This is a genomic window from Streptomyces sp. NPDC007095 (assembly GCF_040634475.1).
GTDB lineage: Bacteria > Actinomycetota > Actinomycetes > Streptomycetales > Streptomycetaceae > Streptomyces.
Map to the genome: position 1 here is coordinate 1 of NZ_JBEYFS010000006.1, position 57,059 is coordinate 57,059.

Annotated in this window: 47 protein-coding genes and 4 pseudogenes (1 of these 51 running past the window's edge); 29 read left to right on the top strand and 22 right to left on the bottom strand. The window is 71.3% G+C overall.

Translation table 11 applies throughout. The features are described 5' to 3' along the window. From ABZ656_RS03425 to ABZ656_RS03450, 6 genes are all read right to left on the bottom strand, one after another. A partial coding sequence (locus ABZ656_RS03425; RefSeq protein WP_360264053.1) for a glycosyltransferase occupies window positions 1–531 on the bottom strand: 531 nt, incomplete at its 3' end. Between the two features lie 140 nt (window positions 532–671). Then, the gene (locus tag ABZ656_RS03430; RefSeq protein ID WP_101401541.1) at window positions 672–1,274 is read right to left on the bottom strand and encodes an ATP/GTP-binding protein; all 603 of its coding nucleotides are present in this window, start codon (window positions 1,272–1,274) and stop codon (window positions 672–674) included. Continuing rightward, window positions 1,261–1,617 carry a DUF742 domain-containing protein gene (locus tag ABZ656_RS03435; RefSeq protein WP_101401542.1) on the bottom strand — a complete coding sequence of 119 codons (357 nt, stop codon included), beginning with the start codon at window positions 1,615–1,617 and terminating at the stop codon, window positions 1,261–1,263. Before ABZ656_RS03435 ends, ABZ656_RS03430 begins: the two co-directional genes overlap by 14 nt. A gap of 1 nt (window position 1,618) precedes the next feature. Beyond that, window positions 1,619–2,050, bottom strand: coding sequence for a roadblock/LC7 domain-containing protein (locus tag ABZ656_RS03440; RefSeq protein WP_054236774.1), 432 nt, complete (start codon window positions 2,048–2,050; stop codon window positions 1,619–1,621). A gap of 11 nt (window positions 2,051–2,061) precedes the next feature. Then, complete coding sequence (locus ABZ656_RS03445) at window positions 2,062–4,509, bottom strand: nitrate- and nitrite sensing domain-containing protein (protein ID WP_101401543.1); 2,448 nt, start codon at window positions 4,507–4,509, stop codon at window positions 2,062–2,064. Between the two features lie 115 nt (window positions 4,510–4,624). Further along, window positions 4,625–5,644 carry a substrate-binding domain-containing protein gene (locus ABZ656_RS03450; RefSeq protein ID WP_360264058.1) on the bottom strand — a complete coding sequence of 340 codons (1,020 nt, stop codon included), beginning with the start codon at window positions 5,642–5,644 and terminating at the stop codon, window positions 4,625–4,627. Window positions 5,645–5,956: 312 nt separating this feature from the next. On the opposite strand from ABZ656_RS03450, the gene ABZ656_RS03455 reads away from it, so the two are divergent. Further along, the gene (locus ABZ656_RS03455; protein WP_101401545.1) at window positions 5,957–6,421 is read left to right on the top strand and encodes a cupin; all 465 of its coding nucleotides are present in this window, start codon (window positions 5,957–5,959) and stop codon (window positions 6,419–6,421) included. Between the two features lie 23 nt (window positions 6,422–6,444). Here ABZ656_RS03455 and ABZ656_RS03460 read toward each other — a convergent pair whose 3' ends face one another. After that, window positions 6,445–8,835: a SpoIIE family protein phosphatase gene (locus ABZ656_RS03460; protein ID WP_360264061.1), complete on the bottom strand. Its 2,391-nt coding sequence runs from the start codon at window positions 8,833–8,835 to the stop codon at window positions 6,445–6,447. 382 nt (window positions 8,836–9,217) lie between these two features. Further along, a complete protein-coding gene (locus tag ABZ656_RS03465; protein WP_180362151.1) occupies window positions 9,218–10,159 on the bottom strand; it encodes a helix-turn-helix domain-containing protein in 942 nt (313 codons plus the stop codon). Window positions 10,160–10,347: 188 nt separating this feature from the next. Between ABZ656_RS03465 and ABZ656_RS03470 the strand changes: the two genes are divergently transcribed. Genes ABZ656_RS03470 through ABZ656_RS03490 form a run of 5 tightly spaced genes read left to right on the top strand, consistent with a single transcriptional unit; the run spans window position 10,348 to window position 14,755 of the window. After that, the gene (locus ABZ656_RS03470; protein WP_360264064.1) at window positions 10,348–12,009 is read left to right on the top strand and encodes an ATP-binding protein; all 1,662 of its coding nucleotides are present in this window, start codon (window positions 10,348–10,350) and stop codon (window positions 12,007–12,009) included. Beyond that, window positions 12,006–12,419, top strand: coding sequence for a roadblock/LC7 domain-containing protein (locus ABZ656_RS03475; protein WP_101401547.1), 414 nt, complete (start codon window positions 12,006–12,008; stop codon window positions 12,417–12,419). Before ABZ656_RS03470 ends, ABZ656_RS03475 begins: the two co-directional genes overlap by 4 nt. Further along, window positions 12,416–12,775: a DUF742 domain-containing protein gene (locus ABZ656_RS03480; protein WP_101401548.1), complete on the top strand. Its 360-nt coding sequence runs from the start codon at window positions 12,416–12,418 to the stop codon at window positions 12,773–12,775. The genes ABZ656_RS03475 and ABZ656_RS03480 overlap by 4 nt, the downstream gene beginning before the upstream one ends. Then, window positions 12,753–13,358, top strand: a complete 606-nt coding sequence (locus tag ABZ656_RS03485) for an ATP/GTP-binding protein (RefSeq protein WP_101401549.1) — start codon at window positions 12,753–12,755, stop codon at window positions 13,356–13,358. Before ABZ656_RS03480 ends, ABZ656_RS03485 begins: the two co-directional genes overlap by 23 nt. A gap of 50 nt (window positions 13,359–13,408) precedes the next feature. Next, a complete protein-coding gene (locus ABZ656_RS03490) occupies window positions 13,409–14,755 on the top strand; it encodes a cytochrome P450 (RefSeq protein ID WP_360264182.1) in 1,347 nt (448 codons plus the stop codon). 10 nt (window positions 14,756–14,765) lie between these two features. Here ABZ656_RS03490 and ABZ656_RS03495 read toward each other — a convergent pair whose 3' ends face one another. From ABZ656_RS03495 to ABZ656_RS03505, 3 genes are all read right to left on the bottom strand, one after another. Further along, window positions 14,766–16,028, bottom strand: a complete 1,263-nt coding sequence (locus ABZ656_RS03495; protein ID WP_101401550.1) for a cytochrome P450 — start codon at window positions 16,026–16,028, stop codon at window positions 14,766–14,768. A gap of 227 nt (window positions 16,029–16,255) precedes the next feature. Then, complete coding sequence (locus ABZ656_RS03500) at window positions 16,256–16,675, bottom strand: DUF6114 domain-containing protein (protein WP_360264069.1); 420 nt, start codon at window positions 16,673–16,675, stop codon at window positions 16,256–16,258. Further along, window positions 16,675–17,331, bottom strand: coding sequence for a DUF6230 family protein (locus tag ABZ656_RS03505; protein WP_101403834.1), 657 nt, complete (start codon window positions 17,329–17,331; stop codon window positions 16,675–16,677). The genes ABZ656_RS03500 and ABZ656_RS03505 overlap by 1 nt, the downstream gene beginning before the upstream one ends. Window positions 17,332–17,998: 667 nt before the next feature. Here ABZ656_RS03505 and ABZ656_RS03510 point away from each other — a divergent pair. Beyond that, window positions 17,999–18,649 carry a Tat pathway signal sequence domain protein gene (locus tag ABZ656_RS03510; RefSeq protein WP_101401552.1) on the top strand — a complete coding sequence of 217 codons (651 nt, stop codon included), beginning with the start codon at window positions 17,999–18,001 and terminating at the stop codon, window positions 18,647–18,649. Window positions 18,650–18,667: 18 nt separating this feature from the next. Here the strand turns inward: ABZ656_RS03510 and ABZ656_RS03515 are convergent, their stop codons facing one another. Continuing rightward, the gene (locus tag ABZ656_RS03515; protein WP_101401553.1) at window positions 18,668–19,609 is read right to left on the bottom strand and encodes a lytic polysaccharide monooxygenase; all 942 of its coding nucleotides are present in this window, start codon (window positions 19,607–19,609) and stop codon (window positions 18,668–18,670) included. A 215-nt stretch (window positions 19,610–19,824) separates the two neighbouring features. On the opposite strand from ABZ656_RS03515, the pseudogene ABZ656_RS03520 reads away from it, so the two are divergent. Both ABZ656_RS03520 and ABZ656_RS03525 read left to right on the top strand, forming a co-directional pair. Further along, window positions 19,825–20,349: pseudogene (locus ABZ656_RS03520) on the top strand (proprotein convertase P-domain-containing protein); the annotation flags it as partial. A gap of 77 nt (window positions 20,350–20,426) precedes the next feature. Continuing rightward, window positions 20,427–21,593 carry a damage-control phosphatase ARMT1 family protein gene (locus tag ABZ656_RS03525; protein ID WP_360264074.1) on the top strand — a complete coding sequence of 389 codons (1,167 nt, stop codon included), beginning with the start codon at window positions 20,427–20,429 and terminating at the stop codon, window positions 21,591–21,593. Window positions 21,594–21,596: 3 nt separating this feature from the next. Here ABZ656_RS03525 and ABZ656_RS03530 read toward each other — a convergent pair. After that, window positions 21,597–22,586: pseudogene (locus ABZ656_RS03530) on the bottom strand (cytochrome P450); the annotation flags it as partial. Between the two features lie 17 nt (window positions 22,587–22,603). Continuing rightward, a pseudogene (locus tag ABZ656_RS03535) lies at window positions 22,604–23,071 on the bottom strand (alpha/beta fold hydrolase); the annotation flags it as partial. A 159-nt stretch (window positions 23,072–23,230) separates the two neighbouring features. Between ABZ656_RS03535 and cyc2 the strand changes: the two are divergent. Then, window positions 23,231–25,576: a germacradienol/geosmin synthase Cyc2 gene (gene cyc2 / locus ABZ656_RS03540; protein ID WP_360264077.1), complete on the top strand. Its 2,346-nt coding sequence runs from the start codon at window positions 23,231–23,233 to the stop codon at window positions 25,574–25,576. Here the strand turns inward: cyc2 and ABZ656_RS03545 are convergent. Then, window positions 25,536–27,206: a hypothetical protein gene (locus ABZ656_RS03545; protein ID WP_360264080.1), complete on the bottom strand. Its 1,671-nt coding sequence runs from the start codon at window positions 27,204–27,206 to the stop codon at window positions 25,536–25,538. The genes cyc2 and ABZ656_RS03545 overlap by 41 nt on opposite strands. 86 nt (window positions 27,207–27,292) lie before the next feature. On the opposite strand from ABZ656_RS03545, the gene ABZ656_RS03550 reads away from it, so the two are divergent. After that, complete coding sequence (locus ABZ656_RS03550) at window positions 27,293–27,544, top strand: PDZ domain-containing protein (protein ID WP_101401557.1); 252 nt, start codon at window positions 27,293–27,295, stop codon at window positions 27,542–27,544. Window positions 27,545–27,564: 20 nt separating this feature from the next. Here the strand turns inward: ABZ656_RS03550 and ABZ656_RS03555 are convergent, their stop codons facing one another. Beyond that, window positions 27,565–28,317 (bottom strand): metallophosphoesterase, encoded by a 753-nt coding sequence (locus tag ABZ656_RS03555; RefSeq protein WP_360264083.1) that lies wholly within the window; start codon window positions 28,315–28,317, stop codon window positions 27,565–27,567. A 203-nt stretch (window positions 28,318–28,520) separates the two neighbouring features. Here ABZ656_RS03555 and ABZ656_RS03560 point away from each other — a divergent pair, with 203 nt between their 5' ends. Then, the gene (locus ABZ656_RS03560) at window positions 28,521–29,636 is read left to right on the top strand and encodes an aminopeptidase P family protein (protein WP_360264086.1); all 1,116 of its coding nucleotides are present in this window, start codon (window positions 28,521–28,523) and stop codon (window positions 29,634–29,636) included. Window positions 29,637–29,703: 67 nt separating this feature from the next. Then, window positions 29,704–30,633 (top strand): aminoglycoside phosphotransferase family protein, encoded by a 930-nt coding sequence (locus ABZ656_RS03565; protein WP_101401560.1) that lies wholly within the window; start codon window positions 29,704–29,706, stop codon window positions 30,631–30,633. 27 nt (window positions 30,634–30,660) lie between these two features. Here ABZ656_RS03565 and treZ read toward each other — a convergent pair whose 3' ends face one another. Beyond that, window positions 30,661–32,406, bottom strand: coding sequence for a malto-oligosyltrehalose trehalohydrolase (treZ, locus tag ABZ656_RS03570; protein WP_101401561.1), 1,746 nt, complete (start codon window positions 32,404–32,406; stop codon window positions 30,661–30,663). Window positions 32,407–32,694: 288 nt separating this feature from the next. On the opposite strand from treZ, the gene ABZ656_RS03575 reads away from it, so the two are divergent. The 3 genes from ABZ656_RS03575 (at window position 32,695) to ABZ656_RS03585 (ending at window position 35,177) form a co-directional block, all read left to right on the top strand. Continuing rightward, window positions 32,695–33,246 carry an FHA domain-containing protein gene (locus tag ABZ656_RS03575; RefSeq protein WP_101401562.1) on the top strand — a complete coding sequence of 184 codons (552 nt, stop codon included), beginning with the start codon at window positions 32,695–32,697 and terminating at the stop codon, window positions 33,244–33,246. A 150-nt stretch (window positions 33,247–33,396) separates the two neighbouring features. Further along, window positions 33,397–34,764, top strand: coding sequence for a M14 family zinc carboxypeptidase (locus ABZ656_RS03580; RefSeq protein WP_101401563.1), 1,368 nt, complete (start codon window positions 33,397–33,399; stop codon window positions 34,762–34,764). Then, complete coding sequence (locus ABZ656_RS03585; protein ID WP_101401564.1) at window positions 34,761–35,177, top strand: SSI family serine proteinase inhibitor; 417 nt, start codon at window positions 34,761–34,763, stop codon at window positions 35,175–35,177. The genes ABZ656_RS03580 and ABZ656_RS03585 overlap by 4 nt, the downstream gene beginning before the upstream one ends. Before the next feature lie 157 nt (window positions 35,178–35,334). Here the strand turns inward: ABZ656_RS03585 and ABZ656_RS03590 are convergent, their stop codons facing one another. Beyond that, complete coding sequence (locus ABZ656_RS03590; RefSeq protein WP_101401565.1) at window positions 35,335–36,585, bottom strand: M14 family zinc carboxypeptidase; 1,251 nt, start codon at window positions 36,583–36,585, stop codon at window positions 35,335–35,337. A gap of 600 nt (window positions 36,586–37,185) precedes the next feature. Here ABZ656_RS03590 and ABZ656_RS03595 point away from each other — a divergent pair. After that, the gene (locus tag ABZ656_RS03595) at window positions 37,186–38,286 is read left to right on the top strand and encodes a cytochrome P450 (RefSeq protein WP_101401566.1); all 1,101 of its coding nucleotides are present in this window, start codon (window positions 37,186–37,188) and stop codon (window positions 38,284–38,286) included. Here the strand turns inward: ABZ656_RS03595 and treY are convergent. Then, on the bottom strand, window positions 38,246–40,651 hold the full coding sequence (gene treY / locus ABZ656_RS03600) for a malto-oligosyltrehalose synthase (RefSeq protein WP_101401567.1): 2,406 nt from the start codon (window positions 40,649–40,651) through the stop codon (window positions 38,246–38,248). The genes ABZ656_RS03595 and treY overlap by 41 nt on opposite strands. A 60-nt stretch (window positions 40,652–40,711) precedes the next feature. Then, window positions 40,712–42,820, bottom strand: coding sequence for a glycogen debranching protein GlgX (gene glgX, locus ABZ656_RS03605; protein ID WP_101401568.1), 2,109 nt, complete (start codon window positions 42,818–42,820; stop codon window positions 40,712–40,714). Window positions 42,821–42,998: 178 nt separating this feature from the next. Between glgX and ABZ656_RS03610 the strand changes: the two genes are divergently transcribed. The 4 genes from ABZ656_RS03610 (at window position 42,999) to ABZ656_RS03625 (ending at window position 47,435) form a co-directional block, all read left to right on the top strand. Next, window positions 42,999–43,814: a Tat pathway signal sequence domain protein gene (locus tag ABZ656_RS03610; RefSeq protein ID WP_101401569.1), complete on the top strand. Its 816-nt coding sequence runs from the start codon at window positions 42,999–43,001 to the stop codon at window positions 43,812–43,814. Window positions 43,815–43,910: 96 nt separating this feature from the next. After that, window positions 43,911–45,230, top strand: a complete 1,320-nt coding sequence (locus ABZ656_RS03615; RefSeq protein ID WP_101401570.1) for a copper amine oxidase — start codon at window positions 43,911–43,913, stop codon at window positions 45,228–45,230. Between the two features lie 113 nt (window positions 45,231–45,343). Then, entirely contained in the window at window positions 45,344–46,582 is a 1,239-nt protein-coding gene (locus ABZ656_RS03620) for an SAV2148 family HEPN domain-containing protein (RefSeq protein ID WP_101401571.1), read from the top strand. 130 nt (window positions 46,583–46,712) lie between these two features. Continuing rightward, window positions 46,713–47,435 (top strand): 3'-5' exonuclease, encoded by a 723-nt coding sequence (locus tag ABZ656_RS03625; protein WP_101401572.1) that lies wholly within the window; start codon window positions 46,713–46,715, stop codon window positions 47,433–47,435. A gap of 27 nt (window positions 47,436–47,462) precedes the next feature. On the opposite strand, the gene ABZ656_RS03630 is transcribed toward ABZ656_RS03625, so the two are convergent. Further along, window positions 47,463–48,326, bottom strand: a complete 864-nt coding sequence (locus ABZ656_RS03630) for an aminoglycoside phosphotransferase family protein (RefSeq protein WP_101401573.1) — start codon at window positions 48,324–48,326, stop codon at window positions 47,463–47,465. Between the two features lie 215 nt (window positions 48,327–48,541). Here ABZ656_RS03630 and ABZ656_RS03635 point away from each other — a divergent pair, with 215 nt between their 5' ends. The 4 genes from ABZ656_RS03635 to mgt all read left to right on the top strand — a co-directional run bounded on the left by ABZ656_RS03635 (window position 48,542) and on the right by mgt (window position 52,990). Further along, window positions 48,542–49,477 (top strand): sugar ABC transporter permease, encoded by a 936-nt coding sequence (locus ABZ656_RS03635; protein ID WP_101401574.1) that lies wholly within the window; start codon window positions 48,542–48,544, stop codon window positions 49,475–49,477. Then, entirely contained in the window at window positions 49,474–50,307 is an 834-nt protein-coding gene (locus ABZ656_RS03640) for a carbohydrate ABC transporter permease (RefSeq protein ID WP_101401575.1), read from the top strand. Before ABZ656_RS03635 ends, ABZ656_RS03640 begins: the two co-directional genes overlap by 4 nt. Window positions 50,308–50,396: 89 nt before the next feature. Beyond that, window positions 50,397–51,653, top strand: a complete 1,257-nt coding sequence (locus ABZ656_RS03645; protein WP_360264187.1) for a sugar ABC transporter substrate-binding protein — start codon at window positions 50,397–50,399, stop codon at window positions 51,651–51,653. A gap of 137 nt (window positions 51,654–51,790) precedes the next feature. Next, window positions 51,791–52,990, top strand: coding sequence for a macrolide-inactivating glycosyltransferase (gene mgt, locus ABZ656_RS03650; RefSeq protein WP_360264098.1), 1,200 nt, complete (start codon window positions 51,791–51,793; stop codon window positions 52,988–52,990). A gap of 196 nt (window positions 52,991–53,186) precedes the next feature. Here mgt and ABZ656_RS03655 read toward each other — a convergent pair whose 3' ends face one another. Next, window positions 53,187–55,451, bottom strand: coding sequence for an MMPL family transporter (locus ABZ656_RS03655; RefSeq protein WP_101401577.1), 2,265 nt, complete (start codon window positions 55,449–55,451; stop codon window positions 53,187–53,189). A gap of 275 nt (window positions 55,452–55,726) precedes the next feature. On the opposite strand from ABZ656_RS03655, the gene ABZ656_RS03660 reads away from it, so the two are divergent. The 4 genes and pseudogenes from ABZ656_RS03660 to ABZ656_RS03675 all read left to right on the top strand — a co-directional run. Continuing rightward, complete coding sequence (locus ABZ656_RS03660) at window positions 55,727–56,275, top strand: DUF1697 domain-containing protein (protein WP_360264102.1); 549 nt, start codon at window positions 55,727–55,729, stop codon at window positions 56,273–56,275. Beyond that, entirely contained in the window at window positions 56,268–56,645 is a 378-nt protein-coding gene (locus ABZ656_RS03665) for a nuclear transport factor 2 family protein (RefSeq protein ID WP_101401579.1), read from the top strand. Before ABZ656_RS03660 ends, ABZ656_RS03665 begins: the two co-directional genes overlap by 8 nt. A 235-nt stretch (window positions 56,646–56,880) precedes the next feature. Continuing rightward, on the top strand, window positions 56,881–56,985 hold the full coding sequence (locus tag ABZ656_RS03670; protein WP_360264105.1) for a helix-turn-helix domain-containing protein: 105 nt from the start codon (window positions 56,881–56,883) through the stop codon (window positions 56,983–56,985). Continuing rightward, a pseudogene (locus ABZ656_RS03675) lies at window positions 56,964–57,059 on the top strand (transposase); its annotated part runs 234 nt beyond the window's last position; the annotation flags it as partial. The gene ABZ656_RS03670 and the pseudogene ABZ656_RS03675, both read left to right, overlap by 22 nt.

Sequence of the window (57,059 nt, forward strand, 5' to 3'; positions counted from 1 at the left end):
GGAGGCGCGGCAGCTGTCGCGCGCCGCGGCCTCGCGGCCCGCACACGCCGCCCTCGCCCCGGCGGGCGGGGCGGCGAGTCCCGCGGGGGACGACTTGCGGTCGGCGCTCGCGGGAGAGCCGACCCCACCTGTGGCAGCGGCGGCGGCCGTCACGTGCGCCGTACCGGCCCTGGGCGGCAGCGCGACGCGGGTGCGGCCGGTCAGGATCCGGCGTTGTCCGGCCCATGCCCTTGAGGTCGTCGACGGCGGTGGCGACGATGTCGACCCGGCCAGCGCGCGGCCCCGGCCCTTGGCCTCCAGGTGGACGGCGTGGACGTGCGGATGGCGGCCCGTCAGCTCGGTCGCCGCCTGCCAGGTGGCGTCCGTGCTCGCGTTGTCCGCGACGGTGATCCGGAACGGGAACGGGAAAGAGGCTTCGAGGTAGGCGTGGAGGCGGCCGATGCTGTCGCCGAGGACGTGGGCCTCGTTGTGGACCGGCACCACGATCTCGACCGACCGCTGCCGGACGCCTCCCGCGTTCGTTTCGTTCATGGCCCCGACGATCCGGGCCGGATCTGGGCCGCCGCTGAGCCCGCGCTGAGGGAAGGATGAGAATCAGGTAACTCACAGCTTCCGCACAGCCGGGCCCTGGCGGGTCACCGGAAGACCGGCCAACAGCCCCTTTCCGTGCGTCAGTTGTGGCTGGACGAAGCGATCAACTCGTCGATCAGAGTGATCAGTACGTCCCGGCACGACCCGCGCTCCCGGGCGTCGCAGAGCAGCACGGGGGTCCGTTCCGGCAGGGCCAGGGCGTCCCGGATCTCCTCTGGGGTGTACGGGTGCTGTCCGTGGAAGCCGTTGACGCCGACGACGAAGGGAATGCCGCGCCGCTCGAAGAAGTCGATGGCGGCGAAGCTGGACTCCGGCCTGCGGACGTCTATGAGGACCACGGCGCCCAGGGCGCCGATGGCGAGGTCGTTCCACATGAACCAGAACCGCTGCTGGCCCGGGGTGCCGAAGAGGTACAGGACCAGTTCGGGGCTGAGGGTGATCCGTCCGAAGTCCAGGGCCACGGTGGTGGCGCGCTTCTCCTCGATGCCGTCGAGGTCGTCGACGTTCAGACCGGCGGAGGTGAGGGGTTCCTCGGTGCGCAGCGGGACGATCTCGCTGACCGCCCCGACCATGGTCGTCTTGCCGACGCCGAACCCTCCGGCGATCAGGATCTTGACCGCGTCGGGAGCGGAGGGTGCGTCGGGTGCCGAAGTCCCGTGCGCGGCGGGGTCAGAGCCGGCCAAGGCCGTCCCTCACTTTCTGCAGCAGGTCCAGGTCCGGGGTACGGGAGATGAGACGCGGAGCCTGGACGGTGATCCGGCCCGCCTCCAGCAGATCGCAGAGCAGGATCACGACCACGCTCACCGGCAGGTCGAGTTCGGCGGCGAGTTCCGCCACCACGATCGTCTTCGCGCACAGCCGCAGGATCCGGGCGTGTTCGGGCTGCGGCCGGGTGGCGCCCTCGGGCGGCGGATCCACCGCGGTCACCGACGTGATGAGGGTGAAGTCGGCGCGGCTGGGCCGGGTGCGTCCTCCGGTCAGCGTGAACGGCCGTACCAGCCGGCCGGCCGCGTCGCCTTCGCTCACCTCACTCGCCGTTGTCGGCCGCGGCGGCGACGCCCGCACGAGGTGCTGCCCTGAGGTGCTCGCCGATCTTCTTCACCAGCATGTTCATCTGGTACGCCACCACGCCGACGTCCGCGCCCTGGTTGGTGAGCACGGCGAGATGGGCGCCGGGGCCCGCGGCGGTGAGGATCAGATAGCTGTCGCGCATCTCGATCAGCGCCTGGCGCACCGGACCGCCGCGGAAGTCCATGCTGACGCCCTTGCTGAGGCTCATCAGGCCGGACGCGGTCGCCGCCAGCCGTTCGGCGTCGTCGCGGACGAACGCCGTGGACTTGCTGACGACCAGTCCGTCCTCGGAGAGCACGACGGCATGGTTCACATCGGCGACCCGTTCCACCAGTCCGGTGAGCAGCTGGTCGAGCTGGCTGTGTGTGGCGGTGCTGGGGCGTGTCATTTCTCTGTCCTTCACGAGCGGTCGGCGGGCGGAGTCCACGAGCGGTCTGCGGGCTGGGTGGGGGCCGGGTCCTCCCCGTGGTCGTACGACGGTTCCTGGTCCCCGTGGTCGTACGACGGTTCCTGGCCCCCGTGGTCGTACGGCATGTCCTCGTCGTCGCGGGCCCGGAGCGTTCCGCGCTGGAAGCCCGCGAGTGAGGAGGCGGCGCGTTCCGCGGTGAAGTCGGCGAGGTCGGCGGCGTCCTTGTCGTCGGCCTCGGAGGGCGCCGCCTCCTCCCGCAGCTCCGTGGCCAGGCTGGTCTGCGGCACCCGGCGCGGCAGCGGAGTGAGTCCGTCGCGGCGGGCGGTGCCCGGAGCGGGGGCGGAGCGGGGCGCGGCGGAGTCGGCCGTGTGGGCCCGGGCGGCGGGGTGTGCCTCCTCCGTACGTTCATGGGGTCGGCGCTCCGGGACCGCGGCGTCGTCGGAGCCCTTCGCCGCCACGACCGACGCCGGTATCGCGGTGTCTGCGTCCGTGGCGGGGGAGTCGGGGGTCTCGCGGACCACGATGTCGTGCGGGATCAGCACGATCGCGGTGGTCCCGCCGTACGGCGAGGATCGCAGGGTGACGGCGATGCCGTGCCGGGTGGCGAGCCGCGCGATCACGAACATGCCGAGCCGCAGGTCGTCGGCGAGTGCCACCACGTCGAACTGCGGGGCCACCGCCAACTGGGCGTTGAACGCGGCGTAGTCCTCCTCGGACAGGCCCAGCCCCCGGTCCTCGATCTCGACGGCCAGGCCCTTGGCCACCATCGCGGCCCGCACCCCCACCGGGCTGGGCGCGGGGGAGTAGGAGGTCGCGTTGTCGATCAGCTCGGCCAGCAGATGGATGACGTCGGCCACCGCGGGCGGGCTCAGGTACACCTCGTCGTCGGTGTGCACCTCCACCCGCTGGTACTGGGCGACCTCACCGACGGCGCTGCGCAGGATGTCGATCAGCGCGACCGGTTCGGTCCAGCTGCGCCGGGGCTGCTCGCCGCTGATGATGACGAGGTTCTCCTCGTAGCGGCGGAGCTGGCTGGCGGTGGAGTCGAGTTCGTACAGGCCCTTGAGGATCCCCGGGTCCTGGTGCTCGCGTTCCAGCGCGTCGAGCTTGCTGAGCTGGAGGTTGACCAGGTTCTGGCTCTGCCGGGCGATGCCCAGGATCACCTTCTGGAAGCCGCGTCTGGTGTCGGCGAGTTCCACCGTGGTGTGCACGGCCGTGCGCTGCGCGGTGTTGAACGCCTTGGCCACCTGGCCGAGTTCGTCCTCTCCGTAGTCCAGGGGCGGGGTGGCGGACTCCACGTCGACCTTCTCGCCCCGGTTCAGCCGGGCGACCACGTCGGGAAGCCGTTCCTCGGCGAGGCTGAGCGTGGCCATCCTGAGACCGCGCAGCCGCCGGGAGAGGGAGCGGGTGATGCGCCAGGACATCACGACGCACACCAGCAGGGCGACGAGTCCGCCGGCGCTGAGCGCGGCCGCCTTGATCAGCAGGCTGTGCGCTTTGTCGGCGCTGCGGTCGAGCAGTTGCGTGGTCTGCTGCTGGATCAGGTTGGTGTACTGGTCGGAGATCCTGCCGAGCGCGGTCTTCCAGCGGGCGTGCGCGTCAGGCAGTTCGACCGTCTTCGCCACCTGGCCGTGCGCCGTCCGGGCCGCGACGATCTGGTCCTCGACGGTCTCCAGGGTCTTCCAGTCCTGGCTCCGGAGGACCCGTTCGACCTGGTCCTTCACGGTGCCGTGCAGCGAGTTGAGGACCTGGCTCTGGAAGACCCAGCGGCGTACGTCGACCTGCTGGGCGAACTGCTGCCACGACTGCTGGTCGAGCTTGCCCGAGGGCCAGGCCAGCGCGAGCTGGGCGTCCTCCTGGGCGACCAGCTCCGCCGCGTTCCCCAGCGTGATCAGCGGCCCTGCCTGCGAGGTGAGGTCGCCGTCGTCGACCTGGGAGAGTTCCTGGAAGGCGTGGATCTGGTCGCCGATGATCGAGGTGTACTGGTCCAGGGCCTGCTGGGCGGTGATGTCGGTGGGGTGGTCCACCTGCCCCCGGTAGTACTCCAGGCTTCCCACCGAGGCGATGACCGAGTACATCCGGTCGCCGATCCGGGCGGGCGCGTTCTTGAAGTCCTCGGACCGGCGGACCAGTTTCGCGACCTCGACGTCCGTGCGCCTGCGCTGCCGGTCCAGGGCGGCCCGGGAACCGTGCGGCGAGGCCAGCCAGGCGGCCGACAGACTGCGCTCCTGTTGCAGCGCGAGAGTCGCCTCGGTGCCCATGGCACCCGTCGACCGGCTCAGCCCCGTCTGTTCGCGCAGTCGCAGCCCCTCCGAGAAGATCTGCGTCGTCGTCACACCCCACATGGCGGCGAGGGTGACGCTGGGGACCAGCGCCAGCAGGATCAGGGAGAGGCGTATGGAGCCGAGACGGCGCCGGGCACCGGTCCGTGGAGACATCATCGTCCTAGAGCGATCAGCGATGAGAGGGTGCGCAGGATGCTATCCGTACAAGTGACCGTACGCACCGTGAGGGACGGAAATCCTTGGTGCCGCCTGTGTGGGTGGCAGCGGTTCAGCGGGTTCCGTTCCCGGCGAACTTCGCGACCGAGGAGACGTTCTCCTTGGTGACGAACGCGGGTCCGGTGAGCACGGGAGCGGTTCCGCCGCCGCTGAGGTTGCCGTTGGAGCGGTAGAGCCAGAGCGAGTCCACGGCCAGATAGCCCTGGAGATAGGGCTGTTGATCCACCGCGAACTGCACGTCCCCGCTCTGCACGGACTTCACCAGACCGCTGTTGAGGTCGAAGGTGGCGACCTGGGCCTTGCTGCCCGCCGTCTTCACCGACTTCACCGCGGCGAGAGCGAACTGCGCGCCCAGCATGACGACTTCGTCGACACTCGGATCCGCGCGCAGTCTGGCCGTGACGGCGGCACCCACCGCGTCCATGTCGGTGCCGTTCACATAGAGCAGGTCGGTCTCGCCGTCGAAGGTCTTCTTCACCCCGGCGCAGCGGGCCTCCAGGGCGATGTTGCCCTGTTCGTGGATGACGCAGAGGGCGTGCTTGGCCTTGAGCTCGTCCAGTTTGTCGCCGGTGGCCCGGCCCGCGACGCTCTCGTCCTGGCCGAAGTACTCCAGCAGGCCCTCGGACTTCCAGGCGTCGATCCCGGAGTTGAGACCGACCACGGGTATCCCGGCCGCCTTGGCCGCGCTGACCGCGCTCTGCATCGCCTCCGGCTTGGCCAGCGTCAGCGCGATGCCGTCCACCCGGTCGCGGATCGCGTCCCGCACCAGGCTCGCCTGGGCGGCGGCCTCGGAGTTGCTCGCGTACGTCAGGTCGATGTCGTCCTTGGTGGCCGCCGCCTGTGCGCCCTTGCGCACCAGCTCCCAGAACGCGTCTCCGCGGGCGCCGTGGGTGATCAGGGCGACCTTGATCCGGCCGGTGCCCGCCCTCCCCGCCGAGGCGTCGCTCGTGTCGTCCGATCCGCCGGAGCCGGAGCATCCGGCGGCGAGCAGACAGCCCGCGGCGAGGACGGCGACGACGGCGGCGCGGGGCGGAGTTCCGGGGGAGTGGTGAGGTGTGGGGGACATGTTCATGGGTGCGGCACCTCGCTGTGCGGCCCAGCGGCGGGTCGGGGAGAGTGAGATCGGTGCGATGTCGGGATGTTGTGTACCGACTGTCGTACTTTCGTTGGGCCGGAGCCAATCGTGTGTCACGCTCGGCCGTCAAGTGAGCGGGCATATGCCGGAGATGGCCGGCGCCATGGTGTCGTCGCCGCATCGTCACTAGTTGGACGCGTGGTGCGTGAGTTGGGTGGTATCGCACCTTCCGCATGGGGCGTGGATGTTCAATGATGGTGCGCGGGCCTGCCGTTGGCGGGCTGTTGCGTTCATACGGGGGAGGACGAGATGACGCGTGAGGTTTCCGCTGTCCGTGCCGTGTTGCGTACGGGAGTGACGGGTGCCGCGGTCGTCGGCCTGTCCGCGATGTCGCTGGTCGCCGGGACCGCGTACGGGACTCCCGCCGGCCCCGGTGTCACCGCGACGGTGCTCTATCGGACCACCGTGGGCGACACGGACTACACGCTCCGGGAGATCACCATCCCGCCCGGCCAGAGCACCGGCTGGCATTATCACGACGGTCCCTTGTACGGTCTTGTGAAGAAGGGCACCCTGAGCCACTTCGATGCCACCTGCGCGCAGGACGGCGCCTACCCGGCCGGCCGTACGATCACCGAGCCCCCGGGCCCCGGCCATGTGCACATCGGCCGCAACGAGGGCTCGGTCCCCGTCGTCCTGGACGTGCTGTACGTCCTGCCCCACGGCTCGCCGTTCTCGGAGGACGCGCCCAACCCCGGCTGCGACTTCCAGTAGCGCTCGCCAGGCCCAGAGCGCGATCAATCGAACGGCAGTGCCTGTTCGGCCCAGATCGTCTTTCCGGTGCCGGTGGTGCGGGTGCCCCAGCGGTCGGTGAGCTGGGCGACGAGGAGCAGCCCGCGGCCGCCCTCGTCGAAGGTGCGGGCCCGGCGCAGATGGGGAGAGGTGCTGCTGGCGTCGGAGACCTCGCAGATGAGGGTGCGGTCGCGGATGAGCCGGAGCTGGATGGGGGCGCCGCCGTAGCGGATGGCGTTGGTGACCAGTTCGCTGACGACGAGTTCGGTGACGAACGCGACCTCGTCGAGCCCCCAGAGGGTCAGCTGCTCGGTCGCGTACTGCCGGGCGGTGGCGACCTCCGCCGGATCGGCGGGCAGGTCCCACACCGCCACCTCGTCGCTGTCCAGGGTGCGGGTGCGGGCCAGCAGCAGGGCCACGTCGTCCTTGGGATGCTGCGGCAGCAGCACCTGGAGCACGTTGTCGCAGGCGTCGTCCAGATTCGCGGCGGGGACCGTCAGCGCGCTGCACAGCACAGCCGTGCCCGCGTCCACGTCGAGGTGGCGGGCCTCGAAGAGACCGTCGGTGTAGAGGGCGAGGACGGAGCCTTCCGGCAGGTGCAGCTCGGTGGCCTCGAAGGGGAGCCCGCCCACCCCGAGCATCGGTCCCGCGCTCACCTCGACGACCTTCACGGTGCCGTCCGGGAACAGCACGGCGGGCGGCGGGTGCCCGGCCGTGGCGACCGCGCAGTGGCCGGAGACCGGGTCGTACACCGCGTACAGACAGGTGGCGCCGATCTCCGCGCCCGTCGGGCTCTCGTCGGCCGCCAGATGCCCGACCAGGTCGTCGAGGTGGGTGAGCAGCTCGTCCGGGGGCAGGTCGACGTCGGCCAGCGTCCATACCGCCGTACGGAGCCGGCCCATCGTGACGGAGGCGTGGATGCCGTGCCCGACGACATCGCCGACGACGAGCGCCACCCGGGTCCCGGACAGCGGGATCACATCGAACCAGTCGCCGCCGACGCCCGCCCGCGACAGTGCCGGAAGGTAGCGGGAGGCGAACTCGACCGCCGCCTGTCCCGCCATCGCCTGGGGCAGCAGACTGCGCTGAAGAGCCACCGCTGTCGTGCGCTCCTTGGCGTACCGGCGGGCGTTGTCCACGCAGACGGCCGTGCGGCTGGCCAGCTCCTGCGCCAGCGACACGTCGTCCTGGTCGAAGGGGTCCGGACTCTCGGCGGTGAGCAGTCTCACGAACACCGCCACCCCCAGCGTCGTACCGCGCGCCACCAGTGGTACCGCCATCAGTGAGAAGTCCCGGCGGTCCGCCTGATACGGCTTGGCGGCCTGGGCGCCGTGCGGGCCGAGCCACCCGTCGACGTCCGGGTCGCCGGTCCTGGTGAGCACCGCGTGTCCGGTGACCAGGGCGCGGACCGGTGGGGAGGAGGACGGGTAGACGTCCGCCGCGCCCAGGTCGATCGCCGCTTCCTGCACCCCGGCGGTACGGGAGTGGTGCGCGACCCGGCGCAGCTCCACATAGGCGTCCACCGGGCCGCCGGTGGGCTCCTCACCCTCGACCACCGAGTCCAGCAGGTCCACGCTCACGAAGTCGGCCAGCTCGGGCACCGCCAGCTGGGCCAGCTCACGGGCGGTGTGGATCACGTCCAGCGTCGTACCGATGGCGGCGGCGGACTTGCTCAGCAGGGCGAGCCGCTGCCGGGCCCGGTACTGCTCGGTGCTGTCGTAACCGGCCAGCGAGACGCCGAGCAACTGTCCGGAGGGGGCCCGCAGCGGCCACATCTCGATGTTCCAGGCGTGCATACGCAGTCCGGAGGGGGCCCGGGTCCAGCTCTCGTAGTGGACGGGGCGGCCGGTCTCGACCACTTGGCGCAGATGGTTGAAGAAGCCGCGGCTGTGCTCCGCGTTCTCGACGGTGTCCGGGAAGTAGCGGTGCAGGACCTCGGCCTCCTGGACGCCCATGATCCGGCAGGCGGTGTCGTTCATCCGCAGATAGCGCTGTTCGGTGTCGAAGACCGACATCGACACCGACGCCTGCTTGAAGGCGAGCTCTCCCAGGTCACGGCCTCGCCCGTCCGGCGCCGCGGTGATCACGTATCCGGCCGGCTTCCCCTCCTCGCCCTGGAGCGGGTACGCCCGCAGGGCCAGCTCGCTCCGCCGCCCGTCCTCGCGCCGTACGGCCACCACACCGTGGCCGCCGTTCGCCCGCAGCGCCCGCCAGGCGTCGTCCGGGTCCCCGTCCAGCAGGTCCGACACCGGTCGGCCGGTGACCTCCGCCGCGGCGTACCCGGTCAGCAGCTGCGCGCCCTCGCTCCAGCCGGTCACGACTCCGTGCGCGTCGACCACCACCATGGCGTCACCGGCCGTGGTGACCCGCCCCGCATCGCCCGGGATTTTCACCATATGTACAAGGATGGGGTGATCCGGCAACCACATCAACCCGGGAGTGGGCCGGAATCCGGTCGGGCGGCGGCTTCGGTCTCTCGCCGGATGAGCGGGAACCTTCCGGAGACGCGGCCCCCGCTGAGGGCCGGCTTCCCATCGCCGGGTGAGCGCCGTATTCAGGGGCGCGGGGAATTGTGTGACCGGCCCCCTCTGACTCGCGGTCGAAGGGCTGCGGGTGGTCGGGGGCGCCGGCTGGGGCGGGCTTTTGACTGCCGGGTGAGCGCGGTTTTTTGGGGGGAGCGGGGAACTGCGCGACCAGCCCCCATTCGCCCGCAGCCCAAAGACTTCGGGTGGCCGGGGATCCGGGGCGTAGCCCCGGGGTGCGGGCTGAATTACGGCGTTACGGCCGCCGCCCCCCGGACCGCATCTCCCGCGGACTCACCCCGTACCGCTGCCGAAACGCCGTACTCAGCCCGCTCGCCGAGGAGAACCCCGAGGCGAAGGCCAGATCGGTGATGGTCAGGTGCTCGCAGTCGGCACACTGGAGGCGCTCACGAACCAGCCGCAGCCGCTCCTCGCGGATGAGGTCGCGCGGAGTGGTGCCGGCACGCTGCAGGGCCAGCTGGATCTGACGCAGGGACCAGCCGAGCGCGTGCGCCATGGACGTACCGGTGAGACCCGGGTCGGCGGCGTGTTCACGGACGTAGCGGCGGACCATCGTCTCCACGTCGCCGAGTTGGCCCGTCCCGTCGGGGCGGTCGTCGCCGAGGGTGAGCATGCGCAGCAGCTCGACGACACGGTCGGAGACGGCGTTGAAGTGCGGGTCGGTGAGGTTGTCCCGCTCCGCGTGCAGGTCGCCGATCATGGAGCTCACCACCCGGCCGAGCCCCCTGCTCAGATCGAGTCCGGTGGCCAGTGGCGACTTGCGGTTCAGCGGGCCGTCCATCTCGCGTGCGGGGATGGTGAGGACGAACGCGTGCGTCGAGACGTCCTGGAGGCACTCGAAGGGGGCCCCGAAGCTGACGAGGGTGCCGGTACCCGGTGTGAGCCGGGCCTCCCGGCCGTCCTGCCGCAGCACGATCTCCCCGCTGAGCGGCAGCAGTAATCGGTAGTCCTCGTCGGGGTCCTGGCGGACCTGGCGGGCGGTCCTGCTGTACGCGACCTCGTCCGACCAGAACTTGACGAGCTGATAGCGCTCGGTGCGCTGGCGGACCGTCGCGCCACGGAAGTCGTCGGTGCGGGGGTACCGGTAGCCCATCGTGGACTGGCAGGACCCGACGTGCTCGCTCCAGAAGTCGGCCCGCTCGCGCGGATCCACCTCCGCGGTCGTCCGTGTTTCCACGATATAGCTTTCCGCGGGCAACGACACCCTCAACTCCAGTGCAGCGAGCGGTAGTTACTCCACGTCAGCCTAGTGCATACAGTCCGTGCGTCCCACGGCAACTTCCTTGCGCGCGAGGGCAAGCATCTGCGCCGACGGGCGGCTACGGTCGTGCGACCCGTCAACTTGCATATGCCAATGAGGACTTCATGACCGAACGGATACCGGAGGCGGCGTTCTGGTGCCTGGCCGTCGGCCTGCTCGCCGTCACCGTGCTGCTGGTGCGCCAGCGCGGGATCACCGGACGGCAGCGCGGCCGGAGCGCCGAGCTCGCGGACGCGCTGCGGGCCCGGGACGAGGAGCTGCGCCACCTGGTCGCGGTCCGCCTGCCCGCGCTCGAAAGCGCCCCGCACCAGCCCGCCTCCGCGCCGGGTCACCCCTCCTCCGCGACAGGTCAGCCCCTTCCCGCGGCGGGGCAGTCCATCCTCGCGACGGGCCGGTCACATTCCTCGGCGGGGCAGTCCATCCCCGCGACGGGCCGGTCACATTCCTCGGCGGGGCAGTCCATCCCCGCGACGGGTCGGTCACATTCCTCGGCGGGGCAGTCCATCCCCGCGACGGGCCAGCCGCATTCCGCGCCGGGTCACCCCTTCGCCACGACCGGCCAGCCCCTTCCCGCGGTCGGCGAGTTTCTCCACGCACCGGCCCTCCCCGCCGTAGGCCTCCTCGACGCGCGGCTGGCCGACACCGACTTCGCGAAGTGTCTCGACGGTCTCCTGGAGCGGTTCTCCGACGCCGTGCGGCACGCACAGACCCGCGCCGACCAGTCCGCCAAGGCCGCCCTCAAGGCGTCGATGCGCTCGATCCAGGCCCTCGCCAACGAGCAGCAGGTGTCCATCTCGGAGATGCAGGACCGCCACGACCACCCCGACGTGCTGCGCGATCTGCTCGAGATCGACCACACCAACGCCCAGTTCGGCCGTCGCGCGCAGGCCATCGCCGTACTGTGCGGCTCCTGGCCCGGACGCCAACGGGCCACCTCCCCGCTCATCGAGGTGGTCCGCGGCGCGACCTCCCGCATCCGCGACTACCGGCGCATCCGCATCAACGGACAGGCCGACATCGCTGTCGAGAGCCGGGCCGTCGAACCGGTTGTCCTCGCCGTCGCCGAACTCCTGGACAACGCCGCGCGCCACTCGCAGCCCAGCACCACCGTCGAGGTCAGCGTCCAGGCGGTGCACAACGGCGCCGTCGTGGTCATCGACGACGCGGGCGTCGGCATGGACAGCCGCGGGTCCGAGCACGCCGCCGCGCTGCTGACCGGCCGCCGCGCGGTGGACGTCACCCGCCTCGACGATCCGCCCCAGTTCGGCTTCGCCGTCATCGGCGTCCTCGCCACCCGCTACGGGTTCAACGTCTCCGTGGACACCCGCTCCCCGTACGGCGGCGTCCGTGCCGTGGTCTTCGTACCGGCCGCGCTGCTCACCCACGCCGACCCGGTCCAGGAGCCCCCACCTCCGCACGCCCCGGCGCGCGCGCCCCGGCGTACGGCCCGGACGAGCGGGCCCGCGGAGGCGACGACGGCCGGCGGACTGCCCAAGCGGCGCCGCCGCGCGCCCGTACCCCCGCCCGCCGCCGAACAGCCCCCGGCGGCACAGGGCGAACCGGCTGCACCGGCTGCACCGCCCGCACCGGTCGAGGAGAGTGTGGGCCGCTCCGCGGAGGAGTACGCCCGGCGCATGGGCGCCTTCGCGCGCGGGACCCGCTCCGCGCGGGCCGAGCAGGACACCGCACCCCCCTCACGCACCGCGGCCGAAACAGCCGAGGAAGCCGAAGCCCCCCACGAATCCGAAGGGAACACACAGGGATGATCGCGCCCATGACCAACGAGCTGGGGTGGATGCTCGACGAGGTTCTGAAGGTGCCGGAGGCCCGGCACGCCATCCTGCTGTCCGCCGACGGCATGCTCCGGGCCCACTCGGCGGACATCGGCCGCGACGACGCCGAGCGGCTGGCCGCGGGTCTGTCCGGGGTGCAGTCGATCAGCCGCAGCACCGCAGAGTTCTGCGGCAGCGCGACCGCGCCGTGGCGGCAGACCCTGATCGAGTTCGCGCACGGGTACGTCTTTCTCGTCGCCGCCGGTGAGGGCGCCCACCTCGCGGTGTCCACCGGCGAGGACGTGGACATGGAGGCGGTCACCTACCGCATGCACAAGCTGGTCGACCGGCTCGGCAAGGAGCTGACCAGCCCGGCCCGGCAGGACACCGGCAGCCCGGCATGACGCCCGGGCGCCGGCCGGGAGGGAGGCTGGTGCGGTCGTACGTCGTCACGGACGGCCGCGCCCACCCCTCCCGCAACACCCTCGACCTCGTCACCTTGCTGATCGCCGCCGACGACCTGCCGCTGACGGGGCTGAACCCGGAGAAGCGCCGGCTGATGGAGCTGTGCCGGCCCGGAGCGCTGTCGGTCGCCGAGGTGGCCGGTCATCTGGAACTCCCGGTCAGCGTCACCAAAATACTGATCGCCGACCTGATGGACAGCGGTCACCTCGTCACCCGGGCGCCGGTACCGGCCGCCCGCCTCTCCGACGCCCGCATCCTCCAGGAGGTACTGGATGGGCTCCGCGCCCGCCTCTGACGACGTCCACCTCGGCCCGGGTGTGCAGACCGCGGTCAAACTGCTGATCGTGGGCCACTTCGCGGTCGGCAAGACCACGTTCGTCGGTGCGCTCTCCGAGATCCGGCCCCTGCGTACCGAGGAGGTGATGACCGAGGCGGGCGCACGCGTCGACGACCTCGCCGGTTCGAGGGAGAAGACGACCACCACCGTCGCCCTCGACTTCGGCCGCCTCACCCTCAGCGACGCCCTGGTGCTCTACCTCTTCGGCACGCCCGGGCAGCACCGCTTCACCGAACTCTGGAAGGACATGACCAGCGGAGCGCTCGGCGCGCTGGTGCTGGCCGACACCCGGCGGCTGTCCGAGTCGTTCGACGTCATGGGCGTACTGGAGGAGCTGGGCCTGCCGTACGCCGTCGCCCTCAACGACTTCGGCGACGCCTCCGCGTCGCACGACCTGGACGAGGTGCGCGAGGCCCTCGACCTGCTGCCCTCGACCCCGCTGGTGCGCTGCGACGCCCGCGACCGGGTCTCGTCCACCGAGGCGCTGATCGCCCTCGTCGAGTACCTCATGACCCGCAGCGGCGAACTGGAGCCCGTGTGACCCCCGTACCACCACCGCCCGTACCACCACCGCCCGTACCACCACCGTCCCTGTCACCGCCGACCGGGCCACCACCTGGCTGCCCCGCGCACGAGCCCCTGTACGGGCCCGCGTTCGCGGCCGACCCCGCCGCCGTCTACCGGCGGCTGCGTACGGCAGGACCGACCGCACCGGTCGAGCTCGCACCCGGCGTCAGAGCCACCCTCGTCACCTCCTACGACGCCGCCCTGCACGTCCTGCGCAGTCCGGAGACCTTCTCCAAGGACCCCCGCCGCTGGCGCGACCTCGCCGACGGGACCGTCCCGCCGGACAGCCCGGTCGTGCCGATGATGATGTACCGGCCCAACGCGCTGTTCACCGATGGCGAGCAGCACGAGAGGCTGCGCGGCGCGATCACGGACAGCCTCGCGCTGGTCGATCCGAACACCCTGCGCGGCTATGTGGAGCGCAGCGCCGACACCCTCATCGACCGCTTCGCGCCGCTCGGCACGGCTGATCTGCTCGGCGAGTACGCGCAGGTCCTGCCGCTGCTGGTCTTCAACCACCTCTTCGGCTGCCCGGCCGAGTACGGGGTCCGGCTGGTCGAGGGCATGTCCGGGATCTTCGACGGGGTGGACGCGGAGAAGGCCGACGAACTGCTGACCAGCACCCTGCTCGACCTGGTCGCGCTGAAGCGGGGAAACCCCGGTCAGGACATGACGTCCTGGCTGATGGCGCACCCCGCGGGCCTCACCGACGAGGAGATGATCCACACCCTCGTGGTACTGATGGGCGCCGGCACCGAGCCCCAGCAGAACCTGATCGCCAACAGCCTGCGGCTGCTGCTGTCCGACGACCGGTTCGCGGGCGATCTGTCCGGCGGCAGCCTCCCGGTGGAGGACGCCCTCGACGAGGTGCTGTGGACCGATCCGCCGATCGCCAACTACGCCGTGCACTATCCGCTGCACGACGTCCTGTACGAGGGAACGGTGCTGTGCGCGGGCGATCCGCTGGTCGTCAGTCTCGCCGCGGCCAACGCCGACCCCGCGCTGACGGCTGATCAGCGGGCGGGCAACCGGGCCCACTTGGCGTGGAGCGCGGGCCCGCACAACTGCCCGGCGCAGAGTCCGGCCCGGCTGATCGCGACGGTCGCGGTGGAGAAGCTCCTCGACCGCCTCCCCGATGTCGAACTGGGGTTGCCGGCCGGCGAGTTGACGTGGCGGCCCGGCCCGTTCCACCGCGCGCTGGCGGCGCTGCCCGTACGCTTCCCGCCCATCACGACGGTCCAACGGCCCGAAGGCGAGCGGCAGTCGTACGCGAGACCCCTCCCGGCTCTCGTGCCCGAGCCCCCCGCCCCGGAGCCCGACCGCCCGCGAAGCGGCTGGACCCGGCTCCTGTCCTGGTGGCGCGGGGAGTGAGTGTCGGCCGTCAGCGAATCCGGGCGGGCAGGGTGCGGTGGCCGTTGGAGATGAAGGAGTCCACCGGCTCCAACTCCGAAGCTGGTACGGCGAGTTGGAGGTCGGGGAAGCGGTCGAAGAGGGCGGGGAGGGCGATGCGGGCCTCCAGGCGGCCCAGTGGGGCGCCGAGGCAGCGGTGTACGCCGTGTCCGAAGGCGAGGTGCTCCTTGTCCGCCCGGGTGACGTCGAAGAGGTCGGCGTCCTTGCCGTAGCGCTCGGGATCGCGTCCGGCGGCGGCGTACGCGGCGAGGATCGCCTCGCCCCGGCCGATCACCGTGCCGTCCGGGCCGCCCAGTTCGGTGAGGTCGAGGTCCTCCACGGCGTAGCGCAGCGGGAGGCTCGCGACGGGCGCCTCGACCCGAAGGGTCTCCTCGATCAGGTCGTCCCAGGTGGCGCGTCCGGCGCGGAGGTGCGCGAGCTGCTCGGGGTGGGTGAGCAGGGCGTGCACGGCGTTGTCGATGAGGTTGACCGTGGTCTCGTGACCGGCGCTGACCATCAGGACCAGCGTGTCGAGCAGCTCCTGCTCGCTCAGCCGGCCGTCGCCCTCGTCGCGGGACGCGATGAGGCCGGAGGTCAGGTCGTCGCCGGGCGACTCCCGCTTCTCGGCGACCAGTTCACCCAGTACGGCGTACAGCCTGGCGTAGTTGCCCGTCACCTCCTCGGGCTGCGCGGAGGTGTGGAAGATGCTGTCCACCAGGTCCCTGAGGTCCGCCCGCTTGCCCTCGGGCAGGCCGAAGAGTTCGCTGATCACCTGGATGGGGATCGGATAGCAGAACTCCTCGCGCAGATCGACGACCTCGCCGTGCTCGCCGGCCTTGGCGATACGGTCGAGGAGGCCGGAGGTGATCTGCTCGATCCGGGGTTGCAGCGCGGCCGTGCGGCGGGCCGTGAACGCCGTGGAGACGAGGGTCCGCAGCCGCCTGTGGTCGCCGCCGTACGCGGTGAACATGTTCTGCACCGCGACCCAGGTGAACAGCGGCCACTCGGGGGAGATCTCCCCGTTGATCCAGGCCGGCCAGTGCCGGCGCGGGTCCTTGGACACCCGTGGGTCCAGGAGCAGCCGTTTGAGCAGCTCGGGGCTGCTGACCGCCCAGGCCTCGACGCCACCGGGGAGGGCGACACGGGTCGCCGGTCCGCGCGCCCGGATGCGGGCGGCCTCCGCGTGGATGTCACGGCCCGTCGCGTCCACCACCAAGGGGCTCGGGTTTTCCGTCAAGGGACGTGGGGTTCCCATCGGGAGCCTCCCTGGCGCTCGGACGTCAGTACGGCGCGTCACGCTACGCGAGGGTGGCGTTCCCCGATGCGACCGTCCGGCATCGACTGCGTGCGAGGGCAAATTCCCTGCGCGTACAAGCAAGTCGGAGGCTTGCCCGCCTCCTGGAGTCGTCCCGTCACAGCTCCCGGCCCGGCCGCCCATTGCCCTGAGCTCGACCGGGGCGGGACCCCTTCCCTGCCCTCTCTCTACGCCTCGGTCGCCATCTGCTGCCGGCGGCGCCTGCGCAGCAGACGTCGCTTGCGGGGCTCCTGGTGGGGAAGCCAGCCGAAGGCCAGGCAGCTGCCGGTCGCTCCGAGAAGGAGGCCGATGAAGAAGCCGCCGAGGTTGGAGGTGAGCCAGGTGCCGAGGGAGAGGAGGATGCCGAGCAGGGAGTAGAAGAGGCGCTGCGTCGGGTTGAAGAGGATCAGCAGACCGCACAGGATCATGACCGTCGGCAGCAGATAGCCCGCCATGCCCTGCATCCCGATGTGCATGACGACCTTCAGGGACGCCTTCTCGGTGAGGAGGATCTCCGCCCCGCCCAGGGTGAGCAGCAGCCCGCCCCAGAAGGGGCGGTCCGCGCGCCACCGCCGGAAGCCGGGCCGCAGATCCCGGACGGCCGACATCAGCAGCCCGAGTCGCTGAAGCGGAGCTTGAGACCGGGGAGCTTGAACACCGCCGCCGTGGTGGCGTAGTTCGTCTGCCGCAGGTTCCCGATGTGGACGGTGTCGGCCTGCTGGCTGAAGACGCCCTTGTTCCCCTGGACCCCGGCCTTGTCGAGCGTGCTCGCGTCGTTGCCGATCTCGATGTTGTTGAAGGACGCGTCGCCCGACAGCTCGGTCGAGTCGGTCGTCAGATTGGTCGCCTGGACCTTGTCCGCGCCGCCACCGGCGGTGATGACCAGGTTCGTACCGCCCAGGTCGACGCTCTGGCACAGCTTGGTGAGCGTCGCGTTCTTGATCGCGGAGGTGACGACGAGGACCTGGCCGCCGGTGTCGCCGGCGTTCGGGCTGCCGTCGGCCATGTTGTCGAGGTTGCCGAACTGCTCGAAGCCGGTGCCGTTGAGTTCGGTGGCGGTGACCGTGAACGGCATGCCGGAGATGGCGAATTGCACCCCCAGAGCGCCCTGGGCGGTGAGGATCATCAGTCCCGCGGCGACAGCGGTGGCAGGCACCGCCATCACCGCGGCGCGGCGCAGGCGGACCCGCCCACGTCCGCCGGAACCGCTTTCGTTCTCGGGGGTCGAATCGGTGGACGCCGTGGCGTCCGAGGACGAGGCCATGTTCTGCTCCCTGGACATAGTCATGCAGGTGGGGCTTCAACGGGCACGTTGTCCTGGCGCGGACAGCGGCTACCACGCACGCCTCCTCACAACTCCCGGCGGTCGCAAGGGCTTTCTCGTTACGCAGCAGTAGCCGACGTGGAAGTTACCGGGGGTTACATTCTTGGGTCAAGAGACTTGTGGCAATGGGATGTTGATTGTGTGCCAACTGTGGAGGCCCGGCCGTGCTGACCTCGCATTTGGGCTCGCGACGACCTCGTGGCCGGGTCTGCGACCGTCTCACCCTTGGGACCGTGTCGACCTTCAACTTCCTTGCTGAGCCTTGACGTTGACTATTCATCAGGTCTAGAACTCTGCATTGTTTCCCTTGGATCCGTGGCGCCGGATCCGATGCGCGGCACGTACGCCACCTCCTGGACCGCCCGCTCCTCGCGGGGCGGCCGTGGCACGTCTGAACGTGCGGTGCGCTCCAACGCTGAAACCACCTCCCCCCCCCGCGGCACCGGCACGGCACTTTCCCCCCTGAGCCGTGTCCGGTCGCCCGGCTTCCGCTGCCGGTCCGTGACGTAAGGAGAAGGCGTCACGGACCGGCAGCGGTCCGCCGTGACGGCATGTCCGCGCCGGCCCCGTACCCACCCGCACGCCCGTCTGAGAAAGAGGCACCCCCATGCGCACTCGATCCCTGCTCGCCCTCCTCGGTACCGCCGCCGCGCTCTCGGTCTCCGCGATCGCCCCCGCCTCCGCGGACGACACCCCCGTGCTCACCGCCGGCGGAGCTGCCGTCGCCACCGGTGACGTCCTCACCGCCTCACTGGCGACCGGCACCGCCGCCACGCTCTACTCCAGCGCGACCGGCACGAGCGGTGTCTCCTGTGCCGCGTCGGCCTTCACCGCCTCCGTCACCGACAACCCGACGGCCCCCGGCACGGCCACCGAGTCGCTCAGCGCCCACACCTTCGGCAGTTGCACCAGCAATGTCATCGGCGTGCTCGGCGTCACCAGCGTCACGGTCAACAACCTCCCGTACACCACCACGGTCGCCTCGGGCGGCACGGTCACCGTGACCCCGGCCGCGGGCTCCACCATCCAGACCACGGTGGTACTGCGCACCCTGCTGGGCAGCATCAACTGCGTCTACCAGGCGCCCAGCCTGACCGGCACGGCGAGCAACACCGACAACAGCATCACCTTCACCAACCAGGCGTTCGCGAAGTCCTCGGGTTCGTCGCTCTGCTTCAGCAGCGGCTACTTCACCGCGAAGTACGCGCCCGTCTCCGACACCACCCAGTCGGGCAGCCCGGCGGTCACCGTCAACTGACCGAACCCGGACGACCGGTCACCGGCGGCGTCGCAGCGTGATCGCGACGCCCGCGGTGAGCAGGAACGCGGCCGCTCCCCCCGCCCCGGCGACGAGGGGGAGCGTGTTGCTGCCGCCGGACGAGCTGTCCGCGGCCGGCGCCAGATGGTCGGGTGCGGTCACCTCCGTCGTCGCCGCGGTGGTCTCCGGGGCGGGCGACGGCGACTGGTCGGTGGGGGCGGCCGTGGTCGTGGTCGGCTCCTGGCTCTGCTGAGCCTTCCGGCCGGCCGTGGGTGTCGTACGCGCGGGGGACGAGGTCGTCGGCGCGGCGGCCCCGCCGCCCCCGCCCGGGAAGACCACGTCCGAGCACGAGTAGTACGTGTCGGTCGTGCTCGTGTTCTGCCAGATCGTGTACAGCATCTGCCGGCCGGTCCGGTCGGCGGGCAGCGTGGCCTTGATCCGGTAGGCGCCGTTCACCAGTGCCGGATCGGTGGCCGTGGCGAACGGTTTCGTCGGCAGATCGGACCACTTGAGGGGCTTGGCCGGGTCGTACCCGGGCTTGGACAGATACAGCTTGAAGGTCCCCGTGTGCGGAATCGTCGAACTGTAGGAGAGCGTGAAGGTCGCGCCCGGCGTCATCCGCGTCGAGGGCCAGTCGGCGCGGGCCAGGTCCAGTCCCTTGTAGGCGGGCAGACCCCCGCTGCACAGCTGCCCGTCCGGGATCACCTGACGGTCCCTGCCGCCCACACCGGCGACCCGGAGGTTGTCCCAGGCGGTGAAGGGGGCGCCGTTCGCCGCGATCGCCGCCTTGCAGGCCGCAGTACCTGTGTTGCTGCCGCCTTCCGGAGAACAGGCCACCACCCGGCTGACCGGATCCGTCGGCGCGCCGTGCGCCTGGGCCGGACCCACGGCCCACGTCAGGAGAAGCAGTGGGGCCGCCACGGCGACAGCGGCCGCGGTGGCGGTGCGGTGTGCGGTCATCCGGTGGGTCTCCTTGCGGGGTGGGGGCGGCGGGTGCGGCCGTACGGCATCGCGCGCAGGCGTGGCCGCACCGTGAAGTACGGCGGCACGGGGCCGTGCGTTCAGATGCGCGAGCCAGCTGAAACCGGGCATTCCCGGCCAACCGGGAGCCCTTGAGGGACGGTTACCGGCCAGATCGAGGGTTTCCCCTGTATCCGTATTACCTGGGCTTTGCCTACATCGTGGGCCTGGTCGCGCTGATGAAGTCGGCGAACCCCTCGCTCACCCCGGCCCAGATGGAGACCGCCGTCAAGAACAACGCGCGTGCCCTGCCCGGCACCTGCTCCGGCGGCTGCGGCGCGGGCCTCGCGGACGCGACGAAGACCGTGCAGGCCGTGAGCGCCGCGACCACGGGCACGACCTTCTCCAACACCACCGCCCTCTCGATCCCGGACAACGGGGCGGCCGTCGAGTCCTCGATCGCCGTCGGCGGCCGCAGCGGCAACGCGCCCTCCGCCCTCCAGGTCGGCGCCGACATCACCCACACCTACCGCGGTGGCCCGGTGATCGACATGGTCGCCCCGGACGGCTCGACGTACCGCCTGAAGTCCTCCAGCACCTCGGACTCCGCGGACAACGTCAGCACCACCTGCACGGTCGACGCGTCCGGCGAGACCGCGAACGGCACATGGAAACTCCGCGTCCAGGACGTGGCCGCCTCGGACACCGGCAAGCTCAACAGCTGGAAACTGACCTTCTGAGCGCGGCCCACGGGGGGAGGGGCGGCCCATGCGCGGCGTGGGCCGCCCCTTTCGGCCCGGCCGGTACCGTGAGCCATATGTCTGAACCCTCCGACGCGCCCGTGATCCTCAGCAACGAGCCGGGCTCGTTCCCCTGGAGCGTGCTCGCCCAGCGGCATCCGGCCCTCGTCCGGAAGGTCCGGGACGCCTTCCCCTACGGCCCCGAGCAGCACCGCGCGCTCGACGCCCTGCTGAAGAACGCCACCGAGGGCGTCATCGAACCGCTCGGCGAGCGGGCGGCGGACCGCGGGCAGTGGGAGCGGTGGGGCGCCGAGGAGTACACCGGCCGCTCCTGGTTCGACGTGCCCTTCCTCTGGTCCGAGAGCTACTTCTACCGCCGACTCCTCGAAGCCGTCGGCTACTTCGCCCCCGGCCCCTGGAAAGGCATCGACCCCTTCCGCCCCTTCAAACTCGCGGAGCTGGACACCCCGGAGGCGGACGAGGAACTCGACGCGCTCGACCCGCTCGCCGAACGGCCGGTCGAGGAGCGGGAGGAGGCGCTGCTGCACGGTTCGCTGTGGGGCAACCGCGCGGACCTCGGCTTCCGCCTCGCCGCCGCGGACGGGGAATCGGACGTCGATGCCCAACTGGTCGCCACTGACACCGAGTCGCTGCGATCCCTGTTCGCGGGCGGCACCCTCTGCGTGGTCGCGGACAACTCCGGCCGGGAACTCATCCCCGATCTGCTCCTGATCGACCACCTGCTCCACCACCGCCGCGTCGGGCGGGCGCTCCTGCACGTGAAGCCGTACCCGTACTACGTCTCCGACGCCACGACCGCCGACGTGGTCGACGCCGTGCGCCACCTCACCGGGGCGAAAGGCGCGGCGGGCGAGTCCGGCCACCGACTGTGGGCGGCCATGACCGACGGTCGCCTCACCGTCCGGGCTCACCCCTTCTCCTGCGCCCCGCTGCCGTACGCCGACATGCCCGACGACCTGGGCCGTGAGTTCGCCGAGGCCGACGTGACCATCGTGAAGGGCGACCTGAACTACCGCCGCCTGGTCGGCGACCGGCGCTACCCCGCCACCACCCCCTTCGCGGAGCCCACCGCGTACTTCCCGGGCCCGGTCGCCGCCCTGCGCACCCTCAAGTCCGATGTGATCGTGGGTCTGGACGCCCGCACGGAGGCCGCCCTCGACGCGGCCGAGGGCGGGCGCTGGCGCACGAGCGGCACACACGCCCTGATCCAGGTGCGGACCTGAGGGTCAAGCGGCCTCCAGTGGAAGCGACTTGATCCAGTTGATGAAGTTCGAGACGAGGCGCCGGGGAGGTCCGGCTGCTCGCAGCACAGGCAGGGCCCGCAACGTCTCCTCGTGGAGCACGCGCAGTTGCAGACGGGCGAAGTGCGCGCCGAGGCAGACGTGCGGGCCGTCGCCGAAGGAGACATGGGGGTTGGGCGAGCGCGACAGGTCGAGCCGCTCGGGATCGGTGAAGACGCGCTCGTCGTGGTTGGCCGAGGCGTGGAAGACGACCACCTTGTCGCCCGCGCGGATGCGCTGCCCGGCCGGCTCGGTGTCCAGGGCCGCCGTACGGCGGAAGCTGAGCACCGGCGGATGCAGTCGCAGCAACTCGTCGCCGGCCGCGCCGAGTTCGATGACCCCGGCACGCAGGGCGGCGTACGCGACCGGGTGGTGAGCGAGTGTCAGAAGACCTCCGGGAACCGCGCTGCGCACGGTGTCGTTGCCTGCGACGGTGAGGAGGAAGAAGAACATCTCCAGCTCGTCGGGGGTGAGTTCGGGGTCGGCGTCGAGGGTGGTCATGACGTCGTCGCTCGGATGGCTCTTCTTGTAGAGGGCCAGTTGGTGCGCGTACGCGAACATGTCCCGCAGCATCGCCGGGGAGCGCGGATTGACCGGGCGGCCGCGCGCGTCGAGCACGGGCTCGCCCGCCTCGTCGGGGTCCTGGTAGCCGATGACGCGCTGTGTCCAGCGCAGCAGCAGGCCGCGGTCGCGCTCCGGAACGCCCAGCAGGTCGGCCAGGTTGAGCAGGGCGTACTCGTCGGTGACGGTGGCGACGAGATCGAAGACGCCGTCGTCCGCACGGGCCTCGGCCACCGCCTTTTCGAGCAGGTCCCGGGCCCGGGTGCGGACGACCGACGCGAAGTGCTCGACCCGGCGAGGCGTGAAGGCGCGGCTGACCAGACGCCGCAACCTGCCATGGTCCGGCGGATCCTGATTGAGCATCATGCGCCGGATGCCGGATGCCGGATGCCGGATGCCGGATGCCGGCCGCCGGTCGTGAAGTCGATGATGGTGCGCCGGTTCTCCGGCTTGTGCGCCGCGTCCGCGAACAGCTCCCACTGGTCCGCCGGCAGCGGCAGCCCGGACGCGGGCACCGGCGAGACCCCGACGAGCCGGCGCAGCCGGTCCGGGGCGAGGGCCAGCAGGCGCTGGGCGACGGCGGCGCCCATCGAGTGGCCGACCACCGAGAACCGTTCCCAGCCGAGCCGGTCCGCCAACTCGACCACATCGGCGGCGGCCTCGGCGGTGGTGTACGCGCCGACCGCGTCCTTCGCCTGCCCGTAGCCGCGCAGGTCGACCAGCGCGTACTGGAACGCGGCACGGTCGAGATCCGGGACCACCGCCGCGTAGGCGGACCGGTCGGCGAACCAGCCGTGCACGGCGATCACCTTGTGGGCACCGTCGCCGTGCACTTCATGGGGAAGTACGAAGGAGGTCATGCGACCACGGTGGCCCGGCGGGTTCGGGTCGGCAAGAGCGCGTGCCGACCCGCCCGCGGGGCCGGGGCCGCTGACCGGAAAAGGGGGTAAATTCACGCGATGGTGTGATCATGTCCCACCCGGCGGATGCCCCCGGAGGGCCCTGGGTAGGGCCCGGCCATGACGCAGCCGTTCGAACTCCCGCACTTCTACATGCCGTATCCCGCGCGGCTCAACCCGCACCTCGACGAGGCGCGCGCCCACACGGTCGAATGGGCCCGTGGGATGGGCATGTTGGAGGGCTCCGGCATCTGGGAACAGTCCGACCTCGACGCGCACGACTACGGGCTGCTCTGTGCGTACACCCACCCCGACTGCGACGGCCCGGCTCTCTCGCTCATCACCGACTGGTACGTGTGGGTCTTCTTCTTCGACGACCACTTCCTGGAGACCTTCAAACGCACCCAGGACCGCGACGGCGGCAAGGCCTACCTGGACCGGCTGCCCCTCTTCATGCCACTGGACCTCTCGACCCCCGTACCGGAGCCGGAGAATCCGGTCGAGGCCGGGCTCGCCGACCTCTGGGCGCGCACGGTGCCCGCGATGTCGGTGGACTGGCGGGGGCGGTTCGCGGTGTCCACGGAGCACCTGCTCAACGAGTCGATGTGGGAGCTCTCCAACATCAACGAGGGACGGATCGCCAACCCCGTCGAGTACATCGAGATGCGCCGCAAGGTGGGCGGGGCCCCCTGGTCGGCGGGGCTCGTGGAGTACGCGACGGCCGAGGTGCCCGCCTCCGTCGCGGGGACGCGCCCGCTGCGGGTGCTGATGGAGACGTTCTCGGACGGGGTCCATCTGCGCAACGACGTGTTCTCCTACCAGCGCGAGGTCGAGGTCGAGGGCGAGCTCAGCAACGGCATCCTCGTCCTGGAGACCTTCTTCGGCTGCACCACGCAGGAGGCCGCCGAGACCGTCAACGACATCCTCACCTCACGCCTGCACCAGTTCGAGCACACGGCCCTCACCGAAGTGCCCGCACTCGCCGTGGAGAAGGGACTCACCCCGGACCAGGTCGCCGCCGTCGCCGCGTACACCCAGGGGCTCCAGGACTGGCAGTCGGGCGGCCACGAGTGGCACCTGCGCTCCAGCCGCTACATGAACGAGGGGGCGGTGGAGGGCAGTCGGGCGTTGGGCCTCGCCGAACTCGGCACCTCGGCCGTCGACATCGGCGCCCTGCTCTCCGCGGCCGGGGCGCAGCGGCTGCGCAGGTACACCCATGTCCCGTACCAGAAGGTCGGCCCGTCCCTGCTCCCCGATTTCCACATGCCCTTCGAGTTCGCCCTCAGCCCCCACCTGGACGGCGCCCGCGACCGCCTCACCGGCTGGATGTACGAGAGGGGCATGCTCCAGGAGGGCGTCTGGGACGAGGACAAGCTGGCGGCGTACGACCTTCCGCTGTGCGCCGCGGGCATCCACCCGGACGCGACCGAGGAAGCCCTCGACCTGGGCTCCCAGTGGCTGGCCTGGGGGACGTACGGCGACGACTACTACCCGCTGGTCTTCGGACACCGCCGCGACCTGGCGGCGGCGAAGACGACCACCGAACGCCTCTCGGCCTGCATGCCCATCGACGGCGAGCCGACCCCGGTCCCGGCCAACGGCATGGAGCACGGCCTCCTCGACCTGTGGGAGCGCACGACGGCGAAGATGACGCCGGACGAGCGGCGCAAGCTGCGCGGTGACGTGGACAAGATGACGGAGAGCTGGGTGTGGGAGCTGTCGAACCAGCTCCAGCACCGCATCCCCGACCCGATCGACTACCTGGAGATGCGCCGTGCCACCTTCGGCTCCGACCTCACCCTGAACCTGTGCCGCCTGGGCCACGGCCCCAAGGTCCCGCCGGAGGTCTACCGGAGCGGTCCCGTCCGGTCGTTGGAGAACGCCGCCATCGACTACGCCATGCTCATCAACGACGTCTTCTCGTACCAGAAGGAGATCGAGTACGAGGGCGAGGTCCACAACGCCATCCTCGTCGTGCAGAACTTCTTCGGCTGCGACTACCCGACCGGCCTCGGCATCATCCACGACCTGATGACCCAGCGCATGCAGCAGTTCCAGCACGTGGCCGCCCATGAACTGCCGCTCCTGTACGAGGACTTCAAGCTCTCCGAGGAGGTGCGCGGGATCATGGACGGCTATGTGGTGCAACTTGAGAACTGGCTCTCCGGAATCCTGAAATGGCACCAGGACTGCCACCGCTACGGCGCCGAGGACCTGGCCCGCCGCGCCCACGGCTTCCTGCCGGACCGGGCTCCCACGGTGCCGTTCCCCGGGACCGGGGTCGGGACCGTACCGGTACCGGAGCCGGTACTCAGTCCGCACGACATGGCGGAGACGGAAGCCCCGCCGGACCTCACTCCCCGGATCGCAGCAGGCCCCACCCCGTCGTTCACCCTGCCGAAGGGAGTGGGAGCCGCCGCGGAGTTCAGCCTGCCGAAGGCCGAGGCGACGTCCGCTTTGCACTGACGTCGGCATCTGCGTTCGCATCGGTGTTGTCACCGGTGTTGTCACCGGTGTTGTCACCGGTGTTGTCACCTGTGTCCGTGTGGATGTCCGTCGCCCCGGCGAGGCTCCGCTCCACGTTCGCCCTGGCCGTCCCGGAGAGTCTCGCCACAAGCTCCCCGGCGGCCACGGTGACGACGCGGACCTCGTCGGTGAGCGCTGTGTCGGAGGCCGCGGCCCGGGCGACCGCGTAGTGCTCCTCGACGATGTACGCGCCCAGGTTGGTGCGCCACCAGTGCTCCAGTGAGCCGTCGCTGTTGCTGTTGCTGTTGCCGTCGCTGTCGCCGTCGTTGCCGTCCGGCTTGGGGAGGGTGTCCCGCAGCGAGGTCAACGTGCGTATCGCCGCGCCGAACCGGCCCTCCTCCCGCTCCAGCCGGGCGAGCCTGAGGAGGGCCGAGACGCGGTCCCAGGCTTTGGTCTGCAACGGCACGTGCAGCCGCTGGGCGCGCAGCGCCTGAAAGGTGTCGCCCAACTGCTGGAACTCGTGCACGAGCGGGCTCAGCTGGCATGCGTGGCGACGCTCCATGGCCTTGCCGTCCCGCGCGTCGCAGTACGCCCGGAAGTCGATGTCGTCCAATCGCCGGATCAGCGCGGCGCGGGCCAGCTCGACCAGACCCTGTTCGCGGGCGAGTCCGGTCCAGGTGAACAGCGGCTCGTCGGCGGGGTCGGTGCCGAAGAGCGAGTCGTCCAGGTCGCTCGCCCACCTCCGCAGCTCGGCCGGATCAGCGCCCGGCTCGGGCATCCCGCCGAGCCCGCACCAGGTGTCGAAGTCCGTCTCTCGGACCTCGTACAGCAGCGGCAGATCCTCCGCCAGACCGTGCAGGCCCACCAGGACGGCGGCGAGCCGCAGTTCGTCGGTCATCGACGCCTCGGCCTCATGCCTCAGCAGATGCCGCAGCAGCGGAAGATCGCCCTCGCGCCGGTCGAACTGGGCGGCGCGCAGCGTGAGCGCCCGGCGCGCCCGGTCCCCGGCCACCTCGTCCCACGCCGAGCCCTCGCGCAGCAGCGCCAGGTCGGCGCGTCCCCGCGCGAGGACCGACTCCCACAACGGGGGACGGGGGTGGCGTTCCAGGAGGCCGTGTGCGCCGCCCTCCTCCGCGTTCAGAAGAAGGAAGTCGGGCTCGGTGCGCAACAGGGCCGCGTGCAGCAGTCCGATGAGCTCGACGGGCGAGCGCTCGGGCAGGCCGAGACCGGCCCGCAGTTCGGTCCGCTCGTCGTCGATCCCGTGGTACTCCCGGATCTCCTCCTCCGTCTCGGCGACCGCGGCGCGGATCTTCTCCTCTCCGTCGGCCGGCGCGAGCCCCAGGTGGTCGTGCCAGCCGGGCAGCCCGACCAGCACCTCCAGCGCCTCGTCGACGCTGTTGCCGATGATTCCGGCGGAGCCCTCCGAGTCCGCGTACAGCACGGAACCGTCCTCGCACACGAAATACGTACCGCCCGTGTCGTCACCCGCCACCGCCTCCAGCGGACCGCCCGAGGCGAGCCGGACGTCCTCGACGTGGTCGGCACGGGCCAGGTCGAAGTTGAAGGGGAACGCGGCCAGTTCGGCCAGGTGAGACTGCTCCCGGAGCAGCCGCAGGGCGTGATCGCTCATACCGCCGAACGTAACAGCCGTCCGGCGGCGGGAGTCCGGTCGCATCGACGGCGCCGGAGCCCGCGCCCGGGAAGGCCACACTCGGCATCGAGGCCGTCGACGCCCCCGACGGCGGGGGCGCGCTCGTCGTCGGTGTGCACATCCCCGGCCCGGGCCACACCGCGGGCCTGGTCCGCGGTGACACCCTGATCGCCTTCGGCGGGGCACGGCTCGGCTCGGCCGCCGACCTCGCGCGGGCGGTCTCGGCCGCGGACCCCGGGACCACGGTCACGCTCGGCGTCCGCCACGCGAACGGCGACCACCAACAACTGTCCACGGTCCCGGGCGTCGTGACCTGACGCCGGCGCCGACGAGTCGGTCAGGCGGTCCTGAAGTGGCTGGTCAGCCGCCCGTCGTCGGCCAGTACATGAAACGCGAACCCAGGGGGCGCGTCCCGGTCGGCGACCCCATCGCCCTCCCAGGGCAGCCGCAGCGTCCAGGTCACCCCGGGACCGACGACGAGCGGCCGCCCGGCGAAGGCGGTCGCGGCGGGCGTGTGCGCATGCCCGGTGATCAGCCCGACGACCTCGGGCCTGCGCTCCAGCAGCGCGGCCAGGGAATCCGGCCGGCGCAGCTGGTAGGCGTCCGGGAGCGGATGGTGCAGCGCCACCGGCGGGTGGTGGAAGGCGAGCAGCGCCGGCACGGTGCCCTCCAGTTCGTCGAGCGTCGTCTCGATCCAGGCGTACGTCTCCTCGTCCAGTTCTCCTTCGTCGTGGCCCGGAACGCTGGGGTCGCACATCAGGAGGGCGGCGTCGTCGAAGACGTGGACGCTGTTGACCGGCTCCTCGGACGCGGGCTGCCCGAGCAGGGCCTTGCGGTAGGGCGCGCGGCTGTCGTGGTTGCCCGGGCAGGTGAGTACGGGGAAAGGAGGCTCCCCGTCGCGCAGCCCGAGCAGGCGCGCCGCCTCCTCGTACTCCGCCTCCGTGCCGTGGTCCGCGATGTCGCCGGTCACCAGCAGGGCGTCCACCCGCCCCGGCAGCTCCCACAGCCGGTCCCGCACCCGCTCGGCCCGCTCCGTCGCCCGCCGGGTGCCGTCGAGATGCAGATCGCTGATGTGTGCCAGTACGAGCATGGCCTGGGGCCTCCCTATCGGCGTTCTTGGAAGTTAATGGAACATGTGCATACAACCATTAGTGCTAATGGATTGACAATGCTCAACCGTTAGTTGAGCTCCCGGACCGACGCCATGGCCGCAACCGGCTCGCGTCCGCACCGGCAAACGGGCAGGATGCTGCCCGTAGCCCCTGGGGAAACTCCGGACAGACGGAGGCATGGATGACCGGCACGCCCGCGCCCTTCACCGCCGGTGACTACGAGGCCCGTATGCGGCGCGCGGCCGAGGCCGCCGCGGACGCGGGACTCGACGGCGTCCTGATCGCCCCCGGGCCCGATCTGGTGTGGCTGACCGGCTACCGGCCCGTGGAGACCGAACGCCTCACCCTGCTGGTGCTCAGGGCCGGGCAGGATCCCGTGCTGGTCGTGCCGACCCTGGAGGCCCCGGACGCGGCAGCGGCGGCCCCCATGCTGACCCTGCGCGACTGGACCGACGGCAAGGACCCGTACGAGGCGGCCGCGTCCCTGGTCGGGAGCGAGGGCCGCTTCGGCGTCAGCGACAACGCCTGGGCCCTGCATCTGCTCGGCCTGCAGCGGCGGCTGCCGGACACGCGGTACGCGGCCCTCACCGAAGCCCTGCCGATGCTGCGGGCGGTCAAGGACGTGGCGGAGGTGGCGCGGTTGGCGGAGGCCGGGGCGGCCGCGGACGCCGCGTACGAGGAGATCCGGAAGGTGCCCTTCGCGGGGCGCAGAGAGGCCGAAGTCGCCGCCGACCTCGCCGAGCTGCTGCGGCATTTCGGACACTCCCAGGTCGACTTCACCATCGTCGCCTCGGGCCCGAACGGCGCCAACCCGCACCACGAGGCGGGCGAGCGTGTCATCGGGCGCGGTGACATGGTCGTCCTCGACTTCGGCGGCCTCAAACACGGCTACGGCTCCGACACCTCCCGCACGGTCCACGTCGGCGAGCCGGACCTCGAGGAGCGCCGGGTGCACGACGTCGTGCGCGCGGCCCAGGAGGCGGGCGTCGCGGCGGTCCGGCCGGGAGCCGCCTGCCAGGACGTCGACCGGGCGGCCCGCGCCGTCATCACAGAGGCGGGATACGGCGAGTACTTCATCCACCGCACCGGGCACGGCATCGGCGTCACCACCCACGAACCGCCGTACATGATCGAGGGCGAGGAACTGCCCCTCGTGCCCGGGATGTGCTTCTCCGTGGAGCCCGGCATCTATCTGCCCGGCCGCTTCGGGGTGCGCATCGAGGACATCGTCACGGTGACCGAGGAGGGCGGATGGCGCCTCAACACCACGTCCCGCGAGATGGCGATCGTCGACTGACCGGCCACCAGGAGTACTCCCCAGGGCCTCCCGGCAGCCCAAGGCCCCCGACGGCAACGGCGCGACCATGACCCAGGCACCGACACCCACCGCGGACACCGTCCGCCGACTGGCCCGTTCACTGCTCGCCGGCAGCGAGGCGGCGGGCGCGGGCCCCGACGTCCGGCCCGTCACCGAGGGCGCTGAGCACACCACCTGGTGGGTCGGCACCCGCCATGTGCTGCGGCTCGCCCCGGACCACGAGACCGCCGTGCGCCGACGCCGCGAGCTGCGACTGCGCGACCTGGTCCGCCCGCTCGTCGGGGTCGCGGTGCCGACGAGCGTCGCGCACGGCGACTGGGCGGGCGGGCTGGCCTACACGCTGGACACCCGGCTGCCCGGCCGCTCCGGTGAGGCCCAGGACGTCTCCGCGGTCGGGGAGGCGGACCTCGCAGGACTGCTGACAGGGCTGCGCGAGGTGCCCGTACGGCAGGCCGAGGCGCTCGGCGTGCCACGGGCCGCGCCCCGCTCCCTGGAGGAGCTGCGCACGGCCGCGGAGCGGGCCGCCGAGCGGCTCGCCGCCGCCGACGAGTTCGACCCCGGACGCCTCGCCCAGCTCACTCGGCCCGCCGCCGGCCAACTGGCCGCGCAGACCGCCGCCGCCGTCCTCGTCCACCACGGCCTCAAGGGCGAACACCTGGTGGTGAGCGCCGACGGGCGGGTGCGCGGCGTCCTCGACTGGACCGACGCGGTCCTCGGGGACCCCGCCGAGGACATCGCCGGGCTCGCGATCGCCGTCGGTGCCCCCGCCGCCGTACGCGCCGCCACCCTCGCCGGCTACGGGGCCCGGCCCTGTCTGCGCGGCCTGTGGCTGTCCCGCTGCGACACGGTGATCCGCCTCGCCGAGCGCCTGCGCGGCCGCGGCGAAGGGCCGCTCCCGCTGCTGCGGACCCAACTGGGCCGCGCCTGGGAGCCGATCCTCCTCGAACGGGTCACGGACCTGCCGGGCGACGGCTGAGACCGGCCGCGCGAAGCCGTCCGGCGCTCACGCCTGCGTCAGCACCACACACGACTCGCCGGGCACGCTCAACAACCCGTCCGCGTCCGGCGCCGCGACCGGTTCCCACGCGGCCAGCACGCGCGCGTGGCGCAGCCCCAGCGGGATCGCGGCGGCCTCCTTGCCGAGGTTCACCGCCACCCGTACGTCCCCGCGCCGCAGGGCCAGCCAGCGGGCCTGGTGGTCGTAGGCGACCTTGACGGCGGCGAGATCGGGGTCCGCGAGGTCGGGCAGACGGTGGCGCAGGGCGATCAGGTCGCGGTACCAGGCCAGCACACGCGCGTGGAGTGCCTTCTCGGGCTCCGACCAGTCGAGGCAGGAGCGGTCGCGGGTCGCCGGGTCCTGCGGGTCGGGGACGTCCTCCTCGGCCCAGCCGTGCGCCGCGAACTCCCGCCGCCTGCCCCGCCGTACGGCCTGAGCGAGCTCGGGATCGGTGTGGTCGGTGAAGAACTGCCAAGGGGTGCCGGCCGCCCACTCCTCGCCCATGAACAGCATCGGAGTGAAGGGCCCGGTGAGCGTCAGCGCGGCCGCGCAGGCCAGCAGCCCGGGGGAGAGGGACGCCGACAGCCGGTCCCCCTGGGCGCGGTTGCCGATCTGGTCGTGGGTCTGGGAGTAGCCGAGCAGCCGGTGCGCCGAGACGCGCGTACGCTCCAGGGGGCGGCCGTGGCGGCGGCCGCGGAAGCTCGAGTACGTACCGTCGTGGAAGAAGCCGGACGTCAGCGTCTTCGCGAGCGCCGCGAACGGGGACCGCGCGAAGTCCGCGTAGTAGGCCTGCCCCTCACCGGTCAGCGCGGTGTGCAGCGCGTGGTGGAAGTCGTCGTTCCACTGCGCGTGCAGCCCGAGACCGCCCTCGGCGCGCGCGGTGACGAGCCGCGGGTCGTTCAGGTCCGACTCCGCGATCAGGAACAGCGGCCGGCCCAGGTCGTCGGCGAGGGCGTCCACGGCCGTCGACAGTTCCTCCAGGAAGTGCACCGCGCGCGTGTCCCGCAACGCGTGCACCGCGTCCAGGCGCAGCCCGTCCAGCCGGAAGTCCCGCAGCCAGGCCAGGGCGCTGTCGACGAGATACGCGCGCACTTCGTCCGAACCCGGTGCGTCCAGGTTCACGGCGGAGCCCCAGGGCGTCTGATGGGTGTCCGTGAAGTACGGCCCGAACGCGGGGAGGTGGTTGCCGGACGGGCCGAGGTGGTTGTGCACGACGTCGAGGACCACGCCCAGGCCGAGTTCGTGCGCCCGGTCGACAAAACGCTTCAGCGCCTCCGGGCCGCCGTACGGCTCGTGCACGGCCCACAGGGAGACCCCCTCGTACCCCCAGCCGTGCCGCCCGGGGAACGGACACAGCGGCATCAACTCGACGTGGGTGACGCCCAGTTGCGCGAGGTGTTCGAGCCGCCCGGCCGCCGCGTCGAGCGTTCCCTCGGGGGTGTACGTCCCCACGTGCAGCTCGTAGAGGACCGCGCCCGGCAGCGGGCGCCCCGCCCACTCGGTGCGCCACGCGTACCGGGCCTGGTCGACCACCGCGCTCAGTCCGTCCGGGCCGTCCGGCTGCCGCCGCGAACGGGGATCGGGCAGCACGGGGCCGTCGTCCACCGCGAACCCGTACCGCGTGCCGTCCTGCGCGTCCGCGTCGCCCGTCCACCATCCGGCGCGCTCCGGATCGCGCTCCAGCGCGTGCGTGGCGCCCGCGCAGTGGAGCGTCATCCGGTCGGCATCCGGTGCCCACACCTCGAACCGCACAGACGGTTCCCCCTTGTCCGCTCTCCGTTGCCCGTTGCGTTGCCCGTCGCGTTGCCCGTCGCGTTGCCCGTCTGTCGTCCGCTCTCCGTGACAGAGCGCGACGTGAGTGGCACAACATGTCGTGACGTAGCACGTCCATGGTGCTTCACGCGAGATCAATTCGCTTTCGAATCCACCCTTTTGCCGCGTGTTTGCCACGTGATGGACGCGTGGAACCCACCTGTCGGCGGCGGCGGCCTTTTCCGGGTCTTCTGGACACCCCGCTCCTACTGACCGACAATCACCTCCGTGACGTCGTCTTTCGAGTTCCACACGTACCCCGCGCGGCTGTCCGACGCGGAGCGCGACCGGGCGCTGAAGGCGCTCAGTGACGGCGTCGCCCTCGGGCGCCTCTCGCACGACACGTTCGTCCGCCGGATGGAACTGGCGCTCGCCGCCCGCCGCTCCGACGAACTCGCCGTGCTCATCGCCGACCTGCCCACCGAGGGACGCTGGTCGAAACTGGTGTTCGGCACCGTCGAAGCGGTCTCCGGCTTCTCCGTACGGCTGCGCAGGGCCTGGCAGGCCGAGCGTCTCCCCAAGCTGCTGCTGCCCCACCCGGGCAACAACTACCCCCTGCGGATCGGCCGCGACCCCGCGAGCGGACTGCGGCTCAACCACGAGACGGTCTCCCGCGTCCACGCCGAACTGAGCCGCCAGGGCGGCCTGTGGGTGCTGCGCGACCTCGGCTCGACCAACGGGACGACCGTCAACGGACGGCGGGTGATCAGCGCCGCCGTCGTCAAGGAGGGCGATCAGATCAGCTTCGGACGCATGTCCTTCCGCCTTTCGTCCTCCTGAACGACCGACCCGCATCCGTGTGAGCCTTGGCCTCTGTTTCACTCAGTGATTTCCTCAAATTCCCTTATGTTCGACGGTGTTGACGTACCTCCACAGCCGTGACTGACTGTGCGTACACCATGTACATCAGGTGAACCGACGGCACCATACTTGTGGAGGTGTGCCCTGCCGCCACTCCTCCGCTACCCGACCGTGGACGAGCTGGGCGCCCGCGCGGCCGCGCTCGTCGCCCGCCGGCCGCGCGACGCCCGACTGCGCCGAGTGGGCACGTCACGGGCGGGCACCCCGCTGTGGCTGCTGTCCGTCGGACACGGCGGCCGCCAGGCCCTCGTCGTCGCCGGACCCCATGCCAACGAACCCGTGGGCGGCGCCACGGCCCTGCGCCTGGCCGAACGGGCGCTCGCCGACCCCCGGCTCTGCGAGGGCGCCGACGCCACCTGGAACCTGCTGCTCTGTCTCGACCCCGACGGCTCCCGCCGCAACGAGGCCTGGCTGTCCGGCCCGTACACCCTCGGCCACTACTTCCGGAACTTCTTCCGTCCCGGCTTCCTCGAACAGCCCGAGTGGCTGCCCGAAGGCGCGGCCGGTGCCACCCTCCCCGAGACCCGCGCCCTCCTCGACCTCCAGGACGAACTGCGGCCGGTCTTCCAGTGCTCCCTGCACGGCGTCGACGTCGGCGGCGCCTTCGTCGAACTGACCCGCGAGCTGCCCGGACTCGCCCAGCGCGTCGCCCACACCGCGGCCCGCCTCGGCATCCCGCGCGAACTGGGCCCCTACGACACCCTGTACTGGCCGCGGCTCGGCCCCGCCGTCTACCGCATCCCGCCGCCGCACCCCGGCGACCTGGCCGCCGCCATCACCGAGGCCGCCGTCGAGTCCACCTGGTTCCATCCGCACCGCTACGGCACCGTCACCGCCGTGGTCGAGGCCCCCATGTGGGGCGTGGCGGCCGTGGAGGACGCCACCCGGCCCGCCGACGCCGACGCCGTGCTGCGCTTCGTCAGCCACACGCTGCGCCACGACACACGGCTCCTGGAAGGCATCCTCGCGCGGATCCGCCCCGGCCTCGACACCTCCCCGGACGCGGCCTGCCTCCTCGCACCCGTCGACGACTATTTACTCGTCGGGCCCGGCCTCGCCGACTCCTGGGACCCCGACGTGCACGACGCCGGGGCGCGTCCTCTGCCGCCGCTCGACACCGCCCGCCTGACCGCCCTGCGCCTCGCCGGACGCCGGGTCGCCCTGCGCACGGCCGGGCTGCTGCACCAGCTCGTGACCGGCTCCGGGCACGACCGGAGCGGGGCGCTGCCGGAGCTCGACCGGCTGATCGACGCATGGTGCGCCGACTACCGGGAGGGCTGCGGGGCGCGCTGGATCCCGGTCGCCCGCCAGGTCGAGTACCAGGCACGCGTGGTGATCGCCGCGTTCGAACTCGCGGGGCGGTACGCGCCCGTGCGCTCGCATTCGGGTGAGACGGGGTGGGGTCCGCAGGCCGCGCTGCCGATGCACCGGGAATGACGAGAAACTTCCACGCGGTAGGCAACGCTCTCCTCGCGACCGTCGCCCTGCTCACCCTGGGCGCGACCCCGGCCCAGGCGGCGCCCCACGAGGCGCTCCCCGGCAACTGGCTCTACCTCACCCTCACCACCGGCGACGCCCACTCCAGCAGCACCCGCGGCACGCTCCTGCTCTGTGACCCGCCCCAGGGTCACGCCCACGCGGCCGAGGCCTGCGCCGAACTCGCCACCGCCGGGGGCGACATCTCCCGGATTCCGCCCAGGCCCGACAGCATCTGCTCGATGATCTACGCCCCGGTCACCGCATCGGCGCGCGGGGAGTGGGAGGGGCGGCAGGTGACGTACTCGCATACATTCTCGAACTCGTGTGTGATGGGGGCTGGGACGGGGGCGGTGTTTGCGGTGTCGGACTGAGGTGACATCGGATGACAGATGACGATATCTGTCATCCGAAATCCGTCATCTGATATCTGTCATCTGCTCTCTGACACCTGACACCAGGCCTCTGCCACCCGTCAGACGTCCTCTGCCGTCTGTCATCTGCTATCTGTCATCTGCCGTCTGTCAGACGTCAAGCCGCGCCGTCCCGCGCATGCCGCGCCGCCGCGACCACCGTGCGGGACTGGTGCTCGACCTGGTTCTCCAGCGGGACCCAGCGGGCGCGGAACCGTTCGGCGAAGGCGTCGCTCCAGGCGGCGACCAGGCGTTCGAGGCGCGGCGCCGCCCGGTCGTCGGCCTCCTGGAGGACCCGCAGCAGCATCGCGGCGGCCCGCAATGGGAGTCGGCGCCCGAACGCGTCGACACTGCCGACGTACGCCATCGTCGGGTCGGGGGGAGGCGTCCGCACCCAGTCGTGGGCCAGACCTGGCACCAAGTCCAGCGCCCACTTCGCGGCGCGCAGGAGGGGCCCGTCGGGGCCGGGGAGCCTCGGCAGGACCTCCGTGAGTACGTCCTGCACCTGGAGCGCGTCGCGCAGCAGCCGGTGTGCCAGGCGTCGCATCGCCGCCTCCGGTGCGGGATGCGGCGTGGGGTCGTCCACGAGGTCGCTGGCCCACATCGGCACCTCGACGACCGCGGTCAGGCCGCCGTACCGGTGGGTGTGGTACCAGGTGCTGTGCCGGGCGTCGTCGGGCATGCTCGGGTACGCCGCGTCCGAGCCCGGCGCCGGCATCACGTGCACTCCGGGTCCGGAAGCGGGCCAGCCGGCGGCGTCCGAGGCGCCTGTCTCCACGGGGATGTGCAGTTCCGCCGCGGACTTGGCGAAGGGTTCGGCGAGGCCCGGGATGTCCTTGGTCAGCTGCACCCAGCTGCCGCCGAGATCGGTGCCGTGCAGGGTCACCTGGAGGTAGGGCCGCAGCTCGTCGATGACCCGGGTGAGGGCGCGGGTCTCCGGGGGCAGCCGGTCGGGAGGCAGGACGGAGGGCGACCACTCGGGCTGTTCGGGGCCGGCCGGACGGAAGAAACCGAGGTGGTAGTCGAACAGGGTGCGCGGGGCCGGTGTCACATGGAGGCTCGCGCCGTCCGGGTCCGCGCAGAGGAGGAAGTGCCAGGAGGTGTCGGCCCGCAACTCCCGCTCGTGCAGTACACGTTCGGCCAGGGACTGGAGCGTCGAGCCGCCGGTCGGCTCGTTCGCGTGGGCGCCCGCCACGACGAGGACCGCGCGTTCGGCGTGACCGACGGACAGCAGATGGAGGGGTCTGCCCGCGCGCGAGACGCCGATCTGTCTGAGGGCGCACAGCCCGGGACGGTGAGCCGCCAACGTCCGAGCGGACGAGACGATTTCGGTCACACTGGGGTAGCGCAACTCCGGCAGGAGACTCACCCCCGACTTGTCCGCCCTGCGTCGCTTTCCGCAGTACTCCACGGTCTGGGGGAACTGTCAAGGAGAAGGCGGGGCGGCGCCCGCGGCGCCAGGTGGCGTTGATCTCCGCCAGGACGGGCGGGCAGCGTCGGATGAGGCGTACGCGGCGCCGCTCGTCCCCGACCGAGGGCCGGGGCCGACCTCAGGGGTCCCGGCGCGGCCCGCACGTCGTCGCCCGCCCCCACGCCGTCCCTCCGACGGGAACCCTGGAGCGTGCGCGGTCGCGAGCCGGTCCCGGGACCAAGCTCCGGCGCGTGGTGAAGCCGCCCGGGCCTGTGACGAGCCGACGGGCCCCGGGATCACCCGTTCGGGCGTACGAGGACTGCGGTCCGGGGGCCTCGGTGGTCCGCTGGGAACAACCACGTGCCGCTCCCCGGCGCGCAGACCCGAGGTGGGAGGCCCGCGGTGTTGTGTTCTCTTGGCCTTCCCGTCGAAGGCGCTTCGATCGCGCCCGTCGCTCCGGTCGCGCCCATTGCTCCGGTCGCGGCCACCGCTCAGGCCGCTCGGGTCGCTCCGGCCGCTCCGACCACGCCGCTCGCGACAGCGACACGACCGCCCGTCGTGCGACGGCTGCCCGACCCACCGAGCCTGCTCACCCCCGGCATCGAACGCGACCCGTACCCCCTGTACCGCACCCTGCGCCGGAAGTTCCCGCTCGTGTACGACCGGCCGTTCGGCGCGTGGCTGGTCAGCCGGTACGCCGATGTGCGCGCCGCCCTCGCCGACCCGCGGCTCGTCGCCCCGCCGCCCGGACGCACCCTGGCCCACCTGGAGGGCGGCACGCACAGCGCGCACCGGGCCCTCGTCTCACCGGCGTTCCGCGGACACGCCCTGACCGCGCTGACCGCCGGGGTCGAACGGACGGCGTACGTCCTCGCCCGCCGCCTCGCCGACCGCCAGGAGGCCGACCTCGTCGCCGAGTTCTGCCACTGGCTGCCCACCGCGGCGGCCGTCGCCGCGCTCGGGCTGCCGTACGAGGACACCGCGCGCGTGCACTCCTGGTGCCGCACGGGCCTCGACCACCTCGGCGGCCACCACCCCGAGCTCGACGCCTTCCTGCTCCCGTACATCGCCCGTCGGCGCGCCCACCCGGGTGGCGATCTGCTCTCCGCGCTGTGCACGGCGCGGGCGGACGGGCGCCCGCTGCCCGACGAGGCGGTGGCGGGGATCGCCGGGACGCTCCTCGGCGCGGGCGGCGAGGCGACCGCGCACGCGCTGGCGTCGTTCCTCGCCAACCTCCTCGACCACCCCGGCCAACTTGCGCTGGTCCGTGCCCGGCCCGAGCTGACGGCCGGGGCCTGGGCCGAGTCGCTGCGCCGTGATCCCCCGCTGCACATCGTGCTGCGCCGGGCCGTCGAGCCGGTCGGCGCGATACCCGTGGGCGCCACTGTGGCGTGTCTGCTGGGCGCCGCGGGCCGTGACCCGGCCCGGTTCGCCGACCCGGACCGCTACGACGTCTTCCGGCCCGACCCCGGGCAGCTCGCGTACGGCTCCGGACGGCATTTCTGCCCCGGCGCGCTGCTCGCCCGGCTCACCGCGGAACACGGTCTGCACGCCCTGCTCGCCGCCCTCCCGGAGCTGCGCAGGTCCCCGGGCTTCCACCCCGTCGCGGACGGTCTGATCAGCCGCTCTCCCCGGAGCCTGCTGGTCCGCCTGCGCTGACCCGCTCCAGGAGGACCACCGGCAACCGCTCGAAAAGCTTCGCCACACGTGTGTGCCCCGTGAACTCCCGCTCCGGGGCGAGCACGTCCGCCCACCGCCCCTCAGGGAGCGCGAGCCGGGTGTCGCGCCAGCCGCCCGCCTCCGCCAGGCGCAGCGAAAGCCGGGTGACGGCGGAAATCACCTCCCCGGAGCGGACGAACGCCGTGCAGTGCGCGGCGCCCGGCCCCTCCGCCGCCAGCGGCACGTACGTCGCCGCGTCACCGAAGACCTCGGGGCGCCGCCTGCGCAGCCTCAGCGCCGCCGTGGTGAGCGCGGTCTTCGCCGACGTCTGCTCCAGGGGCGTGAACGGCTCGCGGTTGTCGGGGTCCACCAGCGCCAGGTACTCGCCCTCGGTGCCCTGGTAGACGTCGGGTACCCCGGGCATCGTCAGCTGGACCAGAGCGGCCCCCAGGACGTTCGCCCGGACGTGCGGGGCGAGCGAGGCCCGGAAATCCGCCACACGCCGTCCGGGCGGCCCGCAGGGGCCCGCCGCGACGAAGGACGCCACCGACTCCTCGTACGCGGGGTGCTGCTCGGTCCAGGAGGTGTGCAGCCCGGCCTCCCGGACGTGTTTGAGCAGTGCCCCCTGGACGCGTTCCGCGTCGGCCGGACCCAGCCCGAACACCGTCTGCCACGCGGCCCACGCCAGCTGGGGGTCGGGTACGCCCGTCGCCCCCTCGCCGGTCACCTCCGCCAGCACGTCCGCCCACCGCTCGGGGCACTGGGTGAGCACCGAGAGGGCGGCACGGACGTCGGCGCTGCGTTTGGTGTCGTGCGTCGACAGGGCGGTGCCGGTGGCGGGCCAGTCGCGCTGCACACGCGCGCAGTAGGCGTGGAAGTTCTCCGGGGAGACGGCCGTAGCGCCCGGGTTCCCGCCCACCTCGTTGGCCGACAGCAGGGGCACATAGCGGTAGAACGCGGTGTCCTCCACGGACTTCGCCCGCAGCGCCGACGAGGTCTGCGCGAACCGGGCCCGGAACTCCGCGTGCGCGGGCCCGTCACCGGGCCGCCCGAGCAGCAGGTCCCGTACGGCGTCCACGGCGTGCGCCTCCTCCGGCACCGTGAAGACCGCCCGGGCCTCTTCGGCGGCCTCCTCCGTCACGACCAGGGAGGGGTCCGTGGACGGATACGGCCGGTACACCTCGACGCGCACCAGGAGTTCCCGCAGCGCGGTGCCCAGGGCCCAGGGGGCGTGATCGCGCGGTTCCGGGTCGGGGGATGCGGCGCACAGCCCGCTCGCCACGCGCGTGAGGCGGTCGAACTCCGTGGCCAGCTCGTGCGTGATCACCTTGTAGGCCGCCCGGCGCACCGTCGCCTCCCAGCGGCCGCCCCGATCGGCCTGGGGGGCCGCGAACCGCCGGTACTGGCCGAGGAGTTCCCCCGCGCCCGCCGGGTCCGTGAAGAGGCCGTCGACGTGCCGCAGGGCGTCGTAGCCCGTGGTGCCCGCGACGGGCCAGGCGGCGGGCAGCGGCTCGCCGTCCGCGAGGATCTTCTCGACCACCGTCCAGCGCCCGCCGGTCGCCTCGTGGAGGCGGCGCAGATAGGCGTCCGGGTCCGCCAGGCCGTCCGGATGGTCGATGCGCAGTCCTTCGACCACGCCCTCGTCCAGCAGCTCCAGGATCTTCGCGTGGGTCGCCGTGAACACTTCCGGGTCCTCGACCCGCACTCCGATGAGCTCCGAAATGCTGAAGAAGCGGCGGTAGTTGAGGTCGGTGCGGGCCAGCCGCCACCAGGCCGGTCGGTACCACTGCGCGTCGAGGAGCTCCGGCAGCGGCAGCCCCGCGGTGCCCTCGCGCAGCGGAAACACGTGGTCGTAATAGCGCAGTACGTCGCCGTCCACCTTCAGGTGGCCGATTTCCGCGCCGAGCCGGCCCCCGAGCACCGGCAGCAGCAGCCGGCCGTCCCCGGCGTCCCAGTCGATGTCGAACCAGCGCGCGTACGGCGACTCGGGGCCCTCGCGCAGTACCTCCCACAGGGCGTGGTTGTGGCGCGGGGCCATCGCCATGTGGTTCGGCACGATGTCCACGACCAGGCCGAGGCCGTGCTCCCGTGCCGTGCGGGCCAGGGAGCGCAGCCCGTCCTCGCCGCCCAGTTCACCCCGTACACGCGCGTGGTCCACCACGTCGTAGCCGTGCGTCGAGCCGGGAACCGACTCCAGGACGGGGGACAGGTGCAGATGGGAGACGCCGAGCGAGGCCAGGTACGGCACGGCGGCCTCGGCGGCCCCGAAGGGGAACTCCGGCTGCAGCTGCAGCCGGTAGGTGGCGGTGGGTGCGGCGGGTACCACCGGGGCCGGGATCTCCCGTTCGGGACGCTCAGGTGTCATGGAAACCTACGTACCCGCCTCGCCCTCTTTCGTGTCATCGACGTACGCCCGAATGACCGGCTACGCGGGCCGTTGCAGCACGGTCAGGCTCCGGTCGAGCAGGGTCAGCCGGTCACCGGCCTGGACCTTCGCACCCGTGCCCGCCGCCACCCCGTCCGGGAGGGCCGTGTCGACGACCACCTGCCACTGCCGCCCGTGGTTGACGGGAACCACGAACTCCAGGGACTTGGGCGAGGCGTTGAACATCAGCAGGAAGGAGTCGTCGGCGATGTGCTCACCGCGCGGTCCGGGTTCGGAGATCGCGTTGCCGTTGAGGAAGACCGACAGTGCCTGCGCCTGCGTGGACCCCCAGTCGCGCTGGGTCATCTCGGTGCCCGCAGGGGTGAACCAGGCGATGTCGGACAGCTCGTCGTGGGTGCCCTGGACGGGACGGCCGTGGAAGAACCGGCGCCGGCGGAAGACCGGGTGGTCGCGGCGCAGCCACACCATCGCGCGTGTGAAGTCCAGCAGCTCGCCGCCGTCCTCGGGCCACGGCACCCAGGCCAGCTCGCTGTCCTGGCAGTAGGCGTTGTTGTTGCCGTTCTGGGTGCGAGCGAACTCGTCGCCGTGGCTGAGCATCGGCACGCCCTGGGAGAGCATCAGCGTCGCGATGAAGTTGCGCTTCTGACGGGCCCGCAGCGCGAGTACGGCCTCGTCGTCGGTGTCGCCCTCGGCGCCGCAGTTCCAGGACCGGTTGTGGCTCTCGCCGTCGCGGTTGTCCTCGCCGTTGGCCTGGTTGTGCTTGTTGTTGTAGGAGACGAGGTCGTTCAGCGTGAACCCGTCGTGGCAGGTGACGAAGTTGATGGAGGCGAGCGGACGCCGGCCGTCGTCCTGGTAGAGGTCGGAGGAGCCGGTCAGACGGGAGGCGAACTCCGCCAGCGTGCGCGGCTCGCCGCGCCACAGGTCCCTTACGGTGTCGCGGTACTTGCCGTTCCATTCGGTCCACAGCGGCGGGAAGTTGCCCACCTGGTAGCCGCCCTCGCCGACGTCCCAGGGCTCGGCGATCAGCTTCACCTGGGAGACCACCGGATCCTGCTGCACCAGGTCGAAGAACGACGACAGCCGGTCCACCTCGTGGAACTGGCGGGCCAGCGTGGCCGCGAGGTCGAAGCGGAAGCCGTCGACGTGCATCTCGGTGACCCAGTAGCGCAGCGAGTCCATGATCAGCTGGAGCACGTGCGGGGAGCGCATGAGGAGCGAGTTGCCGGTCCCCGTGGTGTCCATGTAGTAGCGGGGGTCGTCCGCGAGGCGGTAGTACGAGGCGTTGTCGAGGCCCCTGAAGGACAGCGTCGGGCCGAGATGGTTGCCCTCGGCGGTGTGGTTGTAGACCACGTCCAGGATGACCTCGATCCCGGCCTCGTGCAGCGCCCGGACCGCCGACTTGAACTCCAGGACCTGCTGGCCGCGGTCGCCCCAGGACGCGTAGGTGTTGTGCGGGGCGAAGAAGCCGATCGTGTTGTAGCCCCAGTAGTTGTCGAGGCCCATCTCCACCAGCCGGTGGTCGTTCACGAACTGGTGTACGGGCATCAGCTCCAGCGCCGTGACACCCAGCTCCGTCAGGTGTTCGATGATCGCCGGGTGGGCGAGCGCCGCGTAGGTGCCGCGCAGTTCCTCGGGCAGTGCCGGATGCTGCATCGTCAGGCCCTTCACGTGGGCCTCGTAGATCACCGTGTGGTGGTACTCGGTGCGCGGGCGCCGGTCGTCGCCCCAGTCGAAGTACGGGTTGACCACGACCGAGGTCATGGTGTGCGGCGCGGAGTCCAGGTCGTTGCGCTTGTCGGGCGCCCCGAACGGATAGCTGTACACCTCCTCGCCCCACTTGACCGAGCCGCAGATCGCACGCGCGTACGGATCGAGCAGCAGTTTCGCGGAGTTGACGCGCTGTCCGCGCTCGGGCGCGTACCGCCCGTGCACCCGGAACCCGTACCGCTGCCCGGGCATGATCCCCGGCAGATACGCGTGCCGTACGAACGCGTCGCTCTCGCGCAGTTCCACCGCCGTCTCCGAGCCGTCGTCCTGCAGCAGACACAGCTCGATCCGGTCGGCGGCCTCCGAGAAGACCGCGAAATTGGTACCGGCGCCGTCGTACGTGGCACCGAGTGGATACGCCTCTCCAGGCCAGACCTGCATGGATACGACTCTTCCAGTAGTGCCGTGCCCCTGGGGGCAACTCGGAGTCGAGTCTCCCCGAAAGTGAGGGAACCTCATATGACTTATGTCCCTCTTACCCGCTGACCAGGCATACGTCGTATGCCGAACCAGTGGGGCTCAGATCACTCCTGGAGAAACAGAGGGAGTAGGGGGAAATGTGCGCAAGATAGTGCACCGCCATCTGGGAAAGGTGGTGGCGGGTGCGGCCATCGCGGTGGCCGGGACGGCCGTGATGGTCGGGATCACCCTTCCGGGCTCGGCGGGGGCCGATGAGAGCTCGGGCGGCCTGCGCGGCGGCAACCAGGCCGCGCGGCAGGGGGGACAGGACCAGGGGCAGGCGGCCGTCGAGCCCGGTGTCGTCGAGCGGGCCCCGGCCGAGGGCGACAAGGGCACCGGCCGTGACCCGCTGACCGACGACGAGACCAAGCGGGTCGAACAGATCGCGCTGAACCGGCAGTTGTCGACCTCCGGCGAGAACGTCGAGGGGCAGCGCGGCCCGCAGCGTATCGGGGTCGACCTCGCCGATCCGGAGGAGAACGAACTGGACGACCCGAACGCGCCGCGCCGCGCGGATGTCACGTTCTACGACTACAAGGACGACTCGCTCGTCACCAAGACGGTCAACCTCGACAGCGGGAAGGTCGAGCGGACGGACACCCAGCACGGTGTCCAGCCGCCCATCAGCCGCGACGAGATGGTCGAAGCCGCGAAACTGCTGATCGCAGACCCGCTCGGCGCGGGCCTGCGAGCCGACTACAAGGACGCCACCGGCAAGGAACTCACCTCGCCCGACCAGCTGACGCTGAACAGCATGGTCTACCGGGCGACCCCGGGCGCCCAGCCCGCGCTCCTCGCGAAGTGCGGCGAGCACCGCTGCGTGAGGCTGTTCCCGAAGGTCAAGAACGGGTCCTGGATCGATGCCCGTGAACTGGTGATCGACCTGAGCGCCCGCAAGGTCGGCAAGCTCGGCTGAGCCGCGACCGACGCGCTCCGGGCGGCTGAGCCGCCTCCGTTCACTTTCCCAACGCACCTCCTTCTTCCGCATGCTTTCGCAAGGAGTCTCTTCGCCATGCGCGTGAACAGAATCAGCCGTGCCCGCAGCCGTACGGCGGTCGGTCTCTCGGTGGCCGCACTCGCCGTCGGCGCGACGACGGCCGCGGGTCCGGCCGTCGCCCAGCCCAAGGCCGCGCCCGCGGCGGCCCCCGGCTGCAGCACGGCGTACAAGATCGAGCAGAAGCTCTCCACCGGCACCACCTGGCGTATGTGCTGGCACTACGAGAGCGAGGCCGGGCTCGTCCTGGAGAACATCTCGTACCAGCCCAAGGGCGAGGCCCAGCCGATCAAGGTCCTCACCAGTGCCAAGCTCGGCCAGATCCACGTCCCCTACGACGACGGCAAGGCCGAGTACGACGACCTCACGGGCGCCGGCTTCGGCCAGGGTCTGATGAAGATGGCGCCCGGCGAGTGCCCCGGCGGCACCATCAAGACGGTGAAGATCCCGGGCGCTTGGGACCCGCAGCACCCGAACGTCAACGGCCTGTGCACCACCACCCGTTCGCGCGGCCACGCCTACCGCATGGAGGCCGACACGGGCAACAAGGTCTACCAGACCCAGGGCAAGGACCTGCTGATCTACACCGTCAACAAGGTCGGCTGGTACGAGTACATCACCGAGTGGCGCTTCCAGGACGACGGCACCATCAACATGAACATCGGCGCCACGGGCAGCCTCTCGCCCGGCGACTACGACGCGGGCGACGGCCGTGGCTGGCCCATCGGCAAGGGCGCCAAGGCCTACGCCACCAGCCACAGCCACAACGTCTTCTGGCGGCTGGACTTCGGCCTCGACGGCTCCTCCAAGAACAAGGTCGAGCAGTACGACTCCGTGGTCAGCCCGCCCCGCAACGGCAACGAGGGCCCGACCAACAAGACCACCCGCACCAAGGTCACCAAGGAACTCGCGGGCGACGCCAAGAACATGCGCTGGTGGCGCGTCGTCAGCGACACCGGCAAGAACAAGGACGACCACGCCCGCAGTTACGAGATCGTCCCGGGCGCCACCACCAAGTACCTCGGCCGCCCCTTCACCCAGCACGACGTGTACTTCACCGAGTACAAGAAGTGCGAGCAGTTCGCCACCAACAACCTGCTCAACTGCGGTGCCGGCGCGGGCAGGTCCGTCGACAAGTACGTCAACGGACAGACGCTCACCCACCCCATCGTGTGGGTCAACGTGGGCTTCCACCACATAGCGCGTGACGAGGACCAGCAGCCCATGCCGGTCCACTGGCAGGGGTTCTCCCTGGCTCCGCGTGACGTCACCGCTATGAATCCGCTCACTCCGCCGGAGCTCGCCGATCAGAACGGGCATGTGGAAAACGGTAGTTGAGAAACGACCTGTCCATCGGGCTGCACCGCCCGCCGCTCCCGGAGTACCCTTCCTTGATCGTTGAGTGGGGCTGACCCACGGAAGAGCTCGGGGGAGCGGAAGGCGGTGCGCGGGTGGGCTCGGGAGGGCTGGAGTTGCCTCCTGGTGACGAGGGTCACGAGGGGAACTCCACAGATGTCCCACCCGGCGCGGTGTCCCTGGCACGGCCGATGGAGATGGGATCCATTGGACCGGAACTGGACTGGGGCGCCGACGCCTGGCGTGAGGTGCGTACGCGCGCCCAGCGAGCCGGTCGTGCCTACATCTGGCTGAACCTGGTCGAACAGCGGCTGCGCGCGGTCGTGGCCGCTGTTCTGCGTCCCATCTACGAACCCGTCCACGGCGACGAATGGGTGGTCGCCGCCGCCGGACCTGCCGGGCAGGAGTGGGTGCAGCGCGCGGTCGCCGTACGCGAGGTCAGCCGCCGCAAGGGCTACTTGCTCGACCCGGCCGACGACAACGTGCTCAGCTTCCTCACCCTGCCGCAGCTGCGCGAGCTCATGGTGCAGCACTGGCCGTGCTTCGAGCCCTACTTCGACGAGCGCCGGGACGTCGAACTCGCGCTGGACGAACTGGAAGTCACCCGGAACGTGGTCTCCCGCAACCGGGCTCTGTCCGAGGCGGTCCTCGGGCAGGCCGAGCGCGCCGCGGCGAAGCTCCTGGAGATCCTCGGCGCCGGCAGCGACGTGCCCTCCGCGCGCCGGCTGCCCGTCGACGCCGTCGAGGACCTGGTCGGCGACCGGTACGCGGACGTGGTCGGCGTGCACTCCGACCGGGTGCGGCTGCTGCGCCAGTTCCCGGCCGAGGACCTCTTCGGCGGCGCCCGCCGCCTCGACGCCATCGGTATCGGTCTGAACCTGCTGGTGCAGAACTTCTCCGGGCGGCGGCTCGTACGCCTCGCCGAGTCGGGCTGCCGGGTGCGGCTGCTCTTCCTGAACCCGGCGTCCAGCGCCGTCAAGCGGCGCGAGCGCGAGCTCGGCCTCAAGCGGGGCGAGTTGAGCCGGGCTGTGGAGATGAACATTCTGCACATGCGGCGGGTGCGGGCCCGGCTGCGCGACCCCGGCGCGTTCGAGATCCAGGTGTACGACGAGACGCCGCGCTTCACGGCGTACCTCGTCGACGGGGATGGCTCCGACGGCATCGCGATCGTGCAGTCGTATCTGCGCCGCGCCCGCGGTATGGAGGCACCGGTGCTGGTGCTGCGCGGCGGCGGCCGGGTGGTCAAACCGGACGAGATCGGCGAAGAGGGCCTTTTCCCCACATATCGTGAGGAGTTCGAGGTGGCTTGGGCGGATTCGCGGCCGGTGTCCTGAAGTGTCGCCCCGAACGGGGTCGTGACGTGGTGTCCGGCGCGGGAAGCGGAACGCGGTCCTCGGACTGTCAGTGGCTCGTGCGATCGTGGAGACCACTGGGGGAAAGCACCACGAAGAAGGGGGGCCGCCCATGGGCTGGCACCGGGAGCTGCTGATCGGCTTCGACCTGGAGACGACCGGGACCGATCCGCGCGAGGCGCGCATCGTCACGGGTGCCGTGATCGAGGTCAAGGACGGAGAGCCGATAGGGCGCCGTGAGTGGCTGGCCGATCCTGGCGTGGAGATTCCGGCGGACGCGGTGGCGGTGCACGGGATTTCGAACGAGCGGGCGGCCGCGGAGGGCAGCCCCGCCGACCAGGTCGCCGACGCGATCGCCGGCGTCCTCACCGGGTACTGGAAGAGCGGCGTCCCGGTCGTGGCGTACAACGCGGCCTTCGACCTGACCCTGCTCTCCGCCGAACTGCGCAGGTACGGGCTGCCGTCGCTGCGCGAGCGGCTCGGCGGGACCGACCCCGCACCGGTCGTCGACCCGTACACGATCGACCGCTCCGTCGACCGCTACCGCCGCGGCAAGCGCAACCTCGAAGCCGTCTGCACCGAGTACGGCGTGTCGCTGGACTCCGCCCACGACGCCTCGGCCGACGCCCTCGCCGCGGCCCGGCTCGCCCGCGCGATAGCCGACCGCCACCCGAAGGTCGCGGCCCTCGGCCCGGCGGAGCTGCACCGCCGCCAGATCGAGTGGTACGCCGAGTGGGCGGCCGACTTCCAGAGCTTCCTGCGCCGCAAGGGAGAGACGGACGCGGTGGTCGACGGGACATGGCCGATGAGGGACCTGGCGGACCAGAAGGTCTAGGGCCTCTCGGGCGGACAGGCCCGCGGGTCAGAAGGGGTACCAGCGCACGGTCTCGTCCCCGTCCCGCAGCGACGCCACCCGTCGCTCGAACTCGGCCCGGGCCTTCGGGTTGCTCGGCGCGTGCTGGGCGACCCAGGCGCAGCTGGCGGTCTCGCGGGCGCCCCGGAGCACGGAGCAGCCCTCCCACGCGCGCACATCCCAGCCGTAGACCTCGGTGAAGGAGTCGTACGCCTCGGCGGGCAGGCCGTAGCGGTCGCGGGAGAGCGCCATGACCACCAGGTCGTGCTCGCGCAGATCGGCGGAGAAGGTCTCCAGGTCGACCAGGACCGGGCCGTCGGGACCCACGTGCACATTGCGGGGCAGCGCGTCGCCGTGGATCGGGCCCGGCGCCAGGTGCGGGGTGAGCGCGGCCGCGGCGTCCGCGAAGCCGTCGCGCCGCGCCCGCAGGTACGCCGCGTCCGCCGGGTCGATCGCCTCGCCCGCGAGCCGCAGCCAGCGTTCCACCCCGCCCAGCAGCTCGCGGGGCGGCAGAGGGAAGGAGGGGGAGGGAAGTGCGTGCACCACCCGTAGCAGTTCGGCCAAATCGCGTGGCTCGGCGGGGCGTACGGGATCGGGCAGCCGGTGCCACACCGTCACCGGGTGACCGTCCACCAGCAGAGCCTCGCTCTCGGCCGCCCGCACCGCGGGGACGCCCGCCTCGGCGAGCCAGACCGCGATGTCCAGTTCCCGCCGGGCGCGGTCGAGGAGCTCGGGATCGCGTCCCACCTTGACCACCAGGTCACCGGCGGCCAACACCGCGTTCTCGCCCAGGGCGAGGAGCGTCGCGTCCCGCGCCTGCCCGGGCAGCACCTTCGCCGCGGCCAGTACCTCCCGCGCCCGTGCCTCGTCCATCCTTCGCCTCCGTGTCCTCGCGCACAGCCCGTGTACGACCCTCGTGTACGACCTTCGGGTAAGGCGTCACGTTCCCGCCATCCGTCGGCCAGTGTCGCATTCGCACAGGTCGGAACGCGTGCGAGGTGTCTTGACGACCTCCATCTCCCTCAGGACCATGACGGGGGCCGCCGGGTCGGCCAGACCGCCACGAGTCGCGCGAAGGAGCCGATTCCATGACATTGGCGAGCGCGACCAGGCGGCCGGCGACGCGCACGCCCGACGCGGGCGGGAGACGGCGCCCCGTCGATCACGGGGCCTGGTTCCTGGTGTTGCCCGCGCTGATCCCGATCCTGGTGCTCAGCGTCGGACCGCTGCTCTACGGGATCGGGCTGGCGTTCACCGACGCGCAGTCGGGCCGGACCGCGTCCACACGATGGATCGGGGCGCTCAACTTCCAGGACCTGCTGCACGACACCCTGTTCTGGGACTCGTTCCGGATTGGACTGCTGTGGGCGGTCGGGGTGACCGTGCCGCAGTTCCTCCTCGCCCTGGGCCTCGCGCTTCTCCTCGACCAGGACCTCCGCTTCCGTCCGCTCGCCCGCGCCCTCGCGATCATTCCCTGGGCCATGCCCGAGGTCGTCGTCGGCATCATGTGGCGGCTCGTCTACAACCCCGACGCGGGCATCCTCAACGAGACCCTGCGCGACCTCGGCCTCGGTGACGGCCACGACTGGCTGAGCGGTCTCGGCACCGCCCTGCCCGCGGTGATCGTCGTCGGCGTCTGGGCGGGCATGCCGCAGACCACGGTCGCGCTGCTGGCAGGGCTGCAGAACACCTCGCGCGAGCTCCACGAGGCGGCCGCGATGGACGGCGCGGGCGCCTGGCGCCGCTTCCTGACCGTCACCTGGCCCGCCCTGAGACCGGTCGCCCTCGCCATCACGGCGCTGAACTTCATCTGGAACTTCAATTCCTTCGCCCTGGTCTATGTGCTGACCAACGGCGGACCCGGTGGCCGGACCCGGCTCCCCATGCTCTTCGCCTACGAAGAGGCCTTCCGCTACGGGCAGTTCGGCTACGCGGCGGCCATGGGGTGCGTGATGGTCGCGGTGATCTCGGTGCTGCTCGCGATCCGGCTGGCAGGCCGGCTGAAGGGAGACGAGGACGCGTGAAGACCCGCAAAGGGGCCCGCGCGGGCCAGTACCTCGCCCTGCTCGCCTATCTCGTCTTCCTCGCCTTCCCCTTCCTGTGGCTGCTCTCCACCGCGTTCAAGCCGGCCCGCGAGCTGGCCGGCCTCCACCCCACCTGGATCCCCCGGAGCCCCACCCTCGCCAACTTCCGCCAGGCCTTCGACGAGCAGCCGCTGCTGCACGCCGCGCTCAACTCCCTGCTCGCGGCCCTCGGCGCGGCTGTTGTCGCCGTACTGATCGCGACCCCCATGGCCTACGTCATGGCGCGCCACCGCACCCTGCTCGCGAAGGCCGCCACGGGATGGGTCGTGGTCAGCCAGGCGTTCCCTTTCGTGCTCGTGATCATCCCGCTGTTCCTGGTCCTGAAGAACCTGCGGCTGATCGACTCACTGCCCGGGCTGATCATGGTGTACGTGGTGTGGGCGCTGCCGTTCGCGCTGTGGATGCTGGTGGGGTACGTACGGGCGGTGCCCGCCGAGCTGGAGGAGGCAGCGGCGGTCGACGGGGCGGGAAGGGTACGGACGCTCGTCTCCGTCACCGCTCCGCTGCTCGCGCCCGGCATCGTGGCGACGGCGCTGTTCGCGTTCATCAGCGCGTGGAACGAGTTCTTCTTCGCGCTCGTGCTGCTCAAGACGCCGGAGAAACAGACCCTCCCGGTCGTCCTCACCCACTTCATCGGGGCGGAGGGGGTCGCGGACCTCGGCCCGCTCGCCGCGGCGGCGACCCTCGCGACCCTGCCGTCCCTGGTCGTCTTCGCGATCATCCAGAAACGGATCACGGGCGGCATGCTCGCCGGGGCGGTGAAGAGCTGATGCGCGGGAAGCCGATGCGCGGGAAGCCGATGGACGGGAGGCTCGCGCGCGGGAAGCCGGCGCGCGCGAGAGGATGCGTCGCGCTGGTCATGGGTCTGCTGTTCCTGCTGGTCGCCGGCTGCTCCGGCGGCGGTGGATCGCGGGACGGCCGGATCACCCTGCGCTTCCAGTCCCTGGCCTGGCAGCAGGAGTCCGTCGCCGCGAACAAGGCGCTGGTGAAGGAGTGGAACGCCACTCATCCGGGCGTCAAGGTCGAGTACGTCCAGGGCAGTTGGGACAGCGTCCACGACCAGCTGCTCACCTCCTTCGAGGGCGGTGAGGCGCCGGACATCATCCACGACGCCTCGGACGACCTGGCGGACTTCGCCTACGGCGGCTATCTCGCCGATCTGCGCACGCTGCTGCCCGCGCGGCTCAAGTCCGAGATCCCGCAGCGCAGTTGGGATACCGCGACTTTCGGCGACGGGGTCTATGGCGTGCCCTTCCTCCAGGAGCCGCGGGTGCTGATCGCCAACGCTGGATGGCTGAAGGCGTCCGGCGTCCGCATTCCCACGCCCGAACGGCCCTGGACCTGGGACGAGTTCCGGGTGATCGCGAAGCGGCTGAGCGGCAAGGGCAGGTACGGCGTCGCCTGGCCGCTGAAGGAACCCGTCTCGGCGACGCTCAACCTCTCCCTCTCCAGCGGCGGACAGCTGTTCCAGCGGGGCGCCGACGGCAAGGTGACCGTCCGCTTCGACGCGGCCGACGCGGTGGTGGCGAGGACCGTGCACGACGAGGTGAACACGGACCGGAGCGCCGCCGGCGCCACGCTCGGCATGGGCGGCTCCGACACACTGCCCGGCTTCTTCGGGGGGAAGTACGCGATGGTGCCGCTCGGGTTCTCCTACCGCCAGCAGATCGCGCAGCAGGCGCCGAAGGGCTTCGACTGGCAGGTGCTGCCCGCCCCGGCCGGCGCGGACGGGCTCACCCAGGGCGTCAGCCCGCAGACCCTGTCCATCGCCGCCGACAGCCCGCACAAGAAGGAGGCCGCCGCGTTCATCGACTTCCTGCTCCGGCCGCAGAACATGGTCCGCCTCGCCCTCGGGGACTGGATGCTGCCCACCGGGACCGAGGCACTCAAGGACCCCGCCCTGCACACCGCCAAGGACGGCTGGGCGACCGGCGCCGCCCTCGCAGCCCACCTCCGCCCGGCCCCCGCGCAGTCCGTGCGCGGCTATCCCGAGTGGAAGGACAAGGTGGCGACCCCCGCGTTCCAGGAGTACTACAGCGGGGCGATCGGGCTCGCCGAGCTGAGAAAGCGGCTGGTGAGGGACGGGAACCTGGTGCTGGCCCGCTACCAGAGGTGACTGGGCAGGGTCTGAGGCGAATGGTCAGGGCCGGTACCGAGGCGGCGGTGGCCGCCGTCGCGAACGGAACGGCGGTGGCCGCCGTCGCGAATGGAAACGAGTTGAACGAGACGTCTCGTCTCGCCTAAGGTCGTAGCATGACCATCCGCCCCGCCCACATCGCCGTGTTCTCCATCGCCGCCCATGGGCACGTGAACCCGAGCATCGAGGTGATCCGCGAGCTCGTGGCGCGCGGTCACCGCGTGACGTACGCGATTCCGCCCGCCTTCGCCGAGAAGGTCGCCGAGATGGGGGCCGAGCCGAGGCTCTGGCACTCGACCCTGCCCACGGACGACGAACCGGAGGCATGGGGGACCGAGCTGATCGACAACATCGAACCGTTCCTGACCGACGCGCTGCAGGCCGAGCCGCAGCTCGCGGCGGCCTACGAGGGTGACGAACCGGACCTTGTGCTGTACGACATCACCGCCTACCCGGCCCGGGTGCTCGCCCACCGCTGGGGCGTCCCGATCGTGCAGCTCTCCCCGAACCTCGTCGCCTGGGAGGGGTATGACGAGGAGGTCGGGAAGCCGCTGTTCGAGCCGCTCAAGCGGACCCCGCGCGGCAAGGCGTTCTACAACACCTTCGCGCGCTGGATCGCGGAGAACGGCATGGACCTGAGCGTCGAGGACTTCATGGGCCGCCCCGACCGGTGCCTCGTCCTCATCCCCAAGACCCTCCAGCCGAACGCCGACCGCGTCGACCAGAAGCGGTACACCTTCGTCGGCGCCTGTCAGGGCGACCGTGCCGCGCAGGGGGACTGGCGGCGGCCCGCGGACGCCGAGAAGGTGCTGCTCGTGTCGCTGGGCTCCACCTTCACCAAGCAGCCCGCTTTCTACCGCACGTGCGTCGAGGCCTTCGGCGCGCTGCCGGGCTGGCACGTCGTGCTGCAGATCGGCAGCTTCGTCGATCCCGCTGAGCTGGGGGAGGTGCCCGGCAATGTGGAGGTCCACCCGTGGGTGCCCCAGCTCGCGATCCTCCGCCAGGCCGACGCGTTCATCACGCACGCCGGTGCGGGCGGCAGCCAGGAGGGGCTGGCCACCGGCACCCCGATGGTCGCCGTACCGCAGGCCGTCGACCAGTTCGGCAACGCCGACATGCTGCAGGCGCTGGGCGTGGCCCGCCATCTTCCGGTGACGGAGGTCACGGCCGAGACCCTGCGGGAGGCCGTCCTCGCCCTGGTCGGGGATCCCGAGGTGGCCCGCCGCCTGGCGGTGATCCGGGAGGAGATGGCGGGAGAGGGCGGCACCCGACGGGCGGCCGACCTCATCGAGGCCGAGCTGCCGGCGGGAGCGTAGGCACGATGGGCCCGTAGGCAAGAGGGGCCCGTAGGCAAGAGGGGCCCGTAGGCAAGTTGGGCGCCTGGATAATACGGGCGCCTGGACAAGCCGGGCGCGTGGACAAGACCGGCGCGTGAGCAGGACGGCGCGTGGGCAAAGGGCCTGTCGGTTCCCTGGGGAACCGACAGGCCCTGATGCCGGGGCAGTTACGGGGTCAGACGCCGGCCCGCTCGCCCTCTCGGGCCGGCGGGAGTACGGCCTCGGACGACTCGTCGTGGGTGAGGTCCGGCAGCCGGTTCAGCCACTTCGGCAGATACCAGTTGCGCTCGCCGAGCAGCGCCATCACGGCCGGCAGCAGCACCCCGCGGATGATCGTCGCGTCGATGAGCACCGCGGCCGCCAGGCCCACACCCATCTGCTTCATGGACTGCATGGACAGCGTCCCGAAGATCGCGAAGACGGCGACCATGATGACGGCGGCGCTGGTGACGACACCGGCCGTCGTGACCACCCCGTGCCGGATCGCGTCCTTGGTGTCCCGGCCCCGCAGCCGCGCCTCACGGATCCGCGAGACCACGAACACGTGGTAGTCCATCGAGAGCCCGAAGAGGATCACGAAGAGGAACAGCGGCAGCCAGGTGATGATGGCGCCCACGCCCTCCGCGCCGACCAGCGAGGCGCCCCAGCCGTGTTGGAAGACGGCGACCAGGATGCCGTAGGCCGCCGCGACCGACAGGAGGTTGAGCACGATCGAGGTGATCGCGATCGTCAGCGAGCGGAAGGAGAGCAGCATCAGCAGGAAGGCGAAGACGATCACGAACGCGAAGACCGGGGCCACCGAGCCCAGCAACTGGGCGCTGAAGTCGTGCGATTCGGCGACCTGTCCGGTGATCGGCGCCTGGACGCCGTCGACCTTGCCGAGCGTGTCGGGCCGCACCTTGTCGCGCAGCAGCTGAAGGCTCTTCTCCGCCTTGTCCTGGTCGGAGCCGCCCACGAGGGGCACGTACACGAAGGCGACGTTCTGCGCCGCGTGCACCTTGATGTCGACCGGGCCGCGCGAGGCGCCCGAACTGATCGCCTGCGTACGGAAGTCGGCGAGCGCGGACTTCACGTCGGCGGCGTTGATGTCGTGCGCCTTGACGACCACCTCGGCCGGCTCGGAGCCGCCCGGGAAGGCGCTGTTGACCCGGTTGTACGTCCCCACGATCGGCAGCGAGTTGCCGAACTCCTTGTCCAGCGTCAGCTGTTGCGTCTTCATGCCGAGGGCGGGAGCGGCGATGGCCAGCAGCGCACCGGCCGCGACGACCAGCGAGACGGCGGGCTTGGCGAGCACGACCCGCAGCACCGCGCTCCAGAACCGGCTGCCCTCCTCGGCGGACCGGACGCGCTTGCCCCTGGCACGCCGCTTGTCCGGGTGCAGGAACGGCAGGCGGCCCTTCTCGACCCGCTCGCCGAGCAGCGAGAGCAGCGCGGGCAGCACGGTGACCGAGCCGACCATGGCGACCGCCACGACCATCAGCGAGGCCAGCCCCATCGCCTCGAACCCGGCGAGCCCGGTGAAGAGCATGCCGGCCATCGCCACGCACACCGTGACGCCGGAGACGACGATGGCGCGGCCACTGGTGGCGGCGGCGATCCGCAGCGCGGCACCGGCGTCCCGGCCGGCCTCGCGCTCCTCGCGCTCACGGCGCAGATAGAACAGGCAGTAGTCGACACCGACGGCCAGACCCACCAGGAGCATCACGGAGTTGGCGGTGTCGCTCATCGGCTGGAGGTGGCTGACGATGCCCATCAGGCCCATCGTCGCCATGATCGCGGTGAGCGCGAGCGCCACCGGGAGCAGCGCCGCCACCAGGGCGCCGAAGGCGATCAGCAGAATGCCGAGGGCCACCGGCACCGCGGAGTACTCGGCCTTCTTGAAGTCGTCGCCGAACGCGTCGGAGAAGGTCTTCTGCATGCTGGCGCCGCCGATCTCCTCGATCCGCAGCCCCGCGTGGTCCTTCTGGACGCCCTTGACGGCGTTCAGCACCGGCTCGACGCGGTCGCCCGCGGTGTCCGCGTCGCCCCGCATGTCGAACTGTACGAGCGCGCTGCGCCCGTCCCTGGAGATCGTCTTCGTGTCGTACGGGGAGGTCACGTCCGTGACCTTGCCGGTCCCCTCGACGGCCTTGACGACGGCGGTGACGGCGGCGCGGAAGTCGGCGTCCGTCGCCTTGACGCTCGCGTCCTTCCCCTGGATCAGGACGCTCTCACCGGCCGGGGCCTTGATCCCCGAGTCCTCGATGATCTTCGCGGCGGTGTGCGTCTCGCCCTTGAGCTGATCGCTCTCCTTGACGTCGACGCGGCCCGCCGCCGAGCCGAGCCCGATCGCCAGGACGACGAACAGCACCCAGATTCCCACGGCGGCCCATCGGTGCCGGGCGCTCCAGCCGCCTGCCCGCGCGGCGATGCCCCGCACCCGTATGTCTCCGTTCCCCATGACGGGCCAGCCCCCTTGTGCACGGTGACAGCCCCCTGCCGTCACCTCTGCTTATGAAGGTAGGGGCCGGATAAGAACGTCTCCTCGTGCTGCCCGGTGAACCCCGGGACCCCCGGCTCCTCCCCGCGGACCCCGTCGCCTCCGCACTGGGGAGGACAGGGGCCCCTTACACCTATCCGGGCCTCTCGGGGATCCGGATCAGGGTGCGGCCGCCGATCGGGACCGGGTGCGGGTGTTGATCCGCCTGGGCCCGAGGGCCGTCCTATGGTGTGCGGATGACGACGACGTACGCGGCACTGCTGCGCGGGATCAACGTGGGCGGCAACAAGAAGGTGCCGATGGCCGAGCTCCGCACACTGATCGAGGGACTCGGCCACGGCGACGTACAGACGTATCTCCAGAGCGGCAACGCCGTCTTCTCCACCGACCGGGGGGACGAGGACTCCCTGGCGGCCGAGTTGGCCGAGGTCATAGAGAAGCACTTCGGCTTCGGCGTCGGTGTACTGGTCCGCGACCACGCCTATCTGAGGGCCGTACGGGAGGCGTGCCCGTTCCCGGCCGCCGAACTGGAGGCCAAGCAGTTGCACGTCACCTACGTCTCAGGCCCCGTCGACCCCGAGCGCTTCGCCTCGGTCGACCCGGCGGTGTTCCTGCCGGAGGAGTTCCGCCTCGGCGACCGGGCGCTCTATCTGTACGCCCCCGACGGCCTGGGACGCTCCAAGCTCGCCGAGGCCCTGTCGAAGCCGCGGCTCCTCAAGGACGTCACCGCCACCACCCGCAACTGGAACACGGTCGTCAAACTCGAGGAGCTGACCGGTGCCTGAGCACAACCCCGCCGTGGAGGCCGCCATCGTGGGCGAACTGAGGCTGCTCGACGCGGAGGTCCGCCGCTCGCCGGAGCGGCTCGGAGCACTGCTCCACCCCGACTTCTACGAGTTCGGCAGCTCCGGGCGGCTGTGGGACCGCGCCTCCGTCCTCGCCGAACTGACCGGCAAGGTCGTGCCCGGGTCGCGGCCCCTCACCGCCTCGCGGATGAAGGGCGTCCAGCTCGCACCGGACCTGGTCCACCTCACCTTCGACACGGAGGAGGACAACGGCCGTCAGGTGCACCGGAGTTCGCTGTGGCGGCGGACGGAGGACGGCTGGCGCCTGTACTTCCACCAGGGCACACCGTTCAGATCCGACCCAGAGTGACCTTTCGTACGCCGCCATAGGTGGTGTACGAGACGATCTCGTCCGGGACCGTCAGCCTCGGGTCCCGGTACAGGCGTCGCAGCGGCTTCTTCTTCGGGTGCGGAGCGCCCGTGTCGCTGGCCGGAGGAGCCGGAGACGGAGCATGGGGTGTACATGCGTGCGACCGGTCGCTTGATCGTGTTGGGGATATGCGAGGTAGGGCGGACTGTACGCCCAGAGGGTTAGGTTCGGCGTCATGAAGCTGGTGGTGCGGGTCAAGCTGCTGCCGACGCCCGAGCAGGCGGCGGCACTTGAGGCGACGCTGACCGCCTGCAACACATTCGCGAGCGGGCTCGGCTGAGAAAGCCCCAACGCACCACGCTCCACTCCTGGACCTTCGCGCAACTCGGCGCCTTCATCGCCTACAAGGCGAAG

Excerpts from the sequence above, each read along its gene's own strand:
- ABZ656_RS03635 (WP_101401574.1), top strand. The coding sequence starts at position 48,542 with ATGACATTGGCGAGCGCGACCAGGCGGCCGGCGACGCGCACGCCCGAC.
- ABZ656_RS03485 (WP_101401549.1), top strand. The coding sequence starts at position 12,753 with ATGGGCTCCGCGCCCGCCTCTGACGACGTCCACCTCGGCCCGGGTGTG.
- cyc2 (WP_360264077.1), top strand. The coding sequence starts at position 23,231 with ATGACGCAGCCGTTCGAACTCCCGCACTTCTACATGCCGTATCCCGCG.
- ABZ656_RS03655 (WP_101401577.1), bottom strand. The coding sequence starts at position 55,451 with ATGGGGAACGGAGACATACGGGTGCGGGGCATCGCCGCGCGGGCAGGC.
- ABZ656_RS03480 (WP_101401548.1), top strand. The coding sequence starts at position 12,416 with ATGACGCCCGGGCGCCGGCCGGGAGGGAGGCTGGTGCGGTCGTACGTC.
- ABZ656_RS03515 (WP_101401553.1), bottom strand. The coding sequence starts at position 19,609 with ATGACCGCACACCGCACCGCCACCGCGGCCGCTGTCGCCGTGGCGGCC.
- ABZ656_RS03645 (WP_360264187.1), top strand. The coding sequence starts at position 50,397 with ATGGGTCTGCTGTTCCTGCTGGTCGCCGGCTGCTCCGGCGGCGGTGGA.
- mgt (WP_360264098.1), top strand. The coding sequence starts at position 51,791 with ATGACCATCCGCCCCGCCCACATCGCCGTGTTCTCCATCGCCGCCCAT.
- ABZ656_RS03630 (WP_101401573.1), bottom strand. The coding sequence starts at position 48,326 with ATGGACGAGGCACGGGCGCGGGAGGTACTGGCCGCGGCGAAGGTGCTG.
- treY (WP_101401567.1), bottom strand. The coding sequence starts at position 40,651 with ATGACACCTGAGCGTCCCGAACGGGAGATCCCGGCCCCGGTGGTACCC.
- ABZ656_RS03625 (WP_101401572.1), top strand. The coding sequence starts at position 46,713 with ATGGGCTGGCACCGGGAGCTGCTGATCGGCTTCGACCTGGAGACGACC.
- ABZ656_RS03555 (WP_360264083.1), bottom strand. The coding sequence starts at position 28,317 with ATGCTCGTACTGGCACACATCAGCGATCTGCATCTCGACGGCACCCGG.
- ABZ656_RS03475 (WP_101401547.1), top strand. The coding sequence starts at position 12,006 with ATGATCGCGCCCATGACCAACGAGCTGGGGTGGATGCTCGACGAGGTT.
- ABZ656_RS03525 (WP_360264074.1), top strand. The coding sequence starts at position 20,427 with ATGTCTGAACCCTCCGACGCGCCCGTGATCCTCAGCAACGAGCCGGGC.
- ABZ656_RS03565 (WP_101401560.1), top strand. The coding sequence starts at position 29,704 with ATGACCCAGGCACCGACACCCACCGCGGACACCGTCCGCCGACTGGCC.
- ABZ656_RS03510 (WP_101401552.1), top strand. The coding sequence starts at position 17,999 with ATGCGCACTCGATCCCTGCTCGCCCTCCTCGGTACCGCCGCCGCGCTC.
- ABZ656_RS03455 (WP_101401545.1), top strand. The coding sequence starts at position 5,957 with ATGACGCGTGAGGTTTCCGCTGTCCGTGCCGTGTTGCGTACGGGAGTG.
- ABZ656_RS03505 (WP_101403834.1), bottom strand. The coding sequence starts at position 17,331 with ATGGCCTCGTCCTCGGACGCCACGGCGTCCACCGATTCGACCCCCGAG.
- ABZ656_RS03440 (WP_054236774.1), bottom strand. The coding sequence starts at position 2,050 with ATGACACGCCCCAGCACCGCCACACACAGCCAGCTCGACCAGCTGCTC.
- ABZ656_RS03470 (WP_360264064.1), top strand. The coding sequence starts at position 10,348 with ATGACCGAACGGATACCGGAGGCGGCGTTCTGGTGCCTGGCCGTCGGC.
- ABZ656_RS03585 (WP_101401564.1), top strand. The coding sequence starts at position 34,761 with ATGACGAGAAACTTCCACGCGGTAGGCAACGCTCTCCTCGCGACCGTC.
- ABZ656_RS03545 (WP_360264080.1), bottom strand. The coding sequence starts at position 27,206 with ATGAGCGATCACGCCCTGCGGCTGCTCCGGGAGCAGTCTCACCTGGCC.
- glgX (WP_101401568.1), bottom strand. The coding sequence starts at position 42,820 with ATGCAGGTCTGGCCTGGAGAGGCGTATCCACTCGGTGCCACGTACGAC.
- ABZ656_RS03495 (WP_101401550.1), bottom strand. The coding sequence starts at position 16,028 with ATGGGAACCCCACGTCCCTTGACGGAAAACCCGAGCCCCTTGGTGGTG.
- ABZ656_RS03660 (WP_360264102.1), top strand. The coding sequence starts at position 55,727 with ATGACGACGACGTACGCGGCACTGCTGCGCGGGATCAACGTGGGCGGC.
- ABZ656_RS03460 (WP_360264061.1), bottom strand. The coding sequence starts at position 8,835 with ATGGTGAAAATCCCGGGCGATGCGGGGCGGGTCACCACGGCCGGTGAC.
- ABZ656_RS03450 (WP_360264058.1), bottom strand. The coding sequence starts at position 5,644 with ATGAACATGTCCCCCACACCTCACCACTCCCCCGGAACTCCGCCCCGC.
- ABZ656_RS03500 (WP_360264069.1), bottom strand. The coding sequence starts at position 16,675 with ATGTCGGCCGTCCGGGATCTGCGGCCCGGCTTCCGGCGGTGGCGCGCG.
- ABZ656_RS03670 (WP_360264105.1), top strand. The coding sequence starts at position 56,881 with ATGAAGCTGGTGGTGCGGGTCAAGCTGCTGCCGACGCCCGAGCAGGCG.
- ABZ656_RS03445 (WP_101401543.1), bottom strand. The coding sequence starts at position 4,509 with ATGTCTCCACGGACCGGTGCCCGGCGCCGTCTCGGCTCCATACGCCTC.
- ABZ656_RS03560 (WP_360264086.1), top strand. The coding sequence starts at position 28,521 with ATGACCGGCACGCCCGCGCCCTTCACCGCCGGTGACTACGAGGCCCGT.
- ABZ656_RS03615 (WP_101401570.1), top strand. The coding sequence starts at position 43,911 with ATGCGCGTGAACAGAATCAGCCGTGCCCGCAGCCGTACGGCGGTCGGT.